Origin of the sequence: Negadavirga shengliensis, assembly GCF_042652345.1 — a bacterium.
In the GTDB taxonomy this organism is placed as follows: Bacteria; Bacteroidota; Bacteroidia; order Cytophagales; family Cyclobacteriaceae; genus Negadavirga; species Negadavirga shengliensis.
Window position 1 is genome coordinate 230,685 of sequence record NZ_JBHSJJ010000007.1, and the last position, 57,671, is coordinate 288,355.

Consider the following 57,671-nt stretch of genomic DNA (forward strand, 5'->3'; position numbering starts at 1 on the left):
GGAATCACTTGCCCGAAAAAGCAATTTGCTTTCGCCAATTGTGCCACTCAGATCAGGTTTCAGTTCAATTTTTTCAATCGTACCGTTCCAGTTTTGCAGCCATTCATAACAATAAACCATATAGGGCTTCCCATCGTCATCCACCCAAAAGGTCCCGTCCAAAGTCGGTTTGTTGGCGGGCAGGTACTCAGGATCTCCCATAGGAACGTAAGGCCCTTCGGGTTTGTCGCTGACCAACACATGACAGGCACGGCGCTCGATAACATTCCCTTTCACCGTGTCGATCTTTATATCTCTGTTGGTGAAGGTGGCAAAATAGTAGTATTTGGCTTTATAATGATGCAATTCTGCTGCCCAGATCATGGGGCTTTCACCCATCCAGGATTTAGAATCGGTCTTTGCCAGGTGAAACGGCCCTGACCATTTTTTCAGGTCCTTGCTTTTCCACAGCATACCTCCCGTACCTGTCATGTAATACATCCCGGTATTCTTGTCTGCCAGGATAAAAGGATCGCTCAGACGGATTGAATCCAAAGGTATATCCTCCCTCACAGCGCTTTCCCTGCTTTGCGAAAACACCAGGGTAAAGTGGATGCCAGTTAATACAATTACAGATAGCATCTTCCGATAATTCATTGTTTTCAACATTTTCCCTTCCTGAATTTTTATGGATCAACCCCGAAAAGTACGCATCCCTTACCAGAGTCGTCAATACCGCTGCTCCTCGATTTCACCGTTGCCGAAACACTCTCCGTCAAGCCGGCGTCTGTCTCCAATTGCCGGTCTCCGGCCTGAGATATCCAATGATGACATACTTACTGATTTCACTGCTAAAGATACAAATCAAGTGTTGGTTTTATCCCTTTTGGACGAAACTCTTTGTGATTACGCGTAAATCCAGGAATGTGACGGGAAAGAAAGGGCGTATTTTGGCTGTCACTGTATCAGTAAAAAATGATACAGCTTGACGGCGCGGGATACTTTCAAAAAATACATGGACAGGGTTTCCCTTACATTGGACAGGGGTCAACGGAGAGCTAACCCTTAAGAGGATAGCAAATCCTTAAAGTTCGACCCCATATCCCCAAGACATGGGCACTGATCAAGGATATCGGACGGCAGAGATATCATCCAGATAGTGGGTACTATAAAACTTAATGCCATCTATCTGTTGTTCCCCGTCTCTAAAGGAAACAGCTCCCTTATTTCCGACGGCATTTGACCTGTTATATGTTTTAGCTGACCTTCGGTCAGATAGCGTTTGTTTAAAGAGTCCAGGATCATGGTGATGAGTTTGTCCGTGGACTGTTCCCAGTTAAAGTCCCGTTCCCCATGTTTGGCCTGTTCCTGCTTGACAGCGTCTTTGAATTCCTCCAAGCTGTTTATTTTTAATGGTTTCTCCCGGTGCTCCCAGCCTTCAACATAGATGCCTTTCAAAAACATCGGCAATTGTGAGAGGACATGCATGGATTCACTGACGGTGATCCGGTCCCGCAAGGTGTGAAGCACCGCCCTCAGCAAAATGGAGGTCTGTCCTATTTCCTCCGGATGCCCGAGTTCCTGGGCCAGTTGCTTAAGGTATGCGTTTCCTTCCTGAGCGAATTTATCAAAATTAATAGCCATAATTAAATATATTCTTCGTTATACATAAATTTTGTATAATTATTATATAATTATAGTTCAATAATCATGCCTTATGGCCCGATCTCGCCGGGCTTTTTTTCTGTTGTTTGAAAAAAGACAGAGTGTCGGAATTCATTTCAAGTTACACAACGTCAAATTTCACCACCCGTAAATGACCAGGTTTAAATCCTTATCTTTGCAGATTATTATTGTTATGTGTTATTTTGGTAAATAACCCAAAAACATGATGAAATGGTTGGTTGTGTTAGTGGCTACAGTATACTCCCTTTGCCCCGCCTTTTCCCAATCCGACACACTCCGAATCTATGACCTACCCCCCATAGACTTCAGGGGGATCAAGGACAAAGAAGTCGTTACTCCCCTGCCCAATGTTTATAAAACCTTTATCATAGGGGGAAGAAAATCCGAAGTTTTGGATGTTGACTCCTTGGCGGGAAACATCACCGAAAAGACGGGCAGACAGATTTTTGCTAAAATTCCAAGCGGTTTTGTCTATGATATGGACGGCAGCGGCAATCAGGTGAATTTTTCGGTTAGGGGATTGGATGCACACCGGAGTTGGGAGTTCAATGTCCGCCAAAACGGCACGATCATCAATACGGACCTGTATGGGTATCCGGCCAGCCACTATTCCATGCCCATGGAAGCGGTGGAACGTATTGAACTGCTGAGAGGTACCGCCGCCCTGCAATACGGGCAACAGTTCGGAGGAATGGTAAATTACATACTCAAAAAACCCGATACAACGAAACAATTCAGCTATGAAAACATGACCACAGCGGGTTCCTTCGGGCTTTTTTCCTCTTATAATGCCATTGGTGGAAAGGTCGGTAAACTGACCTACCATGCCTATTACCATAAGCGTTTATCCGAAGGTTATCGACAAATCGCCCGTTCCGATGCGGACGCACAATACATGGGGTTAACCTATGATTTTTCTGAAAACCTTAGCCTGGAAGCCTCTTTGTCCCGCAGCCGTTACCTGTACAGGATTCCCGGTCCCCTCACAGATGAACAGTTCATGGAAAATCCCCGTCAGGCCACCCGGAGACGGAATTTTTTCGCACCTGAAATCTATATACCCTCAATACACTTGGGCTGGAAAATCAGCCCCAACACCATGCTGGAGTGGGTCGCTTCAGGAGTATTTGGCAACCGGAGTTCCGTGACATTTGATGCTTTCGCAGATGTGCCGGATATAATCCAGCCAGACACCCATGAATTTGCTCCAAGAAACGTGGACATTGACAATTACCATAGCCGAACTGCCGAGGCAAGAATGCTCCATGAATACCGATGGAGAAAAACAAAAAACTATCTGACGGCCTCCTTAAGATATTTCAATAACAAATTTGACCGGAGACAACGGGGCCTGGGGACCATGGGTTCGGATTTTGATCTTACCGTGATGCGTGACTTCACAAGGAATATTGTCCTCCATTCCGAAAGTCTGGCTTTTGCCTTGGAAAACCAGTTCAATCTCGCAAAAAAACTCAGCTTCTCTCCGGGAATCCGTTACGAATACGGCCAGTCTGCCATGAGCGGACGAATCGACTATCTGGAAGCAGAAAGCGTCCCCCGGATCATTCCCTATCGGTTTTTCACTTTGGGGGCCCATGCAGCCTATTTCATCAACAGTTCTTCCAAAATTTACGGTGGTATTTCCCAAGCCATCCGTCCTGTCCTTTTCCAGGATTTGATTCCGGGAAATCCCCTGGCGGCCGTCAGCAGTGATTTGGAACACTCCTTTGGATACAATGCCGAGCTGGGATGGGAAAACGTCATTGGCGATAGGCTAAAATACAATGCCACGCTCTTTAGCACCTACATTGGCAAGCGCATAGGCAATATTCTGATCAACGAAGACGGGCAGACCCTAATCGCCAGAAGCAATGTCGGAAACAGCAGAACCGATGGGGTGGAATTGTATTTAGATTGGAAAGTTTGGAATCACGGTCAGTCTTCTATGTCTTTTTTTACCTCCTCATCCTATATGGACAGCCGATATCTTGACGGTACAGTCTCTAATGGGGAAAACAACGTGGATATTTCAGGCAATGTGGTGGAATCCGTACCAAAATGGATAAGCCGAAATGGTGTGACATATGTCTTCAACGCTATGAAATTCATCTTGCAGCATCAGTTTGTATCGGAAACTTTTGCAGATGCAGTGAATACAATACGTCCGCTGGAATCCGGTGCTGTTGGGTTAGTGCCTTCCTACCATATTTGGGATTTGAACATGGCTTTTCCTTTTTTGCAAAGGTTTTTATTCCGGGCGGGTATCAACAATATTTTTGATAAACAGTACTTTACCAAAAGGCCCCAGATGTACCCGGGACCGGGGATTTGGCCTTCAGATGGCAGGGGATTCAATGTGTCTCTGAATGTAAAAATTTAGAATCCAGACAATTGCGCATGAAAAGTTTCTCGGGATTGATGGTTTATGAGCCGCGTCCACTCTCCGCTGAATAAATTTCGTTTAATTTACCAGTAATTTTACGTTGTATACTTCAATGCCGGTATTGCAGCTGATGATATACAAACCGGGTGGTTGATTTTTTGCGTTTTCTAAAAATTCCGGGGCGATGCTACCCATCACGCCAAAGGTTCTGGATATGGAACGGCCCCATGCATCGATCAGACTCAAGTCCACTTTTTTGTCTTTCAAGTGGTGGGGTATTGTCAGCATGAGTTCACCTGAGCTATAGGGATTTGGGTATAGTTTTAAACCAGGTTCCCATGAGGTTTGGTCCGTTTTGAGCCGGATCACCCCACTGTAATCAAAGCTGCCGTCCAAATCCACCTGCTTGATGCGATAATACACTTCGGCGTAGGCATTGGCGGTCGTGTCCAGAAACTCATAATCCACCTGCGTGCTGCTTTGACCCACCGCATTTACACTTCCGATGGCATGCCATGTATGACCGCCATCGGTCGATCTGTATACAACGAATTTTTCATTATTTTTTTCCTGGGCCGTACCCCATTTAATCAAATTCCCTTCTTTCTTTTGATCCGCCTGCTGATAGAGCCATACAACAGGCAGTTTTACACGGGGTTCCGTTTCTTCGGAATCTGTGTTGTTTTCATCAATGGGGTCCGCTATGGCCCCGGATATACGGACACTGTTGATATAATCTCCTGCTGTGGTGACTTTTGCGGTGAGGGTCAGCGTCTGGGTAACCCCATAGTTCAAATCACCTACATCCCATATTCCCAGCAGTGGCTCGTAGGTTCCTGCGGAAGCGGAGTGGTTTATATATGAATACCCCTCAGGCAAATATTCTTCGACGATTACCTCACCGGAATTGCTGGGACCGTTATTCCTGGCTTCAATGGTGAATACGACATTCCCCCCCATTTCTGGGGTTGGATCATCAACTGTCTTGGTGACCTCAAGATCAGCTAACGCAGTACTGAAACCCATCGTCCATTGATCTTCAGTTGCTTGAGTACCCCAATCGGTTCCATCCGTACTGGATTGACCCCTCACGTAAACCCTAAATAATAAGGATGTAATTTCTTCTCCCTCTATCAGGACCGATCCATGCGCCACACCCGCTCCTGAAGCCCTGGGCTCCAATGCGGTATTCAGAATGTCATTTCCACTTATGTAAAAAGTTGATGTACCTGAGAGTTTTGACAAGGTCAGGTCCGGTGTTAAAAGTTCTAATTCGGCGGTACATCCCGTTCCAGAAAATGTAGCCCCCAAACCGGAGATATGCACTACGGGATTTGAAACAGGTGTGCTAAAATCCACCCTCAAATCGTGCATATGGTGCTTGCCACTGAAGAGCTTCCCATTTAAAACATACACACCATTTGCGAGTAAAACGCTTCTATTGGCCGTTACATCTATTCCAGTTCCAAAATTATCTGAAGGAAGCGAGGTAAAATGGCTATTTGAAGGGTCGCTTAGAAAATTAATGGCAGGAAAAATGGGAGCGGTCGATCCTGAACCTCCTGAACCCCAAAATCTCCATCCAATGACACTTGAAGGGTTGTTGGGATCACTCGAGTTCCTATTGGTATTTTGAGGATGATTCATATATTGCTGGTTCAAAAGTGTAAAGGTCGCCGTGACGGAAGGGGACTGAGTCGCAAAAATGTTTCCTGTCGGATTATCCTTATTTGTTCTGAACCTGATGGTAGCAGAGGTAACAGGTCCGTTTCCCGTGGGGTTGCCGTCTCCCGAGGCGAATTCCAGCGCTGGATTCTGCGCGGATGTCTCTGAGAAAATAAAAAAGAAAGCAGGCAGAAGCAACAGCTTTTTACCTAAAAAGTGCCATTTTATCCCATATAAAATTTCTGTACCCCGTATAAAGTCAAAACGTCTCATCACATCTACCCCAACCCGGTCGTGTTATCAAAAAATGCATAGATCAACTTTAAATTCTCTACCTAACACCCCCATGAATCCTTCCCTTATTTATTGAAATTTATGGCAATCTTTTAATTTATGGTCATATCAAAAGCCAAATATCACCCGCCCACATTAAAAAAACAAAAAACTGATCCACAAAGCAAAATACCTGATTTCTATTACAATTATTTGGGTATCGCAATAAGAAAAAAATAATATTTTGACAGCATTTCACCCTATTCATCGGGCTTACTAACTACCCCCCTTCTATTCCTTCCCACTTGATCCGGGGTGATTCGCTTCACCATATACAACCTCAGATTTTACCCTTCATGAGTGACGAAGTTCAAATTACGACTATGAGGCAACGCATGCCGGCGTCCAGAGAGGTGCCGGATTTTGTTAATAGGCTTCAACCGGCGGTGATTTTTTATCGCTATTCCGAAAATATTTAGGGGAATTTTTTAGATGAGGTCTGGGTTTACATGTATTGTAAAGTCATATAACGGACGGCCCCATATAGCTATGATGGTTTTAAGGAGGGCTTCTACAATGTTATTTAAAAAGATTTCGTTATAAAACTTGGGATAATTCCTTAATATTGCACCGTGAAAATTCAGGTAAAGAAAATATTACCCCTTTTGTTTAAAAGAGCCTTTACCAACTTTTTGGCTGTATTTCTTGTCGTGCTCTGCATTGCCGATGGTGATGATGCGGGACATGAAATCCCCCATACGGACATCCATTTGTCAGAGATCGATTACGATTATGTGGATTTTCCCACTTCTCTGAGCCGGAGCAGCAATTCAACCATTTTGAATTTACAAAGGGAAGCAACCATCCCTTTTTTTACCATTGTATTTGATTCAGGTATCCGCAATCTATTTTCGGACTCCAATCTCAACAAGCGAAGACAGATACACCTCCATCCCTTACTGACGAAATTGACGCGTGTGGTCGTCTGCAAAAACGCGCCTTAAAACTATTTTTTTAATCATCTTGCGCCATTCATAGAGAAACAATCCTTGTTCTCTTCCAGATGGAAAACCGGGAGGCTTTATACAATCACTGGCATTCTATATCGACGCTTACTGTCAAGTGGTCCCGTCTGAGGCGCTGACCCCAGCATAAGCCTTTACCTAAAATACATCAACTAACTTATTGTTAAAAATATGAGCTTTATCATGTCAAGGTTTAAACCATTTAGGATAAACTATTCTTACGTATTATTCTTTACCATAATCATTTCCTTGAATATTACGCTGAACTCCTGTAGCCAGGGAAGTGGAAAAAACAACACCAACGAGAAAAAACTGGAAGTTCCGGTATTTTCCTTAAAACCGATAGACATCGAAGTCCCCCAAACCTATGTCTGTGATATCCAAGCAGTACAGTTTGTAGAAGTGCGGGCCAAGGTAGAAGGTTTTGTGGAGCGGATTTTTGTAGATGAGGGAGAAGAGGTAAAAGAAGGCCAGCCATTGTTTCAGCTAACTTCGATAGAATATTCCGAGCTGGTGAATTCCGCCAGAGCCAAATTGATGCAGGCCCGTGCCGAAGCCAAGTCTGCCCAACTCGAAGTGGAGAGACTGCAGGTACTGGTTGATAAAGATATATATTCCACCTCAGAACTTGAATTGGCCCAGTCCAAGAAAGACATGGCTGAATCTGCCATCTTAGAGGCAGAATCCTTGTTAAAGCATGCACAGACCGGCCTTTCTTACACGACCATCAGAGCTCCTTTTAACGGCATCGTCGATCGGATTCCTTATAAAACCGGGAGTCTTGTGAAAAGCGGCGATTTACTGACCAATATCACGGACATCAGTGAAATCTTTGCCTATTACAAAATCACGGAAAATGAATACCTGCAATATATGCGGGGTCAGCTTGATACAGCGGTGGATGAAGAAGCCTTAAAACAGCAATTGGAGGAAAACCTTCAGGAAGATGAGGAAGAGATCACCCTGATCCTTTCCGACGGGGTGGAATATCCCCACAAAGGCAAACTTGAAACCATGGAGGCCGATTTCGAAACCGGCACAGGTTCGATTGCATTGCGGGTAAGATTTCCCAATCCGGACGGTTTGATCAAACACGGTGCCAGCGGCAAGGTTCAAATGACCAACACTATGGAGGATGTCTACCTGATTCCCCAGAAATCCACTTTTGAAATCCAGGATTATAATTATGTGTATATGTTGGATGAGAACAATATCGTCAATGTAAGGAGCTTCCGGCCTATCAAACGATATGGCCTTTTCTATCTGGTCGAAGGTTTCGATGGCGGAGACCGGGTGGTGCTGGAGGGGCTCCAATTGCTTCAGGACGGCAGCCATGTGGATCCCAAAGTCGAGGACACCGATGAGGTTTACCGGTCCCTAAATCTTTCATTGTAATTCATTCACTGTATAAAGGACCAGAAAGATGCTAGATTTATTTATAAAAAGGCCAATCCTTTCGACCGTCATATCCGTGTTGATTACCCTGATAGGGTTGTTGTCCTTGTTTACGCTGCCTGTTACCCAGTTTCCCGAGATTGTCCCTCCTTCAGTGACCGTTACCGCCAGGTATACCGGGGCCAATGCCGAGGTACTCACCAAAGCCGTGGCCACTCCTATAGAAAGGGCCATCAACGGCGTGCCGGACATGACCTATATGACCTCTGTAAATACCAATGATGGTATCTCTCTCATTACGGTATTTTTTAAAGTAGGAACCGACCCGGATCTCGCCGCTGTCAACGTGCAAAACAGGGTGGCTACCGTTCTGGATGAATTACCCGAAGAGGTGATCCGGGCTGGCGTTCAGACCGAAAAGGAAGTGAACTCCATGCTGTTGTACCTTAACCTGATGACCGCGGACACCACACAGGACGAGAAATTTGTCTATAACTTTGCCGATATCAATATCTTACCGGAACTCAAGCGCATTGACGGCGTGGGATTTGCGGAGATAATGGGCTCCCGGGATTACTCCATGCGGATCTGGCTGAACCCGGACCGGCTTGTGGCTTACGACCTCACCCCTCAGGATGTAAACCGGGCCATCCGTAGTCAAAATGTGGAAGCTGCTCCGGGAAAATCAGGGATAAGCTCTGACCGGGACCCCCAGTCACTTCAGTATGTTTTAAAGTACACCGGCAAGTTCAATCAGGCGGAGGATTATGAAAACATCACCTTAAAGGCTTTGCCGGATGGCTCATTATTGAAAATCAAAGATGTAGCGGAAGTGGAGTTTGGTTCGGTGGATTACAACATGGTTTCCACCACCGATGGAAGACCTTCCTCCTCCATCATGATCAAGCAAAGGCCCGGCTCGAACGCCCGTGAGGTTATCCAGAACATCAAATCAAAAATGGCGGAATTGCAGGAATCCTCCTTCCCTCCGGGAATGCACTACAACGTCTCCTATGATGTGTCCCGTTTTTTGGACGCTTCCATTTCTGAGGTAATCAAAACCCTGGTGGAAGCTTTCTTGCTGGTGTCCATCGTTGTTTTTATTTTCCTGCAGGATTTCAGGTCCACTTTGATCCCTGCTATTGCTGTCCCGGTTTCGCTTATAGGCACTTTTTTCTTTATGGGACTCTTCGGGTTTTCCATTAACCTGCTTACCCTCTTTGCCATGGTGCTGGCCATAGGCATCGTGGTGGACAATGCCATTGTTGTGGTGGAAGCGGTCCATGTAAAAATGCACCAGGAAGGCCTGAATGCCAAACAGGCAACCTTCGCCGCCATGAAGGAAATTGGAGGAGCGATTGTGGCCATAACCCTGGTGATGTCAGCGGTTTTTGTTCCCGTAGGTTTTATGGAAGGACCTGTGGGTATCTTTTACAGGCAGTTTTCCCTCACCTTGGCGATTGCCATTGTCATCTCTGGGATCAACGCCCTTACCCTTTCCCCTGCATTATGCAGCTTGTTGCTCAAACCGGTGCACCATGAAAACAAAAAAGGCCTGTTATCCCGGTTTTTCAACAAGTTCAATGAAAAATACGCCGCGTTTTCCGTAAAATATTCCCGGCTGATCGGATTTACGGCCGGCAAAAGGTACATTACTTTTGGCATTCTTATCCTTTCTTTTGTGCTCACGTACGGCGTTTCCGCCATCCTGCCTTCGGGCTTTATCCCCACTGAGGACCAGGGGATGGTCTATGTGAACGTCACTACTCCCCCCGGATCCACTGTGGAAAGAACCCAACAGATCATGGACGATATCCAAGCGTCTATTTTACCGTTTGACGAGGTAGAGACCATTTCTACTTTGGCGGGATACAGCTTATTGACGGAAACGGCCGGTGCATCCTATGGCATGGGCATGATCAATCTCGTCGGCTGGAAAGACAGGGACGCCAACGTCAATCAACTGATACAGAAATACCGGGAAAGAACGGCGCATATCACAGGAGCAGAAATACAGTTTTTCTCGCCGCCCACCGTGCCGGGATTCGGCAATGCATCAGGTTTTGAGCTCAGGCTTCAGGACAGAACGGGAGGTGAACTGGATCTTATGGCGCAAACGGTGAAAGATTTCACCGAAGAATTGAACAGCCGTCCGGAGTTAAAAGAAGTCTTCACCAATTTTGACCCCAGCTTTCCCCAGTATATACTCAGGGTAGACCATGATAAAGCAGCCAAGCTTGGGGTCTCCGTGGACGAATCCATGGCCACGCTTCAAAGTTATATAGGCAGCTTTTATAGTTCAAATTTTATCCGTTTCGGTCTCATGTATAAAGTGATGATCCAGGCATCTCCTGAATACCGGACCAACCCCGAGTCCCTGCTTAAATTATATACCAGGAACAATCAGGGTGAAATGGTACCTTACTCCAACTTTATCACGTTGGAACGGGTATACGGGCCGGAACAGTTGACGCGGTACAATATGTTTACCTCCGCCATGATCAATGGGGATGCTGCGGAGGGATATTCCAGCGGAGATGCGATTGAAGCGGTGGAGGAAACCGCTTTGGCTACCCTACCCCGGGGATTTGACGTTGATTGGTCAGGCATGACCCGGGAGCAGATTGCTTCCGGAAACCAGGCCATCTTTATTTTTATTGTCTGTCTGGTGTTCGTCTACCTGCTTCTCTCAGCGCAGTATGAGAGCTATTTGTTGCCTCTGCCGGTAATCCTGTCATTGCCCGCCGGCATCTTTGGCTCTTTCCTGCTTTTGAAGATCACGGGTTTGGAAAACAACATTTACGCCCAGGTTTCTCTGATTATGTTGATCGGGTTACTGGGCAAAAACGCCATTCTGATCATCGAAATAGCCGTCCAATCCCGCAGAAAGGGGATGGGGGTATTGGAATCCGCCATTCACGCAGCCGTAGAAAGGCTAAGGCCTATCCTGATGACCTCCTTCGCATTTATCAGCGGATTGATTCCCTTGGCCCTCGCAAGTGGTGCTGGGGCCATAGGAAACCGGACGATAGGCACCGCGGCCGCTGGCGGCATGCTGATAGGTACCGTGGTGGGAATTGTTCTTATCCCCGGCTTATTTTATGTCTTTGAATCCATCTCCGCTTACCTGAAAAAAGAAGCCGAAAGTGATGAGAAAGGAGGAGAATTAGTTCCCAGTTACAAAAATTCATGATTCTAAAAAAATTCCGGGCCGATATTTCCGGCCCGTTAAGTATACACCGATATGAATACCTATAAGTCTTTTATATATATTTTCTTCCCATTAATTCTCCTTTTTGTCTCCTGTAAAACACAGCAGGTCAGGGAAGGCATTTCCACTCAGATACCCGATAACTATCTTGTAGCAGAACAGACAATCCAGGATTCCTCCAATTGGGCCCTGGCCGGTTGGAAAGAGTTTTTCAAAGATGCGCATTTACAAAACCTTATCGAAACGGGGCTGGAAAACAACCAGGATGTTTTGAAAACCTTGCAAAACATCCGGATAGCCCAAGCCGACCTGAAAAGGGCTAGACTGGGGAGGCTTCCCGAAATCAACGGAATTGCCGGAGTTTACTCCAGAAGATTTGGAGAATACACCATGGACGGCGTGGGAAACACGGACTCCAATTTATCCCCTACGGTTCCTGAGGATAAAAAAATACCGGACCCTTACAGGGATTTTATTTTAGGAGCAGAGTTTGGCTGGGAAATAGACGTCTGGGGCAGACTCAATATGCGACGAAAACAGGCAACAGCCCAGTATCTGGCGTCCGTGGAAATGACCAACCACACCAAGACCTGGCTTATCGCGGAAATAGCTACCCATTACTATCACCTCATAGGGCTGGACGAAGAAATAGAAACCCTTTTATCCAACATCAGTTTCCAGGAACAGGCTTATGAATTGGGAAAAAGCCTGAAAGCCACCGGCAAGGACAGTCAACTTTCTCTGGACCAGTTTGAAGGCCTGATGCTGAATTCAAAAGGCGTATTGGTGAGCAAAAGGCGGGAAAGACAAAACGTGATCCTAAGCCTTTCCAGGTTATTGGGCACCTATCCTGAAAATTATGAAAGGCCCCCGCTATCAGAAGTGGATATTCCTGAAGCGGTACAGGTGGGACTGCCTTCGGATCTGCTTCGTCTGAGACCTGACATCCGGCAGGGAGAAAACCAACTGCGGGCCAATGACCTTGAAGTAGGCATAGCCAGGACCGCTTTTTTCCCCTCATTCCGCCTATTTGGCATGGCCGGGTTCAACGCTTTTGAATTCAGCAAACTTTTTCTCAATCCCGCTTCTACCGCCTACCAACTTGGCGCGGGTTTGACAGCGCCGCTCTTTAACAGGGGACAAATCAGGGCAGCCTATGAATCGGCTAAAGCCAATCAACAAATTGCCCTTTTAGATTATGAGCAGACCGTTCTGAAAAGCTATCTGGAAGTCCTCGGTTTGGTCAACGATTTCAGCACCTTGGAAGAAGAAATACAGCTAAAAAACGATGAAGTGATCGTACAACGGAGATCGGTAGATAACGCGGGCACCATGTTCAAGGTAGGCTATGCGGACTATCTGGATGTCATCAATGCCCAATCCAGGTCACTTGAGTCGGAGTTGGACTACATTAACCTGAAAGTAGCACAGCTTCAAAGCACTGTAAAACTTTACCGGGCCCTGGGTGGTGGATGGCAATAGCTTGATATCAAGGAAATAGAATCATAAATCTGGTATATAATGAATAAGGTAACAGTTTTTAGAAATATCATCGTGCTCTTCAATAGCTATGGTATTTCTCTTTTCGGAAACCGAAAAAGGTTGGATTTTTGCGATCAGTTGCGGATGGATAAAATTTTCGTGTATGGGTTGATCTTCGAATTGGAATGTTTGTTAAGAATAAGGCTGGAAGAAGATTGGGAAAGTTTCCAAACCCCGGAGACCTTGATCAACTGTTTCATGGATAAGTTTGAAAAGTAGGTCTTTGTATTTCCTGGGTTGGAACATGTTTTGTAGCATTCTATGCAAGATCAACCAATAAACCTATGAAACGCAGCCTTTTTATAATCGGAATTGCCTTTATGCTGACCTATCTTGGTTGTTCTACGCGTACCGTGATTACAGCCCAGTGGCAGGCGCCTGAACCTGAGGCCCCTGCTTACCGCAACCTTTTCATTGCCTCCCTGATGGATGATCTTCAAGTCAGACAAAACATTGAAAACGAGTATGAAAACAGGCTGGCCAACAGGGGCGTCGGCGCCATCAAAAGCCTTAATACCTTTAGGCCAGGCTTCTTGGAAGAAAGCAAACCCAATAGAGAGCAGTTATTGGAGATCATTCAATCCAGCAAAGCTGATGGTATCCTGACGGTCACCTTACTGGATACCGAAGAGGAGCAGAGATGGGTGCCTGGAGGACCTGTTCCCATGTTTGCCCCCATGGGCAGGTTTGGTTTCTATGGAACGTTTCCTGGATATTTTGACCGTTGGTACGGCACAGCTTGGAATACAGGCTATTATACCACCGATAAGAAATATTTTATTGAAACCAATCTTTATGATGCCGAATCTTTGGAGTTGGTCTGGAGTGCACAATCCAGAACTTATAATTCAACAGACCTCGCTTCCATTGCCAGCGATTACGTAGATGCCATCAAAAAAGAGCTGAGAGAAAATAAATTGATCCAATAAAACCGATGATAAAAGATAAAAAAGGGCTTCCTGATTACAGAAAGACCTTTTTTATTGCTTTGCCGAAGATTTATTGCGGCCAATAATCGATTACTGTCACATCATCCAGATGGGGGCTCAACACGTCCACAAATTCTTTGTGGGCAGGATGAGGCAAATATATTTCCCTGTCCTCTTCGCTTTCAAAACTTACCAGAAAGCAATGGGTAAGCCCTTTGTTTAGGCCTTCCGGGCTGTTGTTGGTCCCCCATTCAAACGTTTTGATTTGTGGTATCTTGTCTTTTAAAGCAATAAAAGCTTCTTCCACTTTTTTGATGTCCTCAAGGGAACTCTCATCTTTGAATTTTAAAAGCACTACATGCCTTAATAGGGGTTTTTCAGACTTTACTTCTTTCATTGCAGGTTGGGGTTGATCAGTTGACTGATTTGCCGTGCGGGATTGGCATCCATATCCTGCCAACAGCAAAAGGCTTACACTATAAATAAAAAATGTTTTCATAAACGGTTCTTTTTTGATTGGTTTACATAATATTTGGAATGTAATATTAACCAAAAAAAACTATTTATACACTTTTTTAATCCTGCGTCTGTAGACATTAAAGCGACCATGACCCTTGTTATTTTCCACTAACCTTTGCCTATTACCCTTAGGTATAAATTACAGGTATATTCTTGTTTATGATGATTAAAATCACATATTTTGTAACAACATTTCAATTTATTAAACTTATTAGACTTTTAGTAAAAACTTAAAAACTTAAATTCGATCACGGAATTTTTATGCAAAAAATCAAGCTGGTTTATATTATCGATGATGACCCATTATACAATTTCGGAATGAAAAAATTAATGGAAATAACAGAGTTTGCCGTAGATGCCCGGTTTTTTCTTAATGGTGAAGAAGCAGTTAAGGACCTTTCCCAAAGGGATCTGGAAAAAGCCCCCCTTCCTGACTTGATTTTATTGGATATCAATATGCCTATCATGAACGGCTGGCAGTTTCTGGACAAATGCTGTGAATGGGATTCCGTCCAGCAATGCAGCATCTTTGTCGTCTCCTCTTCCATCAACAGAGAAGAAATCGATAAGGCCACATCTTATCCGTTTGTCGACGGCTATATTCTCAAACCCATGACGCTGGATAAAATAAAAGATCTCAAGAACAAAATACAAGCGCTGATTTAACTCCCATACTTTAATTGCCCCGCTATTTTTTATACCCCGCTTGATTCATTGCTTTGTACACCGTTTCCAGCACTTCTGTTCTGATATTTAATTGGTACAATTTCCGGTTTTCTCTTGTCGGATGCACACGATTTGAAAGAAAAACATAAACCAACTGGTTTTCAGGGTCTATCCAGGTATATGTCCCGGTAAAACCCGTATGGCCGAAACTGGATTCGGGGGCGCTTGCCGCCGCATTGCCGTTGGGGTCTCCCGGTTTATTAGGCCTGTCGAATCCAAGTGCTCTGTAATTCCCGTCTTCACAAAATCGGCATTTGGAAAAGGCCGACACCACGCCTGGGGCAATCAGCCTCTCCCCCGCATACACCCCGTCATAAAGATAAAGGTGCATTAACTTGGCCAAATCATTGGCGGTGCCAAAAAGACCCGCATGACCGCTGATCCCTCCCAGCATGGCCGCCCCCTCGTCATGTACCGTCCCATGTAGCAACTGATGCCTAAAGGACTCGTCCACTTCGGTGGCCACTATCCGGGACAGGGGATAATTTTGATAAGGGTTAAAAGTCAAGGATGCAGCTCCCAGAGGGTCATAGAGGTTCTTTTTCAGGTAGGCGTAGAAGTTCTCACCGGTTATTTCCTCCACTACTTTCGGGGCAAGGATAAAAGACAGGTCACTGTAGACATAACCCGGTTCAGGGTTGAGCGGGGAATCGAGGATTTCTTTGTAAATCTTGTCTCCATATTTCCTATGGATATAGAGATTTTGGGCCACCCTGATAGGAAATCTGCGCGTAGAGTCGTTTTTCATGGTGAACCATTTGAATTTGCCGCTTTTTCTGACAGTGGACTGCCAAAAAGGTATCCAGGACCGCAATCTTGCCTGGTGGGTGAGGATATCTGTATATTTCAGATTTTCCTTGTTGGTTCCCCTGACCATGGGCAGATAGGTGCCCAAAGTTTCATTTTCATCAAATTTCCCCTCGCCTCTTAAATGCATGAATGCGGCAAGAGAGGTACTGATTTTGGTAATGGAGGCCATATCGTACAGATCATCCAACGCCACTGCCTGTAGAGAGTCATAGGTATGGTGACCAAAAGCCTTGTGGTAGATCACTTTGCCTTCTTTGGCCACCAAAACCTGTGCCCCCGGAATGGCCTTTTCCCGAATAGCCATATGGACCAGGGAATCTATTCCTTTCAGATCATCTGACCGCATTCCAAAAGCCTCCGGCTGAGAATAGGACATCCTGAATCCTCCTTCGGAAGGCAACCCGTCTCCCATCCTGAGCTGCGGAGACACATGCACCGGCAGACGCCCCTTTCCGCCGATCCCTCCAAATATCAGTTGAGACGTAAGATCCTGGGTCAGGGAGGACTCCTGGTACGCCGCGATGAGGCCATCGGCTTTTTCCAACCCCTGAATGTTTTCCAAGCTATACACATTTCCAAAAACACTTACCACCGTACGATGCGCTTCGGCCAGTTCCTTCAAAAAAACATTCATTTCGGGAGTGATGCCGTAGTTATTATTTCCTGCCCTGATCCCGAGCCCATGGATCCCCACCAACACAAGGTTGTACTTCCCCAAATCTTCCTTGAGACGCACCAAAGCTTCCAAATCCGTTTCTTTTGGAAAATTGTAAAAGTCTACCGGGGCATATCGTAACAAACCTTTTTGAAACGCGGTCACCTCATCTGTCCCCATCGACAATGCCGCTATCCTTAAGGTATCCAACCTTTGCAGGGGAAGTAGGTGGTCCCGGTTTCCCAGCAAGGTCAAAGAAGCTTCCACCAACCTGCGGTTAAGGTACTGGGCATGGGGAGGATTGAGGTCATCTATAAGATTTTCCGTTTCTACAGGCTGCCAGTTATCCAACCCAACCCAGGCTTTGGCCTTGAGCACTTTCATGACCCTGCGGTCAATTTCCTCCTGGGTAATTTCACCCCTGTTTATGGCGGCTTTGATCTCCCTTATCGTAGCCTTAACGTCCATGGTATTGAGCAGCATGTCATTGCCTGCCAGCAAGGCCTTCACATCCACCATACCCGGTTCATAAAATTTGGCCACGCCCTGCATATTCAGGGCATCCGTGAAAACCAGACCTTCGTAGCCCATTTTCTCCTTTAACAGCCCCGTTACGATGGGTCTGGAGAGCGTGGAAGCGAGATCCGGTGTGTCATCGAGCACCGGGATATTCATGTGCGCCACCATGATGCTCCCCAAGCCTTCGCCGATCAGTTCCCTAAAGGGGTATAATTCAACTTCTTCTAACCGCTGTTTCGAAAAATGAATTACAGGCAACCCGTAGTGGGAATCCACATTGGTGTCCCCATGGCCGGGAAAATGCTTGGCAGAGGCCAGCACATGATTGTCCTGCATGCCTTTCATATAAGCCAGGGACTTTTTGGCCACGTTCTCTTTTTCCTCACCGAAAGAACGAAAGCCGATCACGGGGTTATTGGCGTTGTTGTTGATGTCCACCACCGGTGCGAAATTCACGTGGATGCCGGCTCTCTTGGACTGCCTGGCTATCTCTGCCCCCATATCATAGAGCAGCTGCTCATCGTCTATCCCCCCAAGGGCCATCTGATAGGGAAATCTCATGGTGCTGTCCAGACGCATTCCCAATCCCCATTCTCCATCCAGGCTTATCATAAGGGGCACTTTGGCCTCTTGCTGAAAGCGGTTGATCATGTGCGCCTGCCTCACCGGGCCTCCCTGGAAAAAAATGATGCCCCCTACCCCATATTGTTTTACCAGGCCGCTGATCGAATCCACATGTACCTGATCTTTGTTGGAATAGGCAGGTATCATGATCAATTGGGCTATGCGCTCCGCGGGATCCATAGTATGGAAAACAGAATCCGCCCATCTGTCATAACTGCCATCCAAAAAAGGAGGGAGTGTCTGTGCCTTGATCGTCCCGGTCAATGAAATACACAAAGCCGATACGGTCAGTATAATAAAGAATATAAGTCCGTTTTCTTTCGTCCGTTGTTTTGGGAAGACCATGGTTCTATTGGTGGTTTTTATACTGTATCTTTTCATAATCAAGGGCGCATTGTTGAAATTTCCGGGGAAGTTACAATTTTTTGTTGCTCCTTAATAAAACCAAGTTAAAGAAAATGATTATCATTGGGGCTTAAAATCCTTTCCAACGATAACGATCATTATGAGCCCACTTTTGGTATTCGGGGTTATTGCCGGCTATTTTGCGTTGTTACTTTTGATCAGCTACCTCACCTCCCTGCAATCAGACAGCCTTACCTTTTACACGGGAAACAGAAAATCACCTTGGTTTTTGGTGGCATTTGGAATGGTGGGGGCTTCTCTATCCGGCGTGACTTTCATCTCGGTGCCCGGGGAAGTAGGCAACACCCACTGGGGCTACCTTCAGTTTGTGATGGGAAATATGGTAGGATATGCCGTTATCGCCTTGATCCTGATTCCGCTTTTTTACAGGCTTAATCTGATTTCTATCTACGAATACCTGAAAACCCGGTTTGGCAAAAAAACATATTTGTCAGGCGCCACCATTTTTCTGATTTCCCAGACAATCGGTGCTTCATTCAGGCTGTTTTTGGCGGCGACCGTCTTGCAAATCGCCTTTTTCGATGCTTTTGGAGTACCTTTTTACACCTCCGTATTGGCCACCATGGTGTTGATCTGGTTGTATACTTTTAAAAGCGGCATCAAAACCATCGTGTGGACGGACACCCTTCAAACCACTTTTTTGCTTCTGGCGGTGATCATCAGCATCCTGATGATTGCTTCCCATCTGGACAAAGACGGCACCGGGTTATTGGATCTGATTGCCCAAAGTGGGCATTCGAAAATCTTCGTCTGGGAGGGCAATTCCAGTCAGAATTTTTTCAAAATGTTTGCAGCAGGTATTTTTATCACCATCGCCATGAACGGACTGGATCAAAATGTAATGCAAAAAAACCTCACCTGCCGCAATAAAAAAGATGCCCAGAAAAACATCTTCTGGTTTTCCATTAGCTTTTTCCTGTCCAATATCCTTTTCCTGTCACTGGGGGTTTTGCTTTATCATTATGCTCAGGTAAACGGGCTGACCTTGCCTTCTGCCACGGATGAATTATTCCCCATGTTGGCGCTCAATCATTTTGGCACCCTGGCGGGAATCGTGTTCCTTCTGGGCATCACGGCCGCGGCATTTTCAAGCGCTGACTCCGCACTTACAGCCCTTACCACTTCATTTTGCGTGGATATCCTGGGCCTTCCGTCCAAAAAAGGCGTGAACCAAGACCGCTCACGGATGCTTGTGCATATCGGGTTTACTTTCCTGGTCTTCCTCACCATAGTCGCATTCAACGAACTGAATGACCGGAGCGTGGTGAGTGCGGTCTTCAAGGCAGCAGGCTTCACCTATGGGCCGTTGTTGGGAATGTTCGCTTTCGGCCTCAGCAACAAATTCAACATCCGGGACAGGTGGGTGCCCTATATTTGTATTATAAGCCCCATCCTTTCCTATGTTCTGGACAGCCAATCCGCCACATGGTTCAACGGTTACCGGTTTGGTTTTGAAATCCTTCTGGTGAATGCAGCCTTCACCTACCTGGGGCTTGTCCTCAGTGCCTCTGTGAAAACCACCAACGGTACAAAGGGGTGAAACAGGACCTCGGGTTCGCGCGGTTTTTCCTGTCTATAAAAATTCCGCGTGTTAAATTTTGTTTCAAAATTTTATTTCCTTCCCCTCCTTGTACCTTTAAACCAATCACTTCCTATCACCTAAAAACAGCAAAAGGAAGCATAAAAACAGCCATTATCAGCGAAAGGGAAAGGGTAAGCCCAAACCCCAGCAAGCGGAACGGCAACAACAGCAGCCAAATCAAAGGATAAAGCAGTAACAAAATGATGGCAATGGGCCAACACAGTACAAATAATATCGCCCAAAGCACCAAGCCGGTAAATAATCTCATCTTAATAATATTATAAAACCCTATTCATTTCACCGATTCGTTTCTAAAAATGTGCCAGTCCTAAAAACCGGCCTTCTGGGTACTTCTATCCGTAAGAATGACAAAAACCGGACAGTGACCTGTCCGGTTTTAAAACATTCACCACTGTCTCCGGATATTTATTTTTGTTGAGAAAGATAGGTGATCAATGAAGCAAACTCCTCATAGGAGAGGGAATTGGCCAAGCCCTCCGGCATCATGGATGTTTCGAGTTCTTTTCTGTCCTTAATGTTTGTGGCGTCGAGGGTAAAAGCCTGTCCGACAATATTCCTGATCACGACCTTCTGAGCGCTTTCTTCGGTAATGAAGCCCACATAACTTTTGTCGTCTCTTGTGTTGATCATCACGGTGGCAAAGCCCTGGGAGATAGAGGCATCCGGTTTCAAAATGGCCTCGGCTATCTGCTCCCTTGTCATGATGGAGCCGATCTGCCCCATGTAAGGCCCTTTCATGGGTTCTCCCTTTTCAATGCTGTGGCAGGCTTTGCATCCCTGTTGTTCAAATAATGATTTCCCCTTTATCGCATCGCCGGGTATTTCCTTCATGGCCAACAAGATGTCCTCGATGGATGATTCACCTATTTGTCCCTTCTGATTCTTGATCTTTTCAAGGTCTACGTCAGGCTCCACGAGTGTTTCGGTCACGGTAAATTCCCCACCGAATTCAGAAATGCCCATCCTGTTCTTCTCATTAAGCCGGGTGATCAATTGTCTGTCCCCAGTGTTCCCATTTGACCATAATTCCAAAAACAGCGCTTTTATTTCGGGGGAGGATTTCCATAATACCGATTTGTAATAGGGGCCATGGGTGTCCGGTCTCGTGCCCCACCACCATGAGCCGTCATAAGGAGCCTCCTGGGTATACAGCCGCGCCAAAGTGCTTAATATTTCCGCCTTCAGACCGCTATCGTCAGTTTGATGAAATTTATTGATCAAACCTTCCACGGCCTTTGGATCATGCAAATAACGCAATGTCCAAAGCGCAAGCTTCGATCTTTCGGTGCCTACTGCCTCAAGGGATGCGTCGGCTGCCTTCAGGTTCACCAATGCCCTCATGGCAAGGTGAGCCGGGATAATCTCTGCGTTCGGAGTGGCATGGGGGCCTTCTGATCCTTCCTCAGGCGCCTTGAAACTGGCCGGAACCGGAGTTTCCAAGAGGGGCATAACAGCCGCTTCTTTGCCCATGCGCCCCAAGGCTATAATAGCCGCGGTCTGCACCCGTTGGGATTTATCTCCCAGACTTTTGAGGATGGGATCTATCGGGACATGGGCCAATAACTCCCTCCTGTCCGTCATGGCGCGGATCACGTGCTCCTTCAATGCGGGATCATCCAACATTTTTGTCAGCTCACCCAGGGCATCTGGACCCAATAACTGCGTATAAGCATACAATGAAGCTATGCGTGCTTCCAATGGGTTGTCATTGTTTTTCAGCACCTTAAGGGCTTCTGCTGCAGCTTTCTTTGCGGGCCTGGCCAGTAATTCCTGCTGGGCATAAAGGCGGGTCGTTCCGCTGCCTGAAGCCATTAGTGAGGTAAGCTGTTTCAGGGATGCCTTTTTCAGGTCGGGAAACGCCTCATACTGCCAGTTTTTGGGGACCACCCTGATTACAAATCCCTTGCTGTCACTGCCGGAATAACCAGCACCGTCCCAGGCAGCCATATAAACTCTACCCGAGGCATCTATGTCCAGATCGGTGATCTGTGGCAATTTGAAAAACTCCTCTTCCTCTTGGGTAAAACTCGGTCCATCCGGATTTACCCTGTGGATATACAACTGGTTTCTTCCCCAGTCCGCCATCATGGGTACGTGGTTGTACTGTTCCGGCCAGCGGTGGTCTTCCATATACAAGGCACCCGTACCGGATCCTCCCCCCACGTCGACCAGCGCGGGGATAATTTCTTCCGTAAAATTTTTGAAAAGCACCGGATAGCCGTATTCTCCGGTTTGGATCTGATGGCTGAACCTGATATTCCAGCCACCGCCGTCATTGGTGTTTCCCCTGGTGAATATATTCATGTAGGGGTCTATGGCCACATCATATATGTTCCTCAGGCCGTGTGTATATACCTCCATCTCCGTGCCATCGGGGCGGACCCTTAGGATACCTCCCCCCAGCATGGTAAGGTCCGTCCCTTCTCTGTCCACCGCGCCATGAAATCCAAAATCACCCACGGCAATGTATATCCAGCCGTCGATGCCTAAACGGATACCGTTGGTAGCGTGGTCCGTCCCTCTGCTTTGTAAAAACTTGGGCGAACTGATGTTTTGGATCAACGGAGAAGATGGCCCGTCTGCAACACCATCTCCATCCTTATCTTCGAATACCACTAAATCCATCCCGGTGGCGATTTTTTCATCTGAAAAAACAGTATGCAAGACGAACACTTTTTCGTCAAGTACAATGATCCCCCTTGGATTGTCTACTTCAGCAAATACAGAGTAACTGTCGATGGCCCCATCCTGGTCACAGTCTACCAGTTTCATGATCCGGCCTTTTCCGGGTTCTTTTCCCAGCGAGCCGATCATGTCTACACCAACGAACACTTCTCCGCCCGGAGCTACTGCGAGACATGCCGGGCTGGGCGTCAACTCCGGCCCGGCAAAGGGTGTTACCAGCAGCTCCTCCGGCCACCCTAAAGCCTGGCCAAGCGAGTCCAGGGAAGGGACCGGCACAGGGTTTTCAGCAGGCTCACAGGGTATTTCGGGTTCCTTAGTGCTGCAAGCTATACATATCAAACAAATGGATAATAAAAGTAAACTTCTTGTCATGTCGGTTAAGGTAAGTTTTGTGAAATGCAAATATGAAAAAAACCTGTCCATTTTCATGAACAGGTGCTTTAATAGGGGTATAAAATCGTATAAACGGCAATCAAAGGTGCAGACCGCACTCGGTTTTGGGGCTGTTGTTCCAACGGCCACTGCGGTCTTCTCCGGGGACCGTACAATGTTTACAACCGATGGAATGGTAGCCTTTAGCTATCAAAGGATGAAACGGATAATTGTGTTCCTGAATGTACTTTTCCCGCTCTTCCTGGCTGACATCCAGCAGCGGATAGAATTTAAGAATACCGCCTCTTTCCTCAAAAATATCCAAGCTGGCCCTGTGATCGCTTTGCCAACTCATGAGACCGGATACCCATACGGAAAACCTTCTTTTGATCGCTTCCAACGGCCTTACTTTGTTGATGGCACAGCAAAGTTCCGGATTGGATTTCCAGGTTTGGTTTTTGGAAGTATATTCATGATCCTCCTTGCCCGCGCTCACAGATTCAACCTGCAAGCCATAGAGTTTGGTAAGCTGCTCCTTATAGGCAAGTGTCTCTTCAAAATGGTAGCCGGTATCTATAAAATAAATTTTCTGGGTAGGTTTATAGGAAGAAAAAATACTCAGGAGCAGTGCTGAAGTGGCGGCAAATGAGCTCGTCAACATCACTTCCTTTTCATCAAAGTCCACATAGAGCTCTTTGACCCTTTCTTCCACAGACAGACCATGGTATTTGTCGTTTAGTGCTTTTATTTCAGCTGAGGTGTAGATTTTTTTTGAGGCTACGGATTCCTGCATATCTGTTTTTTGTTTCATTTCCACAAAACCTACCAACTGGGTATGGTATTATCAGCCGTAAAAGTAATCATAAAAAAACAAAAATCAATATGAACCCCGCTGTAGATTTGTTAAAAATTTCCAAAAACCGATAATTTCCCTGCTCGCTTTTATTTCAGTGCGAAAACCTGGTTTTTATAACTTACCAAAACAGTTATCATCGCTCCCATGATCCCGATCAGCGCAAAAGACGATTTGAGATGTAGAAGTTCCGCGATAAAGCCTATCAAAGGCGGCCCCAGCAAAAAGCCAAAAAAAGAAATCGTGGAAATCATGGCAATCGCAATTCCCGGAGGATATTGTGAAGACCTGCCGGCCATGCTGTATGTTAACGGCACTACTGCGGCCGTGCCGAATCCCACCAATAAAAACCCCGTCACCACGGTCGCGAAATAAGGCAGCATCACTGAGGTCAAAAGCCCTGCAAATATCAATATCCCGCTACCCTTCAGCACGGTTACTTTTCCCCACCGAGTCGCCAATTTATCCGCAATGAACCTGCCTGTGGCCATGGCCCCCATAAAAGCCACATAACCAAGGGGAATCCATTGCTTGGCGGGCTGTACCACCTTTGCCATGTACACCCCCGACCAATCAAACATACACCCCTCGCACATCATCCCACAGAAACCTACCATTCCCAGTCTCAGCAGAATCGCGTCCGGCTTCTTCAGTACCAATCCGCCTCCCGAGGATTCTTTTGTGTTGGCCTCCCTTATGATGGATCCTTTGAACAGCAACACCACTCCCAACCCAACCGCGAAGACGATGAGGTAGTGGAAAAACGGGACCACGGCCAAATACACCATCAATGCTCCCAGTCCGGCACCTGCAAAACCGGCAAAACTCCATAAACCATGAAAGGAACTCAATATGCTCCTTCCATAATCATGTTCAACCCCCAGTGCCTGGGTGTTCAGGGAAATGTTCATGATATTTCCCATCATTCCAAAGACAAAAACCATCAATGCCAGTTGAAAACCGGAATTGGCAACTCCCAGCGTGATCAAAAAGAAAAGATAAAATGAGGTACCCCATAAAACCACCGCCCTGCTGCCCAATTTATAGACCGCCCAGGCGGCAAGAGGCAGTGCCAGCAGGGATCCCAAAGGCATTCCCAGCAGCAGGGATCCCAATTGCCCCTCACTGAGAGAGAATTTAACCTGAAAATCCGGTATCCTGGAAGCCCAGGATGAAAAACACAAACCGGTTAAAAAGAAAAAACCTCCTACCGCCAGCCGCCTCTTTTTCAGACTGTTCATCGTTATTAATCCCATAATGTTAGGCATACTTCAATTGATCCGTAAAAAACCATACATGCGGCTATTCTAACGGCGGTGCAAAATTAAACCTTCTTCGCTAATCCCACATGGTCAACTTCAAAAATTCAACCCGATTTTCTAAACTTAATGACATGGGGAAGGCACTCTGGGAGAGGCGGGGTAAAACTTGACAAATCGGGACTAAATTGAGTTGGTTTAGGTGAAATCATTTTCAACCGTATTATATTTAACGTGAGTTTCAAAGTATGAACATTTAAAAAAAGCCGTCTATCGTCATCGGTAGGAGGTACAGCCTGTCCCGGTTCATCGGAAACGAAGCAGTCTCTTAGTTTACGATCATGTCAGGGGATCGCTTCGGCGCGGGCAAGGTCTCCGTCAATTAAACCGAAAGGTTCCGCTTCTCGCGATGACGGTTTGCCTCACTGCGAGGAGGCATAGCCTGTCCCTGACAACTTTCGGGGATGGCTTTTTTACAAAAACGTCCTCGGACTCAAGTTATTTAGAGTTTCCGGACAGATCGCTTATGTTGAAAAAATGGACAAAAACCAGGATTGCCCCTACGCCAAGCGGGTTTCTGCACATCGGAAACATCATGTCATTCTTGATTACGGTGAGTCTGGCGAGGATCCATGGAAGTAAAATTCTTTTGAGGATCGACGATCTGGACAAAGCCAGAACGAAACCGGCATACGTCCAAGATATATTTGACACCCTTGATTTTCTGGAGATACCCTATGATGAGGGGCCTCAAAACATTTCTGACCTGAATAATACCTATACGCAGTTTTGCAGAATGCCCCATTATCAGGCCGCCCTGGAATGGCTAATGGAAGAGAACCGTTTATTTGCCTGCGACTGTTCACGGAAAAAAGTTTTCCGACACAATGACCGGGGGATCTATCCGGGCCTATGCCTCGGTAAAAACTTAAGTTTACAGAAAGATCAGGTCAATTGGAGGCTGGTGACCGACCATAGCAAAGCGATAACGGTAATCGATTATCCGGACAAACCTTCTACCCACCTGCTGCCTGAAAAAATGCAACATTTTGTGGTACGCACCAAAAATCAACTGCCGGCATATCAACTGGCCTCTCTGGTAGATGATCTGTTTTTCGGGGTGGATTTTGTGGTGCGGGGCGGGGATCTGTGGGAATCCACCCTGGCACAGCTGTACCTTTCCGGTTTATTCCCGGCCAATAATTTTCAGAAAACCGTCTTCTTCCACCACCCCCTGATCTATCACAACAACAGCAAGCTTTCCAAATCTGCCGGAGCCACCTCTATCCGGTACATGCGCAAAAAAGGAATGGGCAAGAAAGACATTTACCGTTTAATCGGTAAACATTTGCAGTTCGAGGAACAGACAAACGGGCTGGATGATTTCCGCAAGAACTTCCTGCAAAAATTAACTTGATTCACCCCTTCAACTCCCCCATCACTTCATGAAGGCTGTTCACAAAGAGCTCCACTTCCTCCATCGTCCCCGTGCTTATTCTGCACCAATCCGTCAAGGGTTCAAACGGCCTTCCTATAATAACCCCTTTCTCCAGCATTTTGGCCTGAAGTTTTCTAATGTCTTTTTCCGTTTTGAAAAACACAAAATTGGTCTGTGAAGGCAGGTATTCAAGGGCCAGCCTGTCGAGTCCCTCATAGATGGATTTTCTGGCCTTATGGTTCTGATCCAGGCTGAATTTATAAAAATCCCGATCCTCCATGGCGGCAGCTGCGGCCTTCAGAGCCAACACGTTGGTAAAGGCCACCACGTGTCTTCTAAGCTGCGAGGCCAGCTCAGGTCTGGCCATGAGATAGCCTATCCGCAAGCCCGCCAATCCATACACCTTGGAGAATGTCCGGGAAACAATCACATCAAGGTCCTTTTTGATACAATGCGTCATCGACGGATAACCAGCGTCTTCAATGTAGTCGTAATAAGCCTCATCGCTGAATACGATGGTTTTACGGGAAACCGTTTCACAGAAATCCATCACCCTGGGTGCCGGCAATAACGTGGAGGTAGGGTTATTGGGATTGCATAGAAAAACCATTTTGGTATTGGATGAAACCCTGTTTTCAATTTCGTTGAGGTCGTACATCATCTCCTGGTCCAAGGGCACCCAGTTCACATGGGTCCCCCACAGTTGGGCATATTGCATCATGGCGTCAAAAGTGGGCTTCGCCGCGATGATCTCCTTTTTTTCTTTGGCACATGCTATCCCTGCCACCTTCAGGCCTTCCGTGGATCCTCCTGTGATCACAATGCATTCTTTTGTCAATCCTTCTTTTTTGGCGATCATTTCGAGCAACTCCCCCTCATAACTCCAGGGATACCTGCATCCGTCATCAAAACTTGCTTTGATCGCTTCTCTCACCCGCGCAGAAGGTCCATATGGGTTCTCATTGGAACCCAGACGAATAGGGGTGTAAAGGGGCCGGGGGCGAAAAGCTTCGATCTCTTGCTTTGACAGGGCCTGAAAGCCCGGCAGACCCGAAAACAGCCCTACAGAGCCTGCCAAGGCGCTTCTTTTCAACCACTGTCTTCTGTTAAGCTTCATGCTTGTTTACGGTTAATGTTCAACTCACGACCTAAAGACCTGAGTTCGGCGCTGATTATTGAAAATTTTGAACAGTAATAAAACCCAATATAGTCATTTAACTGCAAAAGGATAACCATATTAAAGCCATGTTTTTTAATCATTTACATAAAATCCTGAAACAAAAAAAAGTTAATAGTGGAATTATATGTGAATTTTACGTTTATTCAAAGGTTCAAATCAATTAACCCATAAACTCCAAACTTAATATGCTTAGGTTGATCTTCAAACATGCTTTTTTTTGGCTGTTGTTGTGCATCACTTATTTTTATGCCTGCGCTCCTTCAGAGAAGGAAGAAGGCGTTCATCCTTTTGATGCATTGAGTGAAGAAGAAAAAAGAGATCCTCAAAACGCCCTTGCGGGCATTACCGTAAAAGAGGGGCTGGAAGCAACCCTCTTCGCTTCCGAGCCCATGATTACCAACCCGACCAATATTGATATCGATCACCGTGGGCGGGTATGGGTATGTGAAGCTTATAATTACAGACCCGCCATCACCGGAAACGAAATCAAGGAACAAGGCGACCGCATAGTCATACTGGAAGACACCAATGGAGACGGGAAAGCGGACAAAAGCACGGTATTCTATCAAGACCCGGAGCTCAATGCCCCATTGGGCATTTGGGTGATGGGTAATCAGGCCATTGTTTCCCAAAGCCCCTATGTTTGGTTACTGACAGACACTGACGGTGACGATGTGGCCGATAAAAAAGAGGTGATTTTTCAGGGGATCGATGGGGAGCAGCATGATCACGGCATGCATGCGTTTGTGTTTGGCCCGGATGGGAAGTTTTACTTCAACTTTGGCAATTCCGGCGCGCAGATCAAGGACCGCCAGGGCAACATCATCAAAGATGTCACCGGCAAAGAAGTGACCACGGAAAATTACAAAGAGGGCCTTGTCTTCAGGTGCAATCCAGATTTTACCGAATTGGAAGTGTTGGGCCAAAACTTCAGGAACAACTATGAGGTAGCCCTGGATTCGTATGGCACCATGTGGCAATCCGACAACGATGATGACGGCAACAAGGGAGTGAGGATCAACTATGTCATGGAATACGGCAACTATGGCTACCGGGACGAAATGACCGGGGCCGGATGGCGCGCCAACCGTACCAACAAAGAAAAAGAGATCCCCCTCCAACACTGGCATCTCAACGATCCAGGGGTGGTACCCAACCTTTTGCAGACCGGAGCCGGTTCACCTACAGGCATGGTGGTATATGAAGGCGATTTGTTGCCAGAGGTATTTTGGGGCCAGATGATCCATACGGATGCGGGGCCAAACATTGTAAGGGCTTATCCTGTGGAAAAAGACGGCGCGGGCTATAAGGCTTCCATTGTCAACATCATGGAAGGAGACAAAGACCAGTGGTTCAGACCTTCTGATGTCTGTGTGGCACCGGATGGCTCCTTGATGGTCGCCGACTGGTATGATCCGGGTGTGGGCGGGCATCAGGTGGGGGACTTAAACAGAGGCCGGATTTTCCGTGTGGCACCCCCTGAAATACCTTACCGGGTACCATCGATAAACCTCAATAGCATTGATGGGGCCATTGAGGCCTTGCAAAACCCCAATCTTTCCCGGCGATATCAGGCTTGGACAAAATTACAGGAAATGGGAACCGAAGCTGAGGAAGCGTTGGCGCAGGTTTTTGAAAACCACGAAAATCCCCGCATGCAGGCAAGGGCTTTTTGGGTTTTGGCCAAAATAGAAGGAGTCAACAAAAAATACATTGACAGGGCCATTTCGCATGAAAATCCGGATTTGAGGATTGCGGGGCTCCGTGCTGCCAGGCAGGTGAAACTGGATCTTATCCCCTATCTCCAACAACTCGTAAAAGACACGGACGCCCAGGTGAGAAGAGAGGCAGCCATTGCTTTAAGGGGGCATTCCTCCCCGGAAGCACCCCGATTATGGGCTGATTTGGCTGTCCAACATAACGGGGAGGACCGGTGGTACCTGGAAGCCTTGGGAATAGGGGCTGAAGGACAGTGGGACAGGTTCTACGGCGCCTGGCTGGAAAAAACCGGTGAAAAGGCGATGGAAGGAAAAGGGAATCAGGACATCACCTGGAGATCCAGGACAGGAAAAGCCATCCCCCATCTTGCCGCATTGGCATCCAACACTGCCGAAGCGCTGGACAACCGCCTGCGGTATTTCCGGGCGTTTGATTTTAACCCCGATAAAGAGGGCAAGTCCCAAGCATTGGTTAAAATGCTGGATGACAATCAAATCCGACAGGAAAACAGCGAGGAACAAAATAAAATCAATAAATTGGTCTTAACCCATATGGACCCTTCCTTTTTAAGGAGGTCAGTATCCGCCCAAGCCGCTTTAAGGACCGTTTTGGATGAAACCGCCGGCTCCGACGAATACCTGGAAATGGTGCAGCGCTTTGGGGTTAAAGAAGAAAACCCCAGATTGTTGACCATGGCCATTGAAGAAAGCGACAACAACAAAGGCAGAACGGCTGCCACCCTTCTTCTCAACCAGGGAGGCGGAGCCCTGATCAGAGAGGTATTGTACGGCGGTGAGGAGCAGGCCGTTTATGACATGCTTTCTTCCCTTCGGAGTATTGGTACAAAAGAGTCCCTACAGCTGCTTGAAACTCTGGCTTTTGATGAAAAGGTGCCCTTGAATGTGAGAAGGGAAGCGACGGCCGCCATCGGTGGCAGCTATGGTGGGGAAGAGCGCATTCTGGAACTTCTTCGGAATGGCCGCTTGCAGGAAAACCTCATCGCATCGGCCGTAACCGGAGTAAGCCGGGCATGGAGAAAAAGTGTAAGAACGGAAGCCGCATCATACCTCAGCAGCAGCAATGATGTCGAAAATCCCCTGCCTCCCATGAATGAATTGCTTGCCATGAAAGGAAATGCAGAAAATGGCCAGCTGGTGTTCAAAAACAATTGTGCCATCTGCCATCAAGTGGGGGATATGGGGATGGACTTTGGCCCAAAACTCACTGAAATAGGCAGCAAGCTGTCCAGGGAAGCCCAGTTCATTTCCATCATTCACCCTGACGCGGGAATCAGTTTTGGCTACGAAGGATACATGATCGAAATGAAAGACGGCAGTACCCTGGGGGGCATCATCGCCAGCCAGACAGAAACCGATATCGACCTGAAAATGCCGGGTGGCAACTCAATGGCCATCAAAACCAGCGATATATCAACGATGCAGCCAATGGAGAATTCCATGATGCCAGCTGGTCTGGAAAGGGCGATGAGTACCCAGGAACTGGTAGATTTGGTGGAGTACCTGATGAGTCTAAAAAGAAAATCGTAAACATATATTGATAGATGAAACAGATTAAAGATCAAAACACAAGAAGGAAGGCGCTGAAGAAGATTGCGGGGACCACGGCTTTGGGGATGCTGGCGCCAGCCCTGTCAGGCAGGATCATGGCAGCTGAAGCCAGCCTTCCGGATAACTTAAAAGGGAACATTAACCATTCTGTTTGCAGGTGGTGTTATAATGATATCCCTTTTGAGGATTTATGCAAGGCTGCTAAGGAAATAGGGTTAAAGTCGATCGAACTTGCCGGTCCGGAAGAATGGCCTATACTAAAAAAATACGGGCTGGACTGTGCCATGCCCTGGGGTGCGGGAAAGGGCATTGAAAAAGGGTTCAACAATCCAGAATACCATGACGAATTGGTAAAGAGTTATGAAGAAGTGATCCCAAAAGTAGCCGCGGCGGGATACAAGCAAATCATCTGCTTCTCCGGCAACCGAAACGGATTGGATGATGAAACGGGAATCAAAAACTGCGTACAGGGGCTCAAAAGGATCATGCCCACCGCTGAAAAACATGGCGTCATCATGTGCATGGAGCTGCTTAACAGCAAGGTCAACCACAAGGATTATCAGGCCGACCACACCGCCTGGGGAGCTGAAGTCTGCAAGGGTGTGGGTTCGGAAAACATCAAATTGCTTTATGACATCTATCACATGCAGATCATGGAGGGTGATGTGATCGCTACCATTCGGAAGTTTCATCCTTACATTTCCCATTATCATACCGGCGGCGTCCCGGGACGCAACGAGATTGATGAGACCCAGGAGTTATATTATCCGGCCATCATGAAGGCCATTGTGGAAACAGGTTACAAAGGATACGTAGGCCAGGAGTTTATCCCTAAAAGAGATGACAAGCTGGCCTCCTTAAAGCAGGGTGTGGAAATCTGCGATGTTTAAGTCCTATATCAAAAAAGGCCATGGAGAAATGTTTTCCATGGCCTTTTCCGGTATATCTATCGTTATTTTTCAATTCATATTGATTTCATTTTTTGAGAAAATGGTTTTGGATATTTTGGCCTGCTGTGTTTTGACCTTTTTCTTTTTCAGGACCGGCTTATCGGAAACACGGGGTGTTTTTTTGCAATTCACTTTTACGTTTGCCAGCGTTTTTTTATCCATCCACGTACCCAGCCCTACTGCGATAATTGCCACCAGCGGAACCAGGATATGATCACTGAAACCAAACCCTACAAATACCAGTCCTATAAAACCCAACTTCACCGCTCCCAAAGTCAGTGCGACCTGGTCATGGCGCAGGCCCATTCTCAACATGAAATGATGGATATGGCTTTTGTCGGGTTTCAGTGGTGATTTGCCTTTCTTCGCCCTTTTGATAAAAATCCGCAACGTATCATAGATGGGCACAATCATAAATGCGATGCCCGCGGCCAGAGGTGCCTGCAGTTTAAGTCCTTCCCAAGCCGCCATGGTTCCGTTTTTATCCACAAATAAGATCACCAGCACCGTCATGGCAAAGCCAAGACTGAGGGATCCGGTGTCTCCCATAAAAATCTTGGCCGGGTGCCAGTTGAACACTAAAAACGACAATATTGCCCCTACAAGGGTAAATGAAATCAAACCGTAGGCCTGCAGTCCGGCATCATAGAACCAGGTACCCAGAATGGTGAAAGTAATCACACTGAGAGACCCTGCCAACCCATCCGCCCCATCAATAAGGTTAAATGAATTGGTCAAAACCAGGATAGCAAGAAAGGAAATCGCGACACTCACCATATAGGGCAATTCATAAATCCCCATGAATCCGTACAATCCCGATATCCTGATATCCGCCATCAGGATGACAAAGAAAGCCGGGATGGATTGCCCTATCAGTTTTTGGAAAGCCGTAAGTTCGATGAGATCATCCCTCAATCCCACAGAAAACATGATGCCCAAGGCCACCAGGAAATACCGGGTCTGCACAATCTGCTCAAAGGAAAGCCAGGCAAACAGGCCAAAGAAGGTAGCGATGATGATGGCGATACCTCCCATAGAGGGTATATGTCCCATATGAATTTTCCTTCCGCCGGGCACTTCGGTAAGGTTGATTTTTTTCAAAACCATAATGAGCACCGGAGTCATTAAAAATCCAAAGAAAAAAGAGGTAGCAGTGGATATAAAAATATTCATAAAGCTAAAGTTTGCACAAAACTAATCATAATCTTTGTATCTATCTTATTTTTCATATAAAATTCCATGAAAGATTTTATATTTCCTACTTATTATAGTAATGCCGGTACCAATCCACAAACTGCTGAATGCCATGTTCCACACTGGTGTCGGGCTTATACCCCAGTTCTTTTTCCAGCGGCGTGGTATCCGCATAAGTAGCAGGCACATCGCCCGGTTGTATGGGCAACATGTCCTTTTTGGCTTCTATACCCAATGCTTTTTCAATGGCCACTATAAAGTCCATCAATTTAACAGGGCTTGAATTACCTATATTATATACTTTATATGGTGCCTTCGAGATGCTGGGATCCGTAATTTCAGAAGACAAACCGGGGTTAGGGACAGGCGGGTGATCGATTACCCTTATGACCCCCTCCACGATATCATCCACATAAGTAAAATCCCTCATCATTTCGCCGTAATTAAACACTTGAATCGGTTTGTTCTCTATCATGGCTTTTGTAAACAGAAATAGTGCCATATCCGGTCTGCCCCAGGGCCCATACACGGTAAAGAACCGCAAACCGGTCGTCGGGATCCCGAACAAATGGCTATAGGTATGTGCCATCAGTTCATTGGATTTTTTGGAGGCGGCGTATAAAGATACCGGATGGTCCACATTATGGCTTGTGGAAAAGGGCATCTCCGTGTTGGAGCCGTACACCGAACTGGATGAAGCATACGCCAGATGTTTGATTTGATGGTGTCTGCATGCTTCAAGGATGTTCAAAAAACCTACGATATTCGCTTCGATGTAGGCATCCGGATTGGTCAGGGAATATCTCACACCCGCCTGGGCCGCCAGGTTCACTACTTTGTCGAATTTCTCTTCTTCAAACAGCTTCAGCAACCCTTCCTTGTCCTCCAGCTTTAATTTTACAAAATGGTATTTGGGGTAGAGGTCACTTCTGAGGGTTTGTCCATAGGCTATGTTCTCAGGGTTTATCCCTGTTTTTCTGAGTCTGTCCAGTTTAAGGTTCACATCATAATAATCGTTGATGCTGTCCAATCCCACTACTTCATCCCCTCTTTCCAAAAGTCTTTGGGCCAGGTGCATACCTATAAAACCCGCGGTACCGGTTATTAAAATCTTCATGTGTTGGTGTTAGGTTAGTGTCACAGGAATAAAAATCCAATTAATGTAGATACTCATAACTAAAACTAGATGATGTCAAATCTACGCTGTCATCTGCAAAAATTCAAGCCAATTTTATACCCTTTTATTCCCTAAAGGGAAATTGGGATGAATTTCTACCCCGCTCCCGAAACTGATTTGAGAAGAATGGGGTATAATTTGACAAAATAGATGAGGCAAATGTACCAAATTAAATAAAAAATATTTCTTTCCATGCACACAAATCTTCAAACTATTTTTTTAATTTCTCTATTGGGTTCAACAGGTAGATAAGATGAACCTGCCCCATAAAGGCGAATTTATGGTCACCGGAATTCGGGCGTGCTATCGGGCGTGAGTTGCCATTGGTCTCTTGCATTGTTCAAAGGGATTTGCCCGCCTTAGCAAATTCATCGACCCGCACACACTATAGAGAAAACATATAACTCCAAAATCTCCGTACCTCTGTGGTTAAACCTTTGCAGCATTTCTCACTGTAAATCTTCTCAATCCAAATTAATTTCAACAAGCATGAATTTGTAGCATTACGGAATTAAATCGTAAATTTGAGCTATGGAAACCATAATAATTGAGACAACTGACAAGGAACAGTCCAAGACTATAAAGGCTATTTTAAAGGCCATAAAGGTCAAGTTCAAAACCTCCGGGGACACTTTCGAATCGAAAAGGATCGCCGAAAGCGTTGCCCGTGGATATAAGGAAATGCTGGAAGCAAAGGCAGGGAGATTAAAGGTCCGGGACGCAAGGGATATAATCGATGAACTATGAGTTTTCAGGTCAAAACCATTCCTGAATTTGAAAAAGAACTCAAAAAGCTGGTCAAGAAATACCCTTCCCTCAAGTCCGAATATATCTAATTGATTGAAAGTCTTGAAAAAGATCCAAAACAGGGAACCCTCCTGTTCAAGAATTGCTATAAAATCCGGATAGCGATTAAAAGCAAAGGTAAAGGAAAATCCGGTGGCGGCCGGATTATTACCCATTTTGCCGTATCAGATGGAACTGTCTACCTACTTTCCATCTACGATAAATCCGGTCAAGAATCTGTAACTGATGCTTATATTCAGTACTTATTGGATGGGCTCTAATTCAATTTTTGCAATATCCCTCCATCATTCCTTCCTCCCCCACAAATAAATCACATGAACCTGTCCCATAAAGGCGAATTTATGGTCACCGGAAGGGAATTCGGGGGTGCTGTCGGGAGTGAGCTGCCATTGGTAGTTGAGGCCGTTGATAAACTGCAGCTTGGAGCTCACCAATAAGTTGTCCCATTGATGGTCAAACAGGAGTCCAAGGCTGAGGTCCACCCAGGGCTGTCTTTCCTGTTGCTGTCCAAAAGCCCGGTAATAAAAATCCTGGTGGTTGGCCACTCTTTCCAGCAAAATCCCCATTTTGTTCAGCTTTTCCACAAGGGAAAATTCCAAGGTCTGGGCATTGGAGCCGACACCGGTTCCTACACCAAGAGGCTGGCCGTAATTGGTGAAGCCCCGGGCAATATAATGCGTATGCCAAGTCAACCCACCCAACAATCCCCAGTACCGTACATACCTATTCACAGATTCCTGCTGATGTGTAATTTCGCCCCTGATTTGGATATTTCTTGCATATTCTGAAAGCCCAAATATTTTATTGAAGCCCATAAGAAAAGCTCGGGCATGATCAGGATTTAAGATAAATTCTCTCCAATTGTAGGAGTGATCTCTTTTACCATATTCAACATAAATTTCCGCATTGGCCTGTTGATTTAAGTACCGTCCAAATACGGTTACCTGCTGATCTTTACCTTCAGAATCCCTATCAAAACCTACTCTGGTTTTTTGCAAAGGGTCGATTACAGGAAACCAATCCCGAAAAGAACCACCTCTCATCGTATTATACTGCTGATAAGTCCTGCTCACCCCCAGAAACAAATTGGGAATCCATTTTGGATTGTAACTGATTGAAAAGCCATTTAAGTACTTATCGTCGCCAGAAAACTCTTTGAAAAATTTTGAATTTAATTCGTTAAATTGAGTAGGAGGTAACTGAGACTCAATTAGATTTCCTAAAATCAATTGCATCTCCAGGTTTCCCAAAAAAGTTTTGGCTGGTTTGATGGTATTTAATGTAAGATGAGGAAATCCAGGGGCATTATTTCCGATAGTTAAAGTATTAAATTGGCCTGGACCCCACCAAATGTTTTGGGTTGACACCCCCAATTCAAATGCTCCATACTCTGCTGTGAGCTTGGACTGTCCCCACCATAATTTCGAATACACCCCTTCACCGAAACGTTCAGGAAAATCTCCCGAATTCCAATAAAGAAACCGTGTTCTGGTTACTCCCTCATCAAAAGTATCGGGAAATCCTGGATAGGCCAAGTTCTGGGCAATTACAAATTCTGGTTGAAGCTGTACATTTAAGAAAAGAAGTTTCGCATGGCCGCCCAGAGTGGTGAAGTTTTGTAAACCCACATTTGGAATCATCAATCCATTTCCCCATCCGTAAGGTCTATGGGTGTTAATTAAAACAGAGTTTTGAACCGGGAACAGCGTAAGTTTTTTTTTGAATATTTTATGCTGCTTTTTCCCTTGTTCGGACTCGGTTTCAAGAAAAATGAATTTCCCATTAGCTAAATAGCTATAGGCTAAAGGGCGTATATTAAGCGAGACATCAGAATCAATTTCTCCAAGAAGCTGTTTTCGGCGCAGTCCTTCCTCAAATGCACCTGATCCCGTTCGGAGGTTTTGGGCAAATGTGTGGAAACTGACAAAAATAATAACTATAAACCAAAAAGGTATCTTAAAAAAAATGCTAGGATTCATTTATTTAATATTTGAATAATATGATAAAAGCAAATACAACTAAGTATTCCATCAATTTTCCAAATTAATGGAATACTTAGTTGTATTTCAGAATTTTTTATAACATCAAAAATCTTTTTTGAAGATTCCTGACCTAATTAATGGTTAGAAAATGATGAGCCGCCAGATAAGGACTTATTTCACCAATCTTAGTATTTCATTCTTCCGGACAGTTGAACTAAAGTTTGCTTCATAAAATGATTTTGCATTTTGGCCCATTATATCTCTATGGTCCTTGTCAAGCCGACTTAAATTAAGAATTGTATTAGCTAAAGATTTAAAATCGCCATTTTTAACAGCATAACCACATTTAGCATTGTTAATAATCTCTGCTCCTTCTCCTGAAATCATTCCGACAATAGGCTTCCCTGATGCCATATACGCTTGTAATTTTGCCGGAACTGTCATTGAAAATATTTTTTCATCTTTCAATGAAAAAAACAGCGCAGATGCTTTATCAAAAAAATAAGGCATATATTTAACGTCATGACTTCCATAAAAAAAAACTTTGGAATCTAGTCCACTGTCTTCAATTTTAGTTTGAAACCATTTTTTACTTCTCCCATCACCAACAAATAACCAATTAATATCTTCTTCTTTTAATTTTAGAATAGCCCTAAAAACATTTGTAAAATCTTGTGCTTCTCCAATATTCCCTGCATACATAATATTAAACCCTGAAGGAAAGCTATATTTATGAGTTGGAACTAAAATATTTTGGTCTTGAAACGCATTTTCCGCCCAGTTAGGGAAATATTGAATTTTGTCCGGAATTGTTCGTTCATTTGCTTTGATTATAAAACTTTTTGATCCCACTAAAATATGATCATATTTATTATATATCCATCTCACCACGATCTCTACTAAATCCAAAGCCTTAGCGGATTTTATGATCCCCATAGCCTTTAAAGTGTCCGGCCACATATCCAAATCCCAAAGGATCATGTTAGGTCTTTTAAAAAAACGATAAATGATGGGAGGAATGGCAATCAAAATAGGACTCGTATGATGTACAATAATTGTATCAAATTTTTTCTTAAAAAAAGAAAGGAATATAGTATAAATTAAAGTAGAAATAAAATAAGTTAAATAGTTTACAATAAGCCTTATTTTCGACCCGCTTCCTCTAGATACTAATGGAAGTCTTATTACGTCCACTTTTCCATACTTAGCTTTATTGTTTTTAAATAAACCATATCCCTCATGAAAATTTCCCGAGGGATAATTAGGAATTCCCGTTATTACCAAAACCTCACGTCCTTCTCCGGCAAGCCATGAAGCTACTTCATTTACTTTGAAATTTTCAGGATAAAAATGATTCGTATATATTAAAACTTTTCTTGCCACACTACTCTTTTTATGTAATCTACATAGGAAATGATTATTCTTACCACCTTGGAAGATACATTGGACTTGCTATAATCCCTAACCAAGTTATAGTTTCTTTCGGTACCAACTTTCTGCTCGGCAAGTTGGTCTATTCCCTGATTAATCCTTTCCGCATTAAGTCCCACCATCATCACTGATGCCTCTTCCATTGCTTCAGGTCTTTCATGAGCCTCCCGGATGTTCAACGCTCGAAAGTTTAAAATGGAAGATTCTTCTGAAATTGTCCCACTATCTGAGAGCACTGCAAAGGACCTCATTTGAAGGGCATTATAATCTATAAAACCCAATGGCTTCAAAAACCGGATCAAAGAATGAGTTTTTACTCCTTTCTCTTCTATCATTTTTCTCGTTCTTGGATGTGTGCTGACAATAATGGGATATCGGTATTTTTCCGCCAACATGTTTAAGGAATTGATCAATCCATTAAAATTTATGGAATTGTTTATGTTTTCTTCCCTGTGGGAAGAAACCAGAAAATAGCTGTCCTCATCCAATTGCAATTTTTTCAATATATCGGAATCTGTTATTTGATCAAGATAATGGCCTAATACCTCATACATAGGAGAACCGGTCTTTATGATCCTATCAGGGGACAACCCTTCACGTAAGAGATATTCCCTTGCTATATCACTGTATGTAAGATTGATGTCAGCTATATGATCAACAATCTTTCGGTTTGTTTCCTCGGGCACTCTTTGATCAAAGCATCGGTTTCCTGCCTCCATATGAAAAATCGGTATATGTCTTTTCTTTGCAGGTATTGCACAAAGGCAACTGTTTGTATCTCCTAGGACCAAAAATGCATCTGGATTAGTGGACAGTAATAAAGGTTCAATTTTAATCAGAATATTCCCGATGGTGTCAGTAGCTGAATTTCCCGATGCATTTAAAAAATGATCCGGTTTCCTAATACCCAAATCATCAAAAAAGATTTGATTTAATTCATAATCATAGTTCTGTCCAGTATGAACTAGCACATGATCAATGGCCGGAGACGTATTTAATGCCTCAATAACCCTTGAAAGTCTTATAATTTCAGGACGTGTGCCGACCACAGTCATTACTTTTAGTTTTGTCATGCGTATTCTATTAAACTACCTCAAAATAAGTATCTGGATCTTTAGGATCATAAAATTCATTAATCCAAAAAATCGTTAAAAGTTCCTCTTCTCCAATATTTTTTATGTTGTGGGTATACCAAATGGGCATATCTACATAAGAAGGTTCCTCCCCATTTAAAGTAAATTCAATAACCTTATCCGTTCCCACTCTTCTTAGTTGAATCAAAGCCTTCCCTTTTATGACAGAAAATCTCTCTATTTTGCGTGTATGGAAATGGTTCCCCCGAGTTATACCAGGAGCTGTAGTTGAAAAAGAGACCTGTCCGCCCATTCCCAATCGGATAATTTCTACAAAAGCTCCCCTTGAATCAGTATGTTGGATATATTTTACTGGAAAAGTTTCTTGATGGGGCAGAAAACACCTAAACGTGTTGAAAAGGTTAAGCTCAAAATTGGTATATAGTGAAGGGATCTCTCCCTTTTCCATGTAGACAAATTTATAAAATTCCAACTGACCCAATAGATCGGAGACTTTACTGATGGATGTACAGGGAACCTCATAGAAGGAAGGAGTATTATTAGGGTTTTCCATGATTTTAATCATTTCTGTAATCAGTTCACCCACATATATCAACTTTAATTTTCCATCAACTTTAATTTTTGGGTTTTCTCCATGGGTAAGCTGATGGCAGAAAGTAGCAACGACAGAATTGTAATAAGGTTCACCGAAAGGTCCAAAAACATTTGGAATCAACAGACCGGAAAAGTTCGCTTTGTTCTTTCTTGCCCACATTTCAAATAAAACCCTCCCTTCTTTTTTTGACAAGCCATAAAGATTGTCTTTTTCTTCTTGAGTAGAAGAAGCAAATAGAACATGGGGAAGAGATTGAGTTTCCTCGAGTGCTTTGATCAAATACTTTACCAACCTAACATTGGTATCATAGATCACCTGTGGATCATCGTGTCTATTAAGAGCCGCTAAATGGACTATGACATCGCATCTTCTAACAAATTCCTTCAATTTGGCTTGATCAAGAAAAAATGATCGTTCAAAAGGAACACATTCAAAATTTTCTCTTAATCCAAGAGCGTTGAACAAATGCGTCCCAATAAATCCGTTCTTTCCTGTTATCCCTACTTTAATCATATCAGAAATTGATTCTTCCGTCTTTAACTTAGGAATTGCTGAAGGGATGATTCTCCCAAAACATCCTCTCTGATTAGAGGAAGTTTCAATAGCAGCTCCTTCATTCCTTCGACATCCAATCGTTGCGTATTGTGGGAATGATATTCTTCCAAACTAGATACCCTGGGTTCCCCTTCTGAAAAATATTGCGCATAATTAAGGTCTCTATTGTCAGCAGGAATTCTGAAGTAATTGCCTAAATCCTCTGCCTTAACCATATCCTCCCGGTTTACCAAAGTTTCAAAAAGCTTTTCCCCGTGCCGGGTACCAATAATCTTAATTTTACTCTTTGATTGGTAAAGTTCTATCAGCGCTTTGGCGAGTACTTCAATAGTAGCCCCTGGGGCCTTCTGAACAAAAAGATCACCTTGTTGACTATTTTCGAAAGCATATAGTACCAGGTCCACTGCATCTTCCAAGGTCATCATAAACCTGGTCATTTTTGGATCTGTAATGGTCAATGGAGCATTCCGCTTAATTTGCTCTACAAATAAAGGAATTACCGAGCCTCTTGAGGCCATTACATTGCCATACCTTGTCCCACAAAAAATTGTTTTTTCGTCAGGCAAATTTCTTGACTTTGCCACCATCACCTTTTCCATCAGGGCCTTGGACATCCCCATGGCATTTATAGGATAGGCTGCTTTATCAGTACTCAAAACTACGGCCTTTTTAACTTTATATTTTTCTGCCGCGGAAAGAACATTATCTGTTCCAAACACATTAGTTTTAACTGCTTCCAAAGGAAAAAACTCACAAGAAGGCACTTGCTTTAATGCTGCGGCATGAAAAATATAATCCACTCCCTTCACTGCCACTTCTACCGAATTCAAATCCCTTACATCCCCAATATAAAATTTCACTTTTGGATCTTTCAACCTGTTTCTCATGTCGTCTTGTTTCTTCTCATCACGGCTGAAAATCCTAATTTCCTCAAACCTATCATCATTAATAAACCGATGAAGAACCGCATTTCCAAAAGAACCGGTTCCTCCAGTAATCAATAGTGTTTTATTCTTGATCATATTCATTAAATAGCTTTAAATACAAAGATTCGGACATGTTTATGTCCTCTGTATACTTTCTTTTCCAATAGGACAGAGCACTTTCGCTATGTCTTTCATAGTCTTCCTGATTTAACCTTGAAAGTGAATTTAATATTTCCAAAAACTTTTTGGGGGAGTCCAATGGAATAGACCACCCTGCCTGCCATTTTTCCAGATTTTCCCAAGGATGCTGATCGCTCAAAATAACCGGACACCCATTTTGAAGGGCCTCTGCGATAACGTGACTGTAATTTTCACCCTTAGTAGGGAAAAACAAAAAATGATGTTTTTGAAATAACTCATGGGTCTGGTGATAACTTACTTCTCCTTGAAACTTTACGCTGACATTGGGCGGCAATTTTTTAACAAGGGTCTTGCATTTTTCAAAATATTTAAGATCCTCAAGGGGGCCATATAAAGAAAGTTGAACTGGAAAATGCACGTGTGTTAGTATATTTATTGCATAATCAATATTCTTGATTTCCGCTATTCGCCCAATAAACAACAGTAGAAGTTTTTTCTTTATAAGTACTTTTGAATGATTAATCTTTTTAAGCTGAGAGTAATCCAATCCTTGTTTAGAGAGATTAGGGGCAATGAACGTTTTTGCATTAAAATCCAGTAGCCTAACAATTTCCTTTTCTTCCTGGATTGTAGTAGCATGCCACATAACCTTCCGATGTATTTTAAGAGATTTGAAAAAATATAAGAAAGCTTTTTTCTTTCTGCTTTTAATCGCCAATGCCCCCGAGGAAAATTCGCCTCGGGGAGCTATAATGATCTTCTTTTTATAAAACAACCCAAAAAACATAGGTAATATGGCGAAATATGGACTAAAAAAGCTATTCAGATAAATTGTATTTGAATTTCTAATAGAAGATAACATTTTCATAAAGCCAGTGAAGTTCCTATGTAAATAACAAACTTTATAACCTTGCTTATCCAACCATTCATTCAAAGCTAAATTAGGATATGGTACCGAATCCCGAATGTCCCTATCTCTGGTGATTAGATAATAATCCCCCAATTCACTAGTTGATTTAATGAGGTTTTGAATAGAACGAATAGGTCCGCCAGCTTTAAACCCTGGCAAAAAGTAGTCAGCAAAAATTAACACCTTTTTTTTCATCATATATATTCCCAAATCCACTTATGGGGTTTTATAACAAAATAAATTAAATTTATAAAAACCAGAATCATAGAAATGGGAACTAAATGACGTTTTATATCTCTCATGAAAAGAGGTTTAAAATAAAACAGAGTTAGAAACCCGGTAAGAAATCCATAGTAAATTCGGGTAGTCATACCAAAATACTTAATGGAATAAATACTTCCCACGAAAAAGAGACATACGATTAGAAAAAGAAATCCCTCTCCCAAACCTGTGAAAAAGGTCTCTCTATCAATCAAAAATGAGGCTAAAAAGGCGGATAAAAACATTAGACTGGAAAATGATGAAAAGGCCTTCGTTAACATTTGAAAAAAAGTTTCTTTCCCCAATTCTCCCATAAAAGGCCAGAAAAAATACCGAAACGGATTGGGTTCATAAAAGATTGAAGGAAACCGCTTTATCCAAAACCCAATCATAGTATCCTTGGCTTTTTGATCTCCCTCCACATAAGTTAATGCAAGTTCCCGCCTGTGAAAAGGAAGGGCACTTTCTGCGCTTTCCCCATCAGGTAGTAAAGCAATTCCTAAAGGAGCCACTATCGTCTTAGGAATTGGGGCAATTTTATAAATCAAAACCCCAAATAGAAAAAGACCCACTACAAAATAGCTAGGGCTGATCCTTACTTTTATGACATACACCATCCCAAATAACAACAGGCTGGGCAGAAACATGAGTAGGACATGAATTCGTGTGATACCTAACAGAAAAGCCCCTATAAATACCCAGCCAATTCTTTTCGGAACCGCGGAGATACCCGCAAAAAAAGTTAAAAATCCAAGAGCAGCAAATCCATCTCTTAAAACAAAGGTGGAATAATACCATCCTATTGATATCAAAAGAAGTAGAATTAATGATTCCTTTTTGGAATAAACGGGCTGGTTAAATAAAAAAAAGAGAACCATCCCCCAAAGAAGGGTAAAGCAGATTTTAGCAAAAATACCAATTATTATATAATCATTGAAAGGAGAAACCAAATAGATAAAATATTTATAAAAGAAATAACTAAAGTCCAGATCACTCTGTTGTATACCTCTTTCTCCAAAGTCCATTGCTGCGGAAATAAAGAAATCCTGGTCCCCTCCGTGATACTGATCGAAAAACCAAAACACCTCCACACTAGAGCCTATCGCGAAAATTACTCCCCCTAGGTAATACGTAATAAGGTATCTGCTGAAGATTTTATCAGAGTAAATCAAGGTGGTAAATGCCGCTAATACCAATAAAATCAATAACATGAATTTTCTAAGTCTTCAGCAAAATGGTAAAAGTTATCGATGGCATTATATTTATTCTTCCATATTTGAAAAGCATCGCGTCTGAATTTTTTCCACAAGGTCCTATTTTCGTAAAAATCCTTAATGGCATTGGCCAGTTGATTTTCATCCAAGGCCGCAGGGAGAAGAAAACGCCAAGATGGGTCGATAATCTCCGCATTACCCCCTACATCACATGCCATACAAGGAACACCAAAAGAATAGGCTTCCATAATGGATACAGGTAACCCTTCTGATGAGGAAACATTTAAAAACAAGTCCACAAAATTATTCCGGTAGTAATCGTATACATAACTATGGGACTGACCACCCATCAGTTCAATACAAATATTTTCGTTACTATTTGTCTCTACCAACTTCTGTACCTCATTCAATTCCTTTCCACCTCCTATATGCACCCAGTACACTTTCATCTTTAATTGTAAAACGGCTTTAGCAATCAAATTTACTCTTTTTACCGAAACCACATTCGAAACACTCAAAATATGGAGGACTTCAGACGAGTACATAGAACAAACTTCGCTGGGATAAACCCCTAGCCGGGAAACCACTACCTTTGAAGCTTGAAATCCCTTTTTCAACAAATAATCCTTTCCATCTAAAGAAATACAGTAAACTTTATCCAAGGCATGGCCTACAAAATTATCAAACGGCTTGAGTCCACCAAACTCTTCGTAAAGGTCTTCTCGATGAGCACGGGAAACTGCACAACCTATTTTTCCCCGGTTTCTTAAATATGCAATAGCAGTGGCGGACTCATTTTTCCAGTAAGAATAGTATATGGCATCTTTTTGAATTATTTTTTTTTTTGCCATAAAACCTATTAGGAATGAAATTTTTAAAGACTGCTTGATAACAGCAAATACAGTTTTAATTCCAAATTTACTCCGGAACCTAAAAGAAATAATTAATAATTGGATAAACAGAAAAGGCTTAATTAACCTGAAGGAAAAATTCTCCTGCACAATTGATACTCCGGATGGTAAAACTCTTTTATTCTCATATTTCAAGTTTTTATTCCACACTATTCTTGATGGAATAATAATTATCTCTTTATATTTTTTCTGTAATGTCTGAATTTCATTGTGCAAAAAAGTCTCAGAGTAACTGAATGGATATTCATAACTAAAAATGATCAGTCTTCTGGCATCATTCATATCACCTTTTTTACTTTATAATATCGAAAAAAAACTTCTTTAAACAAAAACCGAATTTTATTCTTTATTCCTACCTTAGGAAACATTTTCCTCATTTCCTTTAAAAAATATTCAGCCTTATCACTTCTCGCTTTTTTAGCTATTAACCAATAATTATAATAAAACTGATAGAGTAAATTCATGTTCTGAACCAGATTTTTGTACGTTTCACAAAATGTGATGTTTGAATCAAAATGGTGGTTCCTGGTTTGTCCTTTTTTCCAATGGATGACCACATCAAAATTGTCATAAAATGTCCAATTTTCCACCAGATGTAATCTTATAAAAAAATCATAATCCTGATTTCTTTGTAGATCCTCATCAAATTTAACCGACCCGGCCAGGCTTCTTTCTACGACTAAAGTGCTGGTCTGAGCAAAGGAATCATCCGATAAAAGAAAATCTACCGGAGATTCCCCAGGCAAAATCCGGCGACTATTCTTTTTGAATTCTTCTTTCGAGTTATTTATCAGGCCACCGCTATACACTGCCTTTGGCTTTGAATATGATAAAAATTTCCATACATTCTTTAATCGCTCACGTTTCCACTCATCGTCCGCATCCAATAAAGCAATATAAGAACCGGTAGCATTCTCAATGCCAATATTTCTACATGCATTTGCTCCTTTTTTTCTAGAAGATGGTCTCTGAAAGATTTTGATTCTACTATTTAATGCAGCAAAATTACTGATAATTTCCACGCTATTATCAGTAGATCCATCATCAACAAGCAACAATTCCCAATTAGTAAAACTTTGGTCCACTACGGATTTAATACATCTTTCTATAGTAGTAGACCTATTAAAAATTGGAACTACAATTGAAAAAAAACTCATATAGACAGTAAATAAAGAACCCTCCAGAGAACTTTTGATAAAACACTTTCCTTTCCTAAAATGACCTTTGCTTTTAAATCGTAATACTTTTTCTTTATTATCAGTTGTTCCCTGGATCCTTTAATGTGTTGGTTTGACCATCTATATAAACTGTCTAAATACATGAACATGCTCTTGTAGTTCCTTTTCGTTATCCGATTTGTTTCATGGACAAACCTTACGGCTATCATATCCCTATGGTCGCCGGAAGTAAAATAATTGTTAAAGGATGCTCTAATCCAAAACTCTGCATCCTGATGAAGCCGTAAGTCCTCGTTAAAATACCCTGATTTTTCAAAAACAGTTTTTTTAAAAGTAATTCCATCTGTGCAAGGAAATCCGTTATCTCCCCTCACCATAGCTTGAAAGAATTCGAAGCCAGCGTAAGGTATTTTTGGATAAGAAATGTCATTATCGGCTTGACTTAATGGGATTTGTTTAAATTTACAATAATCCAACTTGGCCTTATCATTTAAGTATTGAGTCCCTACAGGTTCGTATATCGCATCTATGGAAGGGTTATCCAAAAATTTTTTTTTCGAATAGCTATACCTGTTCGGAAGAAAATAATCATCTGCATCCAAAAATCCAATGTAGGAAAAATTGGCATTTTTGATCCCTAAATTTCTGGAGGCTCCTGCTCCTCTATTGGCTCCGTTTGGATGGCTAAGTAATCTGACTTTTGAAAATTTATCAGACAACTTTCTACATAAAACAAAAGATCCATCTGTAGATCCATCCTCAACCAATATGATCTCACCTACTTCAGGTAATTCAATAGCAGACAGCACAGCCTTTTCAAGATATTTTTCAGCATTATAAACCGGAATTATAACCGATACTAAAAAATCACTTTCCATAACGAAATGTCAACTTGTTCAAATAGATATAAATGATTATCCCAAATAGGATTATTCCATTTAGAATGATACCCAACCCCAAATAAATAAAGAAATAACGAACAAATTTCGGTTCGGAATGCCTTTTAGAAACTACAGGATTCTCAATGTAAAAAAAAACGGGAGTTTCTTTTTTTAATTGAATTTGTGATTGTTCAAAATTTTGACTTAAAGCTGTTAGTATATTAAAAGAAAGATTAACCTCTGATTGTAGATTTTCTTCATTTGTACGAACAGTCTGCGAAATCACCCCTTGATTTTGATCACGAAATTGGGCGAGATTTTTTTGTGCATCTTTATACTTTTTTTCCGCTTCCAATTTACGTTCTTCAATAAATTGTACATTTCTACTCATTTTTTCGGTTTTATAGGCGATTAGAAAATCTTTTAGCTTGTTCAAAATAACTATATTCAACCGAGCAGCTATTTCTGGTTCAGGCATTTTAACCGTAAATGTCAACAATTGGTTTTCAACTTTAATGGCTATCCTTGATTTTATCTGATTAATTGCATAACTCTGATAAGAATTATATTCTCTAAGTTCATTTTCTTCCAAATCGTCAAGAATATCAAAAATATTAGGATCGGCTGTACTACTTTCTAATTCCAAATTTTTGGAAAAAGATTCGGGTAAACTGCCGTTGTTCTTCTCAAGTATGAAAAATTCCTCTAAACTTACTTCTCTTTCAAACATTTTTGAAAAAAACTTAAAACGGGTCAGTTCAAAAATAAATGAATGACTAAGAATAATCTTCTCATATAAATCCGGGTCTATTTGTAGATTATTATCATTCTGTACTGGTAAGTTTAATCCCGCCATATTTGCAAGGTTTCCCAACTGCCCAAAACTACCTCTAGGTGACGATTCAAGTAGGATCTCACTTGTTGATTCGTATTCTTTATTCTGGACAAAGAAAACGACGATTCCAACCAATAAAATCAAAACAATTACTATAGAAAAATATAGTTTCAATTTCCACAGCATAAAAAATAGTATATTCAAATCCAGTGAATCCTGATTCTTTACATAAGACAGTACTTTTTTTAATTCTAACATTCTAGGGTTTTAATTAGATGTTTATCATTGCGATTTATTTATGAGCAATTTAATATCTGGAAGATATCCCATCACGTGATATGCAATTTTCCGCAATTATTACGCTTCTAAAAAGTTATTCGGCGAAAAATTTTCAATAACCCAGACTGCAATTTTATTTTTTCATTTTCTGAAATACCCGTTGCCACATTTGATCAGAAAGTTTTTTCTGCTTTGCACTTTCAATTGTCAATAGTTGACTGATTTTTTTCCTGGAATCGATTTCTATGATCAAATTAATCTTTTCTTCATAATAGGCTTTATCCCTTTGAAGTTGGCATAACCCCTCAGAAAATTTATAATCTTCAAAAAGCATTTCATATTTATGACTCCAACCTGTGGCCAAGCATGGAACGGATTGGGACAATGCACTGACCAACCCGTGAAACCTGGAGGTAATTACGGCAAAACAACTACCTATTATACCTTTGACCAATAAGGGGTTTTCCTCTTCTATTATTGGAATTGGTTTGTCTAATTTTTCATTGACCATTTCGGCAATGGCTTTGTCCTTCTCACTTTCATGGATAAGGAAGAATGCTTTTTGCCCTTTTTGAAGTGCAAGTTCGACCATCACTTTTAAAAAATCCGGATAGCTTTTATTAAAGCTTTCATCGGAAGTATCCATCATTTTTTGGTTGGGGATTATTGCCAAAGAATCCGAGTACTTTTGCTTGTTCTCAGGAAAAATAGGAGCTGTCAAGTTGGTGAAATCCGGTGCTAAGAAAATGTTTTCAGTGCCTTTTTCTATCCTCAACTGATTGAGAAAATCAAAGGAAACTTTATCCCTGGCATAAACTAAATCAGCCTGATTCAGAATAAATTTCATCTTTTGAATCAGATCAGGCTTAGTGAAGGGTCCAAAGGCCTGGGGAAGCAATATAACTTTTTTCCCTTTTGATTTCCATATAGCGAGATGATTGGCCAACCGGGTACCTGCTTTTGCAGCCCCCCATTTGTCCCCGAATGCAAACCCCGATGCATCCAATACTACTTGTACTTCCTCTTCTGAAACCCATCCCAAATTATGTTTCAATCCATTTGGAAGCAACTTAAAAAACCGATTTAAATTAATATTTTTGAACTTTAAATTGGTTTTTGCCTTTATCCCCATGGACCAAATCTTCCTCAGCGGGGATGTAGAATTTACCTCCATTACAAAAATTGTTTCCTGATCATATGTTTTTAATATTTCCACCATGGAATAAAGCATTAATTCAGCACCCTTGTTGACAAAACCAACACCTCTTAATTCTACTATCATTTAATTAAATTTTCTTGTCTGATTCAAATTTCTTTTTTCTGAGAAAGCAACTTTACCTGTGAAGTCAGGATATCCCACTCCGATACACATTATTGGTCTTTGATGGGTAGACAATGATAAAAAATTTTCCATCATTATTTCTCTACTTTCAATATCAGGCCAATTGATGGGACAACTGCTTAATCCTAGGGTCTCCAAAGCAAGCATCAATGCCATATTTGCCAGTGAAGCATCCACATAAATCAAATGCCTGTCTCTTTCACTGAAATAAGCATCCAAGTTACCCACTACTACAATAAATGTTTGGATAGAATGCGCATACCCTTTTGTACCCATCGGGAAATCCACGACCTTTTTCACCAGTTCCGGATCATCAAACACCCTGTATTCAAAAGGCTGTCTATTGCACGCACTTGGAGCCTGTAAGGCCACCAAAATGGCTTTATCTATTTTATCCCTTTCTACCGGCTGATTTTTAAACCATCTTACGGAACGTCTTTGCCGGTTCAGCGCAAAAAACTGCTCGTAAGAAATTGAAGTCATTTTATTCTCTTCCCTCAAATAAGGTATGGAACTTACCTCCCTAATTTCTCCGTTCAACAATTTCTTGGATTTGAGAAATTTTTCCTTCTCTATAGCTATCATTCCAGAAGGCGCCACAGTATCAAAATAAGTTGAGAGTACATCCGTAAACCACTTAAGTTGCTTGGCGTGAGAAATATCCCCATTTTTTACAAAGCCCGAGTAAGAATCTACTGTTTCGCTAATATAGTCCATGGCAAACACCTTTTTCATTGGACGCATCAACAAGCCTTTTTCAATCCTATGGGTATTTCTTACCAATAAATAAAAATTTGCTTTCTGAACTTTTATATCTTCCAGATGCTTAACTTTGCCAGCCAAAACAGCTCTGCATTCTCTTCTAAAAGCCGAAGAAAAAGCAAAATAATACAAGGAAGATAAAAACCTGCTCTTATAACAATACCCTGGCAAGACAGTATCGACGAATTCCCTGTATTTATTGGATATTTTATTTTTTATTTTTTTAATCATTTCAATACTGTCTTCAATTTATCCATCCCAGTTAATTCCGTTTTAATATCATTACCGACCATAAAATATAAGCTGATCAAATACAGTAAAATTGACACAAAAGCTGATACCATCCAATAGATGCCCAATACATTAAAACTGATAAATCCCCCGCAGGAGGCTATGACCAGACTAAGTAAAGCAGGCTTGGTCGCATGAAAAAGAGCGCCTATAGAAATTCCCAATAGTTTTTTTAAATAATATTGGGCGATGATAACACTAAATATTTTATTGACAAGTATGGCCATGGCTGCACCTGTTGTCCCATAATACATTGTTCCAAAAAAAATCAAGGGGATATATAATACCAAAGATTTAAAAAGCTGAAGCCGGAATTCCAAACCCGGCTTACCCATACCCCTGATGAGTGAAGTATTTGAACTAACCATCATGTGAAATATTACGGATAAAGATAAAATCTGAAGAGGAATAATTGTGTCTATCCACTTGTCTCCAAAAAATGCTAATACTATTGGTTCGGCAAAAAGAATCAATAACATCATGATCCCATCTACAACAATGGAATTATATTTGACCACCTTCAGATAATACTTTGTCAGTGAAATTTTATCATCTTGTTTTTTGCCGTAAATGGGATACATCACACTGTTCATTACAGACATTAGCTGCCCCCTGAAAGTATCGGTAAGAGTAAATGCAAGCGTGTAAACACCAAGTGAGGAAACTGATAACAATTTCCCTATTACTAAATAGTCAAATTTATTGATCAGGTTATTGAACACCTGTGTACCCATTGTATTGATACCGAAACCAAAAATATCTTTAAAAGCACCATTGTCCCATATCAATTTTGGTTTCCATCCGGTTGCGAGAAAAAACATTGGCAAAGCCGCAGCATAGGTTGCCACAGAATTAAAAACCAATGACCAAACCCCAAAATTTAAAAAAGCCAAAACAAGTGAAATGCAGCCTGCAAAAATACTGCTTGAATTATTAATATAGGTAAGTTTCCTGAAATTTAAATCTCTGGTCAACTGTGCTTTGTGAACTAAATTTACAGGGTTGATCAAGATACCCAAACTTAAAACAGGAATAATTTCCTCTAGAATAGGCTCTCTGTAAAAATTTCCTGCAAGGGGGGCCACCAAAGTTATAATACAGATGTAAAGAAATATGGACCATATAATACCTGTCCAAAAAGCGGTATGATAATGTTTCTCATCAATTGAATTTTCTTTTTTCTGAACAATCGCCGCACCAAAACCAAGATCATTAAAAACTTCAATAAAACTCGTAAACACCACTGCCATACCAATCAACCCAAATTCTTCAGGGAATAATATTCTGGCCAAAACCAGCTTGATGACGAATGCAAAAGATCTGTTGACTACCAGCTGGATGGTAGTCCAAAATATACCCCCTAAAATGCTATTTTTTAAACCTGGAGACATAAATTATCTAATTGATCGGTAAACAGTAGTGAAAATGGATTGTTTTCTCAATTAATTGTAACTACTTTATGGCGACCTATCCATCAATATCGTCAAAGGCATAACCTATCTCTGCCCAGCTCGTATTTTGGGAAAGTAGGTCAGAAATAGGAATTATGGGTTCCTTTGACACCGTCTTTGGAACATCCCCCATTGAATGGGCCTCTTTTACATCCTTTTTTGAATCACCATCAGGTTTAATAGTAACGCTCAACTTTGAACACTTGCTTCAAGCCTCAAATATCCACCGTTGTTTTTTACTCTCTTTTTATTTCGGTCAAGCACTGGTTCGTTAATTTCCTGAAATAGCGCTCGGCTGTTCGGAGCGAAATATCTCACAATAATACACCCATTTCCTCTTCTATCACCAAATAACAAAAAACATCCCGTAAAGAAACCATTTCTTTTTTATCAAGATTTTTTCTATTTCAAGATCCTACACAGCCTCTTTAACCCATTATGCCACCTTTGAACTTTCAATCCTCCCTGATTGGGGGTTTTACCCCTCCATGTCATCCGCTGTCACGGGTTTGGTTTTTAAACTATGCTTTTAGTTTACAGTCATACCATCCCTTCCGCATTTTGTGGAACATTTCCCAACATCGCTCCAACTCTCACAAATTCTCGTTTAGGGGGATGTAGGGGGCAGGGTAAAATACAACACCAAGACATTTTCTGTGATCTTTGTGGTCCTTCGCGTCGTTTATGGAAGTCAGCTTTTTGTGGGATTTGAACTCAGACAATTGTCCAATTCTCAATTTTGATCCCCTATAGTTGATTGAAATGCTTTAAATTTATCTACAAGGTTATATTTACCATTTAAAAAATAGATGATGATGTAGGTATCCAATAGATACATCTACAATAAATTTTCCAGCTTTCGGTCTGTTTTTCGACTTTCTCTAATTTCCCTGACGATTTCCTCCGCGCTTTGTTCTGATTCCCAGGATCCAAAAAGCTCCACAAAGATTTTTTCTTTTTCTCCTTTCCCTTAGCTAACTTTTATGGATTTTTTAATCTTATTGATCAAATCCACCCTGACCTCTTCACTAAGATTTTTGATCATCCCAAAGAAATTATCCGAAATGGCTATTTTTCCTGTTCCCATAATTTTATACAGATTAGTAAACTAAATTTACGTAAAAATTCACCCCCCGTAGTATCAGTAAAATTTACTTCAGCCATTCTTTGGATTTTTCTTCAACTTCCTTTTGAGTTAAGACTTCACCTTTCTCAACCTGCTCTTCTGACTCATCAATATCGGCTAATAAAGAAAGTTGTTCATAAACATCTTCCAAGGTTGAATCTTCAGTCAATCTATCGGCTATTTGATTTAAATATTCTTTTAGTTTTACTGCTTTCATAGATTACCTGTCTGTCTGTCTCGACAAAGGGCAGGATGTGTGCAGAAAGGGCTCTTTCGCTGACCAGATCAACCGGTTTTTTCAACACTTCCTCCAACTCATTTTTGATCTTTATAAACCCCAATCCAATATGAGCGGAATAATCCAATTCAACCAATATATCCACATCACTGTCCCGTCTGGCACTTCCTCTGGAATGCGATCCAAAGAGATAAGCCTTCTTGACAGGGCTACCTGCAAGCACCTTCCTTATTTTTACTATCTCGCTTTTGGAGAGTCTCATTTTTAAATATTGATTACAAACAGGGCATCGAACAGAATGGTTATGCCTGCTAATTTCTTCATCTTCCCAACAGTACGCTCCCCTCTTCCTCTTCTCGTATTCTAACAAAAGTCAGTATCAAATAATCCCGGTTAACTTTAATTCTTCAATTGTATCCATTGTAGCTAACAGCTCGCTCACAAAGTCCCCCTTTAGGGGGATTTAGGGGGCAGGGGGTAAATTACCTTGACGCCACCCTATCCACCAAAATCGCCAACGTCGCCAAACTGGAGGCCATGCCTATCCAGGCTTGGACTGGCATAGGCTGTCTCGGTGGCTTTTTAGGCACAATGATCTCTGCCCCCGGTTCGATGCTTGGAAAGAAGGTCAGGAACAGGAATTTATTGGTCCTTTTGACATCGCCGTTGGCATAAACCACATAGGACCGCCCTTTCCTGGCTTCCTCTGTGAAGCCGCCGGCTCTGGAGATATAATTACGGAATCCCCGGTATTCTTCATACCGTGCGGTGGTGGGATATAAAACTTCTCCCCTCATCCTTACGGTCTGCAGTTCTTTGGGAATGCTGATGATATCCCCTTCCTGCAGGATCAGGTCATGCTTGGAACCAGGCTCCTGCAGTATCCTTTCCAGGTCGATCCCTATCAACTCCTTTTCCCTAAATGCCACTTGCATCACCGTGCTGTCAGCACCCTCCAGAAAGGCATACCGGTCTTCGGCAAATGACCTCCGCTCTCTTACGTCCGAATCTTTTTTGATTTTCTCCTCCCTCAGCATCTCCACCCTGCTTTTCAATCTCTCCAGCAACTGCTGTTCGGCTTCCACATTTTCAGCAGCCTCTTCTCTGTCAAGGTTCTTCAGCAGGGACTCAAGATTTTTTAATTTCCGCTGCTCCTCATCCACCTCTTTGTAATACTCCGTCCGCCTGATCAATGTGGCGCCTTTGGGATAGGCAAACTGGTTCAATCCGCCCGCCCTTCTGAGCACATCAGAGATCCTTTCATCCCTTTTTTCCAGCGCGAAATCCCCTGGATAAAATACTTCCCCTTCCACCTTGACCAGTTTGTCACGTTGAAATCCGGGGCTTTTTCTCACAAATACATGATCAAACGGTGACAGGGTCATGTTCCGCTCCCCCTCGTTTAAACTCAAGTCGCCGTTGATGGATAAGGTTATCACTTCCGCGATCTTTCCACTGGGGTCATCTTTCACCCGTCTTGCAATCTCTATAAAGGAACTGGTGGCGGATTCTTTAAGCCCTCTGGCCTTCACTACCAGATCGCCCACCGTCATATTTTCTCCGTACTGATAGACGCCTGTGCGGTTTACCTCCCCCGAAATCTGTACGTAGTATTCTTCCTTCAGGTCATAAATACTGGGGATGTTGAGGATGTCCTCCCTCCTTAAAGTGATGTCGGGCGCATTCCCGTCCAGGATTGCACCTATGTCCACAGAAAGGATCTCCATGGTAAAATCCGGTTTGGTCCGGTACAAAGTGGCCCGGTTCCTGAAAGCATCCCCCCTCAATCCTTCCGCCTTCTCTACCAGTTCTTTGATGGTCATGCCATCACTCAAGGCAAATTCACCGGGTCTAAACACCGCACCGGACACCTGCACCCGGTTCTCGTACCTTTTCAGCACTTCCCCCACCTTAAAATGATCCCCATCCCTTAGCGGAAAGTCATCGTAGGCTTCTTCGTAAATATTGTCGACCTTCATCTCCCGGTCCGTAGTCCTCCGCACCGTAAGCATGGACCGGTAGGCACTGCTGCCAAAACCTCCAGCAAAACGGATGAGGTCATTGAGGTTTTCATGGCCCTTCATTTCGAATAGGCCTGGCCTTCTCACCGGCCCCTCCAGTTCTACCCGGCTTTGGGCAGGACCGACAATGATCACATCATTATCCCTCAACACTACATTTCCGGATTGGTTGCCCGAAACCAAGAATTCATATACATCCACTTCCGCCTCCAATTTGCTGTCCCGGTAAACCTGGATGTTCCTGAAGGTACCGTTTTCACTGGGACCGCCTGCCGCATAAAGGGCATTGAACACACTGGCAAAAGAAGGCAGCGTATAAGTTCCCGGCCTTCTCAGCTCGCCGGCCAGGGTGACTTTAATGGACCGGATATTCCCCACACGTAATTGCATATAGGTATTGGGGTTATTACCCCCCAATCCGGAATAAATGTTCCTCAGGGCGTTGCGGATCCTGGAAGTGGCAGCTTCCACCGTAGCCCCTCCTACCTCTACCGGCCCTACATTTGGAATGAATACACGGCCTTCCGGGGAAACCGTTAAGTCATAGGATTGCTGCGAAGCCCCGTAAATGTCAACCAACAGCTGATCCCCGGCCCCCAACACATATTGTTGGGGAGTGGGTAGATTCAGACTTGGACTGAAGTCAAGCTGCCGGTTGTGAAACAGGGTAAATCCAAATATTTTTTTTTGGGTAGGGCTTAAATCATAGTATGGGTCTGCTTTCCTCAATGAATCAAATACACCTGCATCATATTCCAGGCCCTGCACCTGCCTTGCTCCTCTCTGTCTTTGTGTCCCCCGTTCCTGATCCTGCCTTCCCGGCATCCGAAGGGCTTCTATTCTTTGCCTCAATTTACTGATTTCGCCGGCCGGCATGCCCCTTTCCCTGGCCATGGCCTCCAGTTGTCTTTCATTCATCCCGGAAGCCTCTGCTCTCCGGATCAGCTGTTCTATCTGGGCATCTGAAAGCTCATCCACCCGTACATTCTGAATATCCTGCAGTGACTGGGCCACCACCAACCCATGTATCCATAAAAAAAGAAAAACCAACAGGGGTTTTACATGAGGAAAATCATTCTTTCGCATATTTTATTCTTTTCATTGGCAGACAACCACCGGTTTTACTTTTATCCGGACTATTCGACACAGCTTCGCCTCCTCAGTCACAAAGGGCAACGGAGCAAGTTGGTAAAAAATTTTAAAAATCGATTGAAATAAATCTATTTCGGAAATTACGGCACAAAAGTAATGAATCCATGTGTAAATACACAATGGAAAATTTATGGATGAAAATCAGGCTGTCCTGAACGTCAAGTAAAATGGTATCAGGGAGGATAGAAACCCCTCTTTTCAAAGAGGATTTTTTCAAGAACTTCCCCCAAAAACCCTTCAAGGGTTCGGAACCCCTAAAGGGTTAACCAAAAAAAAATGGAGGACAAAACCCAATAGTCGTCCCCCATGTATCTACAATAAAGAATTTTTCTCCCGGTCCTATTCTACCTGGTTGAGAATTTTATGTCCTCCGTTCATCAGGTGAATGTCTCTTTTAAACAAACTTACATCGGAAGATACCATGTCCTCTATCAGCATGGCCAGATCATATTTGGGCTTCCAGCCCAAGTTCGTATGCGCTTTGGAAGGGTCACCAATCAACAAGTCCACTTCGGTGGGCCTAAAATAGGCCGGGTCTATCTTCACCAAAACATCCCCAGGTTGGACTTTGAAGTTTTCAATCTCTAATGCCTGTACGGCTTTTTCCTGGTCTATACTATCCAGGATGCCTTTTTCTTCCAACCCTTTTCCTTCAAATCTGATATTGAAGCCTACTTCAGCAAAAGCCATGCGGATAAAATCCCTGACTTTGGTGGTAACGCCGGTGGCTATAACATAATCCTCCGGCTCTTCCTGCTGCAGCATCAGCCACATGGCTTCCACGTAATCCTTTGCATGCCCCCAGTCCCTTTTGGCGTCCAGATTACCCATGTACAACTCCTTCTGCAGTCCCAAAGCGATCTTGGCTACTGCCCTGGTGATTTTACGGGTAACAAAGGTTTCACCCCTTAAAGGTGACTCAT

43 protein-coding genes (2 of these 43 cut by a window edge) are annotated in these 57,671 nt (G+C 43.2%); 13 read left to right on the forward strand and 30 right to left on the reverse strand.

What is annotated here, in order from left to right; all coding sequences use genetic code 11:
• Positions 1-621 carry the 5' portion of a glycoside hydrolase family 43 protein gene (locus ACFPFU_RS14045; RefSeq protein WP_377065396.1) on the reverse strand. The gene continues 366 nt to the left of window position 1, outside the view, so only the first 621 of its 987 coding nucleotides appear in the window; it begins with the start codon at positions 619-621; its stop codon lies beyond the left edge, outside the window.
• A 543-nt stretch (positions 622-1,164) separates the two neighbouring features.
• On the reverse strand, positions 1,165-1,623 hold the full coding sequence (locus tag ACFPFU_RS14050; RefSeq protein ID WP_377065397.1) for a DUF2267 domain-containing protein: 459 nt from the start codon (positions 1,621-1,623) through the stop codon (positions 1,165-1,167).
• A gap of 244 nt (positions 1,624-1,867) precedes the next feature.
• Between ACFPFU_RS14050 and ACFPFU_RS14055 the strand changes: the two genes are divergently transcribed.
• Positions 1,868-4,045, forward strand: a complete 2,178-nt coding sequence (locus ACFPFU_RS14055) for a TonB-dependent receptor family protein (RefSeq protein WP_377065398.1) — start codon at positions 1,868-1,870, stop codon at positions 4,043-4,045.
• Positions 4,046-4,126: 81 nt separating this feature from the next.
• Here the strand turns inward: ACFPFU_RS14055 and ACFPFU_RS14060 are convergent, their stop codons facing one another.
• Positions 4,127-5,986 (reverse strand): hypothetical protein, encoded by a 1,860-nt coding sequence (locus ACFPFU_RS14060; protein ID WP_377065495.1) that lies wholly within the window; start codon positions 5,984-5,986, stop codon positions 4,127-4,129.
• Positions 5,987-6,651: 665 nt separating this feature from the next.
• On the opposite strand from ACFPFU_RS14060, the gene ACFPFU_RS14065 reads away from it, so the two are divergent.
• The 6 genes from ACFPFU_RS14065 (at position 6,652) to ACFPFU_RS14090 (ending at position 14,088) form a co-directional block, all read left to right on the forward strand.
• Entirely contained in the window at positions 6,652-6,990 is a 339-nt protein-coding gene (locus ACFPFU_RS14065; protein WP_377065399.1) for a hypothetical protein, read from the forward strand.
• A 204-nt stretch (positions 6,991-7,194) separates the two neighbouring features.
• Positions 7,195-8,406, forward strand: a complete 1,212-nt coding sequence (locus tag ACFPFU_RS14070; protein WP_377065400.1) for an efflux RND transporter periplasmic adaptor subunit — start codon at positions 7,195-7,197, stop codon at positions 8,404-8,406.
• Between the two features lie 28 nt (positions 8,407-8,434).
• The gene (locus ACFPFU_RS14075) at positions 8,435-11,599 is read left to right on the forward strand and encodes an efflux RND transporter permease subunit (protein ID WP_377065401.1); all 3,165 of its coding nucleotides are present in this window, start codon (positions 8,435-8,437) and stop codon (positions 11,597-11,599) included.
• Between the two features lie 51 nt (positions 11,600-11,650).
• The gene (locus tag ACFPFU_RS14080) at positions 11,651-13,099 is read left to right on the forward strand and encodes an efflux transporter outer membrane subunit (protein ID WP_377065402.1); all 1,449 of its coding nucleotides are present in this window, start codon (positions 11,651-11,653) and stop codon (positions 13,097-13,099) included.
• Positions 13,100-13,138: 39 nt separating this feature from the next.
• A complete protein-coding gene (locus ACFPFU_RS14085; RefSeq protein WP_377065403.1) occupies positions 13,139-13,378 on the forward strand; it encodes an acyl carrier protein in 240 nt (79 codons plus the stop codon).
• 65 nt (positions 13,379-13,443) lie between these two features.
• Positions 13,444-14,088, forward strand: coding sequence for a hypothetical protein (locus ACFPFU_RS14090; protein ID WP_377065404.1), 645 nt, complete (start codon positions 13,444-13,446; stop codon positions 14,086-14,088).
• A gap of 70 nt (positions 14,089-14,158) precedes the next feature.
• On the opposite strand, the gene ACFPFU_RS14095 is transcribed toward ACFPFU_RS14090, so the two are convergent.
• Positions 14,159-14,587 (reverse strand): Dabb family protein, encoded by a 429-nt coding sequence (locus tag ACFPFU_RS14095; protein WP_377065405.1) that lies wholly within the window; start codon positions 14,585-14,587, stop codon positions 14,159-14,161.
• Between the two features lie 281 nt (positions 14,588-14,868).
• Between ACFPFU_RS14095 and ACFPFU_RS14100 the strand changes: the two genes are divergently transcribed.
• Positions 14,869-15,273: a response regulator gene (locus ACFPFU_RS14100; protein ID WP_377065406.1), complete on the forward strand. Its 405-nt coding sequence runs from the start codon at positions 14,869-14,871 to the stop codon at positions 15,271-15,273.
• Positions 15,274-15,295: 22 nt separating this feature from the next.
• Here ACFPFU_RS14100 and ACFPFU_RS14105 read toward each other — a convergent pair whose 3' ends face one another.
• The gene (locus ACFPFU_RS14105; RefSeq protein WP_377065407.1) at positions 15,296-18,322 is read right to left on the reverse strand and encodes a glycoside hydrolase family 3 N-terminal domain-containing protein; all 3,027 of its coding nucleotides are present in this window, start codon (positions 18,320-18,322) and stop codon (positions 15,296-15,298) included.
• A 124-nt stretch (positions 18,323-18,446) separates the two neighbouring features.
• Between ACFPFU_RS14105 and ACFPFU_RS14110 the strand changes: the two genes are divergently transcribed.
• Complete coding sequence (locus ACFPFU_RS14110) at positions 18,447-19,907, forward strand: sodium:solute symporter (protein WP_377065408.1); 1,461 nt, start codon at positions 18,447-18,449, stop codon at positions 19,905-19,907.
• Between the two features lie 115 nt (positions 19,908-20,022).
• On the opposite strand, the gene ACFPFU_RS14115 is transcribed toward ACFPFU_RS14110, so the two are convergent.
• The 4 genes from ACFPFU_RS14115 to ACFPFU_RS14130 all read right to left on the reverse strand — a co-directional run bounded on the left by ACFPFU_RS14115 (position 20,023) and on the right by ACFPFU_RS14130 (position 25,136).
• Entirely contained in the window at positions 20,023-20,217 is a 195-nt protein-coding gene (locus tag ACFPFU_RS14115; protein ID WP_377065409.1) for a hypothetical protein, read from the reverse strand.
• A 158-nt stretch (positions 20,218-20,375) separates the two neighbouring features.
• Entirely contained in the window at positions 20,376-23,027 is a 2,652-nt protein-coding gene (locus ACFPFU_RS14120; RefSeq protein ID WP_377065410.1) for a DUF7133 domain-containing protein, read from the reverse strand.
• A gap of 100 nt (positions 23,028-23,127) precedes the next feature.
• The gene (locus ACFPFU_RS14125) at positions 23,128-23,838 is read right to left on the reverse strand and encodes a phosphoadenylyl-sulfate reductase (protein ID WP_377065411.1); all 711 of its coding nucleotides are present in this window, start codon (positions 23,836-23,838) and stop codon (positions 23,128-23,130) included.
• 131 nt (positions 23,839-23,969) lie between these two features.
• Complete coding sequence (locus ACFPFU_RS14130; protein WP_377065412.1) at positions 23,970-25,136, reverse strand: MFS transporter; 1,167 nt, start codon at positions 25,134-25,136, stop codon at positions 23,970-23,972.
• Positions 25,137-25,665: 529 nt separating this feature from the next.
• On the opposite strand from ACFPFU_RS14130, the gene ACFPFU_RS14135 reads away from it, so the two are divergent.
• Complete coding sequence (locus ACFPFU_RS14135; protein WP_377065413.1) at positions 25,666-26,556, forward strand: glutamate--tRNA ligase family protein; 891 nt, start codon at positions 25,666-25,668, stop codon at positions 26,554-26,556.
• A gap of 1 nt (position 26,557) precedes the next feature.
• Here the strand turns inward: ACFPFU_RS14135 and ACFPFU_RS14140 are convergent, their stop codons facing one another.
• Positions 26,558-27,694, reverse strand: a complete 1,137-nt coding sequence (locus ACFPFU_RS14140; RefSeq protein ID WP_377065414.1) for a pyridoxal phosphate-dependent aminotransferase — start codon at positions 27,692-27,694, stop codon at positions 26,558-26,560.
• 248 nt (positions 27,695-27,942) lie between these two features.
• On the opposite strand from ACFPFU_RS14140, the gene ACFPFU_RS14145 reads away from it, so the two are divergent.
• Both ACFPFU_RS14145 and ACFPFU_RS14150 read left to right on the forward strand, forming a co-directional pair.
• Entirely contained in the window at positions 27,943-31,023 is a 3,081-nt protein-coding gene (locus tag ACFPFU_RS14145) for a PVC-type heme-binding CxxCH protein (protein ID WP_377065415.1), read from the forward strand.
• Positions 31,024-31,037: 14 nt separating this feature from the next.
• Positions 31,038-31,934, forward strand: coding sequence for a hydroxypyruvate isomerase family protein (locus tag ACFPFU_RS14150; RefSeq protein WP_377065416.1), 897 nt, complete (start codon positions 31,038-31,040; stop codon positions 31,932-31,934).
• Between the two features lie 69 nt (positions 31,935-32,003).
• On the opposite strand, the gene ACFPFU_RS14155 is transcribed toward ACFPFU_RS14150, so the two are convergent.
• Both ACFPFU_RS14155 and ACFPFU_RS14160 read right to left on the reverse strand, forming a co-directional pair.
• A complete protein-coding gene (locus ACFPFU_RS14155) occupies positions 32,004-33,167 on the reverse strand; it encodes a glycosyltransferase family 4 protein (protein ID WP_377065417.1) in 1,164 nt (387 codons plus the stop codon).
• Positions 33,168-33,252: 85 nt separating this feature from the next.
• Positions 33,253-34,305: an NAD-dependent epimerase gene (locus tag ACFPFU_RS14160; RefSeq protein ID WP_377065418.1), complete on the reverse strand. Its 1,053-nt coding sequence runs from the start codon at positions 34,303-34,305 to the stop codon at positions 33,253-33,255.
• Positions 34,306-34,896: 591 nt separating this feature from the next.
• Between ACFPFU_RS14160 and ACFPFU_RS14165 the strand changes: the two genes are divergently transcribed.
• On the forward strand, positions 34,897-35,112 hold the full coding sequence (locus ACFPFU_RS14165; protein ID WP_377065419.1) for a DUF2683 family protein: 216 nt from the start codon (positions 34,897-34,899) through the stop codon (positions 35,110-35,112).
• A 344-nt stretch (positions 35,113-35,456) separates the two neighbouring features.
• On the opposite strand, the gene ACFPFU_RS14170 is transcribed toward ACFPFU_RS14165, so the two are convergent.
• The 18 genes from ACFPFU_RS14170 to gmd all read right to left on the reverse strand — a co-directional run.
• Positions 35,457-37,151 carry a capsule assembly Wzi family protein gene (locus ACFPFU_RS14170; RefSeq protein ID WP_377065420.1) on the reverse strand — a complete coding sequence of 565 codons (1,695 nt, stop codon included), beginning with the start codon at positions 37,149-37,151 and terminating at the stop codon, positions 35,457-35,459.
• A gap of 174 nt (positions 37,152-37,325) precedes the next feature.
• A complete protein-coding gene (locus ACFPFU_RS14175) occupies positions 37,326-38,537 on the reverse strand; it encodes a glycosyltransferase family 4 protein (RefSeq protein WP_377065421.1) in 1,212 nt (403 codons plus the stop codon).
• Complete coding sequence (gene wecB / locus ACFPFU_RS14180) at positions 38,519-39,658, reverse strand: non-hydrolyzing UDP-N-acetylglucosamine 2-epimerase (protein ID WP_377065422.1); 1,140 nt, start codon at positions 39,656-39,658, stop codon at positions 38,519-38,521. Before wecB ends, ACFPFU_RS14175 begins: the two co-directional genes overlap by 19 nt.
• Before the next feature lie 10 nt (positions 39,659-39,668).
• On the reverse strand, positions 39,669-40,787 hold the full coding sequence (locus tag ACFPFU_RS14185) for a polysaccharide biosynthesis C-terminal domain-containing protein (RefSeq protein WP_377065423.1): 1,119 nt from the start codon (positions 40,785-40,787) through the stop codon (positions 39,669-39,671).
• Between the two features lie 23 nt (positions 40,788-40,810).
• Positions 40,811-41,851: a polysaccharide biosynthesis protein gene (locus ACFPFU_RS14190; protein ID WP_377065424.1), complete on the reverse strand. Its 1,041-nt coding sequence runs from the start codon at positions 41,849-41,851 to the stop codon at positions 40,811-40,813.
• Positions 41,838-43,004 carry a glycosyltransferase family 4 protein gene (locus ACFPFU_RS14195; protein WP_377065425.1) on the reverse strand — a complete coding sequence of 389 codons (1,167 nt, stop codon included), beginning with the start codon at positions 43,002-43,004 and terminating at the stop codon, positions 41,838-41,840. Before ACFPFU_RS14195 ends, ACFPFU_RS14190 begins: the two co-directional genes overlap by 14 nt.
• Positions 43,001-44,278 (reverse strand): hypothetical protein, encoded by a 1,278-nt coding sequence (locus ACFPFU_RS14200; protein WP_377065426.1) that lies wholly within the window; start codon positions 44,276-44,278, stop codon positions 43,001-43,003. The genes ACFPFU_RS14195 and ACFPFU_RS14200 overlap by 4 nt, the downstream gene beginning before the upstream one ends.
• Positions 44,269-45,474, reverse strand: a complete 1,206-nt coding sequence (locus ACFPFU_RS14205) for a glycosyltransferase (RefSeq protein WP_377065427.1) — start codon at positions 45,472-45,474, stop codon at positions 44,269-44,271. The genes ACFPFU_RS14200 and ACFPFU_RS14205 overlap by 10 nt, the downstream gene beginning before the upstream one ends.
• Positions 45,471-46,349, reverse strand: a complete 879-nt coding sequence (locus tag ACFPFU_RS14210; protein WP_377065428.1) for a glycosyltransferase family 2 protein — start codon at positions 46,347-46,349, stop codon at positions 45,471-45,473. The genes ACFPFU_RS14205 and ACFPFU_RS14210 overlap by 4 nt, the downstream gene beginning before the upstream one ends.
• Positions 46,346-47,248 (reverse strand): glycosyltransferase family 2 protein, encoded by a 903-nt coding sequence (locus tag ACFPFU_RS14215; RefSeq protein ID WP_377065429.1) that lies wholly within the window; start codon positions 47,246-47,248, stop codon positions 46,346-46,348. The genes ACFPFU_RS14210 and ACFPFU_RS14215 overlap by 4 nt, the downstream gene beginning before the upstream one ends.
• Positions 47,238-48,344 carry a Wzz/FepE/Etk N-terminal domain-containing protein gene (locus ACFPFU_RS14220; RefSeq protein WP_377065430.1) on the reverse strand — a complete coding sequence of 369 codons (1,107 nt, stop codon included), beginning with the start codon at positions 48,342-48,344 and terminating at the stop codon, positions 47,238-47,240. Before ACFPFU_RS14220 ends, ACFPFU_RS14215 begins: the two co-directional genes overlap by 11 nt.
• 154 nt (positions 48,345-48,498) lie before the next feature.
• Positions 48,499-49,647 (reverse strand): polysaccharide pyruvyl transferase family protein, encoded by a 1,149-nt coding sequence (locus tag ACFPFU_RS14225; protein ID WP_377065431.1) that lies wholly within the window; start codon positions 49,645-49,647, stop codon positions 48,499-48,501.
• Entirely contained in the window at positions 49,648-50,700 is a 1,053-nt protein-coding gene (locus ACFPFU_RS14230; RefSeq protein WP_377065432.1) for a nitroreductase family protein, read from the reverse strand.
• On the reverse strand, positions 50,697-52,151 hold the full coding sequence (locus ACFPFU_RS14235) for a lipopolysaccharide biosynthesis protein (RefSeq protein WP_377065433.1): 1,455 nt from the start codon (positions 52,149-52,151) through the stop codon (positions 50,697-50,699). Before ACFPFU_RS14235 ends, ACFPFU_RS14230 begins: the two co-directional genes overlap by 4 nt.
• A gap of 1,211 nt (positions 52,152-53,362) precedes the next feature.
• Complete coding sequence (locus ACFPFU_RS14240) at positions 53,363-53,554, reverse strand: hypothetical protein (RefSeq protein WP_377065434.1); 192 nt, start codon at positions 53,552-53,554, stop codon at positions 53,363-53,365.
• Positions 53,508-53,837, reverse strand: a complete 330-nt coding sequence (locus ACFPFU_RS14245; protein ID WP_377065435.1) for a nucleotidyltransferase family protein — start codon at positions 53,835-53,837, stop codon at positions 53,508-53,510. The genes ACFPFU_RS14240 and ACFPFU_RS14245 overlap by 47 nt, the downstream gene beginning before the upstream one ends.
• A gap of 220 nt (positions 53,838-54,057) precedes the next feature.
• Entirely contained in the window at positions 54,058-56,682 is a 2,625-nt protein-coding gene (locus ACFPFU_RS14250) for an SLBB domain-containing protein (RefSeq protein WP_377065436.1), read from the reverse strand.
• Between the two features lie 405 nt (positions 56,683-57,087).
• Positions 57,088-57,671, reverse strand: the 3' portion of a protein-coding gene (gmd, locus tag ACFPFU_RS14255) for a GDP-mannose 4,6-dehydratase (protein WP_377065437.1). It continues 556 nt past the right edge of the window; the window shows 584 of its 1,140 coding nt (coding positions 557-1,140); the start codon falls outside the window, past its right edge; its stop codon occupies positions 57,088-57,090.

Coding starts and splice junctions, on each gene's coding strand:
- ACFPFU_RS14130 (WP_377065412.1), bottom strand. CDS start 25,136: ATGGGATTAATAACGATGAACAGTCTGAAAAAGAGGCGGCTGGCGGTA.
- ACFPFU_RS14220 (WP_377065430.1), bottom strand. CDS start 48,344: ATGTTAGAATTAAAAAAAGTACTGTCTTATGTAAAGAATCAGGATTCA.
- ACFPFU_RS14120 (WP_377065410.1), bottom strand. CDS start 23,027: ATGACAAGAAGTTTACTTTTATTATCCATTTGTTTGATATGTATAGCT.
- ACFPFU_RS14170 (WP_377065420.1), bottom strand. CDS start 37,151: ATGAATCCTAGCATTTTTTTTAAGATACCTTTTTGGTTTATAGTTATT.
- ACFPFU_RS14215 (WP_377065429.1), bottom strand. CDS start 47,248: ATGGAAAGTGATTTTTTAGTATCGGTTATAATTCCGGTTTATAATGCT.
- ACFPFU_RS14100 (WP_377065406.1), top strand. CDS start 14,869: ATGCAAAAAATCAAGCTGGTTTATATTATCGATGATGACCCATTATAC.
- ACFPFU_RS14070 (WP_377065400.1), top strand. CDS start 7,195: ATGTCAAGGTTTAAACCATTTAGGATAAACTATTCTTACGTATTATTC.
- ACFPFU_RS14210 (WP_377065428.1), bottom strand. CDS start 46,349: ATGAGTTTTTTTTCAATTGTAGTTCCAATTTTTAATAGGTCTACTACT.
- ACFPFU_RS14150 (WP_377065416.1), top strand. CDS start 31,038: ATGAAACAGATTAAAGATCAAAACACAAGAAGGAAGGCGCTGAAGAAG.
- ACFPFU_RS14115 (WP_377065409.1), bottom strand. CDS start 20,217: ATGAGATTATTTACCGGCTTGGTGCTTTGGGCGATATTATTTGTACTG.
- ACFPFU_RS14195 (WP_377065425.1), bottom strand. CDS start 43,004: ATGATGAAAAAAAAGGTGTTAATTTTTGCTGACTACTTTTTGCCAGGG.
- ACFPFU_RS14155 (WP_377065417.1), bottom strand. CDS start 33,167: ATGAATATTTTTATATCCACTGCTACCTCTTTTTTCTTTGGATTTTTA.
- ACFPFU_RS14240 (WP_377065434.1), bottom strand. CDS start 53,554: ATGAAAGCAGTAAAACTAAAAGAATATTTAAATCAAATAGCCGATAGA.
- ACFPFU_RS14205 (WP_377065427.1), bottom strand. CDS start 45,474: ATGAATGATGCCAGAAGACTGATCATTTTTAGTTATGAATATCCATTC.
- ACFPFU_RS14185 (WP_377065423.1), bottom strand. CDS start 40,787: ATGATTAAAGTAGGGATAACAGGAAAGAACGGATTTATTGGGACGCAT.
- ACFPFU_RS14235 (WP_377065433.1), bottom strand. CDS start 52,151: ATGTCTCCAGGTTTAAAAAATAGCATTTTAGGGGGTATATTTTGGACT.
- ACFPFU_RS14080 (WP_377065402.1), top strand. CDS start 11,651: ATGAATACCTATAAGTCTTTTATATATATTTTCTTCCCATTAATTCTC.
- ACFPFU_RS14165 (WP_377065419.1), top strand. CDS start 34,897: ATGGAAACCATAATAATTGAGACAACTGACAAGGAACAGTCCAAGACT.
- ACFPFU_RS14095 (WP_377065405.1), bottom strand. CDS start 14,587: ATGAAAACATTTTTTATTTATAGTGTAAGCCTTTTGCTGTTGGCAGGA.
- ACFPFU_RS14085 (WP_377065403.1), top strand. CDS start 13,139: ATGAATAAGGTAACAGTTTTTAGAAATATCATCGTGCTCTTCAATAGC.
- ACFPFU_RS14075 (WP_377065401.1), top strand. CDS start 8,435: ATGCTAGATTTATTTATAAAAAGGCCAATCCTTTCGACCGTCATATCC.
- ACFPFU_RS14200 (WP_377065426.1), bottom strand. CDS start 44,278: ATGTTATTGATTTTATTGGTATTAGCGGCATTTACCACCTTGATTTAC.
- ACFPFU_RS14230 (WP_377065432.1), bottom strand. CDS start 50,700: ATGATTAAAAAAATAAAAAATAAAATATCCAATAAATACAGGGAATTC.
- wecB (WP_377065422.1), bottom strand. CDS start 39,658: ATGACAAAACTAAAAGTAATGACTGTGGTCGGCACACGTCCTGAAATT.
- ACFPFU_RS14250 (WP_377065436.1), bottom strand. CDS start 56,682: ATGCGAAAGAATGATTTTCCTCATGTAAAACCCCTGTTGGTTTTTCTT.
- ACFPFU_RS14140 (WP_377065414.1), bottom strand. CDS start 27,694: ATGAAGCTTAACAGAAGACAGTGGTTGAAAAGAAGCGCCTTGGCAGGC.
- ACFPFU_RS14105 (WP_377065407.1), bottom strand. CDS start 18,322: ATGAAAAGATACAGTATAAAAACCACCAATAGAACCATGGTCTTCCCA.
- ACFPFU_RS14160 (WP_377065418.1), bottom strand. CDS start 34,305: ATGAAGATTTTAATAACCGGTACCGCGGGTTTTATAGGTATGCACCTG.
- ACFPFU_RS14190 (WP_377065424.1), bottom strand. CDS start 41,851: ATGATCAAGAATAAAACACTATTGATTACTGGAGGAACCGGTTCTTTT.
- ACFPFU_RS14125 (WP_377065411.1), bottom strand. CDS start 23,838: ATGAAACAAAAAACAGATATGCAGGAATCCGTAGCCTCAAAAAAAATC.
- ACFPFU_RS14050 (WP_377065397.1), bottom strand. CDS start 1,623: ATGGCTATTAATTTTGATAAATTCGCTCAGGAAGGAAACGCATACCTT.
- ACFPFU_RS14110 (WP_377065408.1), top strand. CDS start 18,447: ATGAGCCCACTTTTGGTATTCGGGGTTATTGCCGGCTATTTTGCGTTG.
- ACFPFU_RS14145 (WP_377065415.1), top strand. CDS start 27,943: ATGCTTAGGTTGATCTTCAAACATGCTTTTTTTTGGCTGTTGTTGTGC.
- ACFPFU_RS14060 (WP_377065495.1), bottom strand. CDS start 5,986: ATGAGACGTTTTGACTTTATACGGGGTACAGAAATTTTATATGGGATA.
- ACFPFU_RS14225 (WP_377065431.1), bottom strand. CDS start 49,647: ATGATAGTAGAATTAAGAGGTGTTGGTTTTGTCAACAAGGGTGCTGAA.
- ACFPFU_RS14245 (WP_377065435.1), bottom strand. CDS start 53,837: ATGAGACTCTCCAAAAGCGAGATAGTAAAAATAAGGAAGGTGCTTGCA.
- ACFPFU_RS14055 (WP_377065398.1), top strand. CDS start 1,868: ATGATGAAATGGTTGGTTGTGTTAGTGGCTACAGTATACTCCCTTTGC.
- ACFPFU_RS14135 (WP_377065413.1), top strand. CDS start 25,666: ATGTTGAAAAAATGGACAAAAACCAGGATTGCCCCTACGCCAAGCGGG.
- ACFPFU_RS14090 (WP_377065404.1), top strand. CDS start 13,444: ATGAAACGCAGCCTTTTTATAATCGGAATTGCCTTTATGCTGACCTAT.